Source organism: Rhabdobacter roseus, assembly GCF_014202275.1.
GTDB classification, from domain to species: domain Bacteria; phylum Bacteroidota; class Bacteroidia; order Cytophagales; family Spirosomataceae; genus Rhabdobacter; species Rhabdobacter roseus.
The window spans coordinates 115,343-173,013 of record NZ_JACHGF010000010.1 but is presented as its reverse complement, the minus strand read 5'-3'; the positions used below and the strand labels follow the sequence as shown (position 1 = coordinate 173,013).

Genomic DNA, 57,671 nt, shown 5'->3' with positions numbered 1-57,671 from the left:
CTTTTCGCGCTGCAACGTGGCGGGTGAGCTGGTATCGCCCACGAGCTGGTGGTAAAAGTCCGTGAAAGCTTCTTCACTTGCTTTGTAGGTAAAAAGGTTATTCACCTGACCCAGAAAATCGTAGCCGGTGTTTCCCTGAATCGGCCAGGCCGTGGGCAGTACCTCGCCCGCTTCCAGAATTTTTTCTACCACCAGGTAAGCTTCCTCACCGGCCAGCTCCCGGAGCTGTTCCAAGTACCTCGAAGGGTCGTAGAGTCCGTCGATGTGGTCCACCCGAAGCCCTTGAAAAAGACCCGCGTCGATTAGCGTTTTGATGAGCGCGTGGTAATGCTGAAATACTTCGTCATCCTGAATATTGAGGCAAATCAGTCCATTAACCGTAAAAAAGCGTCTGAAATTGATCTGGTTGTCGGTTTCCTGCCAGTTGCAGAGGCGATAGCACTGCTCGTCGGCCAGCTGCTCGAGGAGCCCGGCGCTGGCGTTTACGTCGGCCAGGCGTTTTTGGAGGTACTTTTTGGTACTTTCAGCCTTCATCAGCGCGGCCAGTTGCATACGGAGCTCATCCCAGGCAGCCGAGTAACTTTTGGCGTCTTCGATATGATTCAGCTGGTCCAGCTGCTCCAAGATCTGCTGCACGGCCTCGTTGGGCTTATCCTCCTTCGACACCAGCAGGCTAGCGTACGAATTGGGATGCAAGGGGTAGTTCGTATCGAAATAACTAAAGACGAGCCGGTCGCCGTCGTAGGCCACTTTTAGTTCACCCGCTTCGATGACCTCCTCCAGTGGGGCGCCCAGGAAGGGTACCATGATACTTCCCTGGTAGAGTGGGCTGTTCCAGGCTATGTCAAAAAACGGCGCGTACTCCGACTGTTCGCCTTTTTCGAGCACGTCCATCAGCCAGGGGTTGCTCGGGTCGAAGGCCATGTGGTTGGGGACGATGTCCTGTAACCAGCCAATTCCTTGCTCTTTAAGTACCTCGCTGAGCGCCGTCAGCTGCTCCTGATCGCCGAGTTCTGGGTCGATCTCGTGGGGATTTACGGCATCGTAGCCGTGGGTACTTCCCGGGGTCGACTCCAGAATGGGCGACGCGTATACGGTACTGATGCCCAGCTTTTGCAGATACGGGATGATTTTCTCGAAATCCGCAAATGAGAATTCTTTATGAAACTGAATGCGGTATGTCGCGCCGGGATTATACATAGTGGTTGGTGCAGATTAGGAGTGATTGTGCTTGTACGGTAACGCTACTGCCCGCGAGCAGCTGGTCGTTAGGCTGCTCCGGCCCGCCCCAGGGCGTCTCTGCCGAATACAGTAATTTCCGCCAGGAGGTTTCCTCCGTGGGCAGGGCCATTGTCTGGGGTTGATCCGAGAAATTCAGCAGGCAAAGTGCCCGCTGCCCGGCGTCCCAGCGCCGAAGTTCCAGGGTTTGCTGGGCTTTGTTCGCTTCGGCCGAAAGTTGCTCGCGGCTGAGGCACCGCAGGGCGGGTTGCTCTTTTCGTAGCCTGATGAGCTGTTGGTAGTAGCGAAACATGGTCTGGTGCGGCTCTTGCCCCAACAGCTCCCATTGCAGTTTGGAATCCTGGTAGGTAGTTTCGGCCACCGGGTCGGGGGCTTCTCCTTCGAGGTGAAAAGCCGCAAACTCAGCCTTCCGTCCCTTGCGCACTGCCTCTACCAGCTCCGGGTCGGTATGGCTCACAAAGTACAGGAATGGATGGGGTTCGCTCCATTCTTCCCCCATAAAAAGCATGGGTAGGTACGGGCTCAATAGTACGGCCCCCGCCACGAGCTTTTGCATCTCGAAGCTTAGCAACTGGCTCGTTCGCTCGCCCAACATGCGGTTACCGATGTGGTCATGATTCTGAGAAAATACCACAAACTGCTGACCCAGGGTACTTTCTACTTTAGTTCCAAAAAAGCGCTTTCGATGAGCCGAGAACTGACCATCATATACGTAAGTATCATTGTAGGCTTTGGCCAAGTGCTCGATCCCGTTAAAATCAGCGTAGTAGCCGTTGCGCTCCTCGCCCGAGGTAACGCGTAGGGCGTGGTGAAACTCATCCACCCACTGCGCATCCATGCCGTAACCGCCCCGCTCGACGGGGGCAATGTAGCGGTTATCGTTCAGGTCCATTTCCACGATCAGGTAGTGCTTTCGGCCGGTTTCCGCCATCAGCTGATCCACGTACTTCCGGATATCTTTGAGGATATGTACAGGCCCAAAATCTTTGATGGCGTGTACGGCGTCCATACGCAGGGCGTCGATATGAAAATCCCGAAACCACATCAGCACGTTCTCGATGAAGTAGCGCCGTACGCCGTCGCACCAGGCGTCGTCAAAATTAACCGCGCCGCCCCAAGGGGTATGGTATTTATCGGTAAAATACTTGCCGTATTCACCCAGGTAGTTGCCTTCCGGGCCCAGGTGGTTGTAGACTACGTCCAGCACCACGGCGATGCCTTTTTCGTGGCAACGATTGACCAACTGCTGCAACCCCGCCGCCCCGCCGTACGAGTACTGCACCGCGTAAGGAAACACGCCGTCGTAGCCCCAGTTGCGGCTGCCGGGAAACTGCGCCACCGGCATGAGCTCGATGGCCGTCACGCCCAGCTCGAGGAGGTAGTCCAGCTTTTGCTCCAAGGCCTCAAAGGTACCTTCGGGAGTAAAAGTACCCGTATGGAGTTCGTACAGCAGGTACTCTTCTAGGGGGTAGTTGGCCCAGGACTGGTCGGTCCAGGAGAAAGCCTTCAAATCAAACGCTTGCGAAGGGCCATGCACGCCTTCAGGCTGGGACAAAGAGGCCGGATCGGGCCTTTGTTCCTTGCCATCAACAGCAAAGTGGTACGGATCGCCCGGCTTTAGTGCACTCGTGACTAGTTCCCAATACCCGTATTCGGCTTTTGCCAAGGGGAGTGTATGTCTGGCACTCAGCAGCTCTACCTTTTTGGCCTCAGGCGCCCACACGCTCACTTCCGCTTCACCCTTATCGTTGAAGTTTACTCCTATTGTTCTACCGCTTGTGGTTATCGAAATCATTTTTCTTTTTGTGTATGATGGGATATTTGAGTACCACGATGGATCGACTGTCTACCCGAATGGTGTCGTGGGGTTTGAACGTTTGGCCTTTTTCATCGATGCATGCTTCACTCGTATCCAGGATCTTCATCCAAAAATCACCGTATTTCCGGCCCGGAAGTACGTAATCCAAGGGTTCGTAATGGGCATTAAAAATAATATAGAAATTGTCGTCCGTAAGTTTCTCGCCGTGCGGCTCCACGCAGCGGATGCCCCTTCCGTTCAGGAAAACGGCCAGGGACTTGGCGTAGTCGTGGTTCCAGGCTTCGTCGGGCATTTCGATACCTTCCGGCAAAAACCAAGCTATATCTTCCAGGCCGATCCCTTTGATGGGCTGCCCCTGAAACCAGCGGCGACGGCGGAATGTCGGGTGGTCGCGGCGCAGATCAATCAATTTTTTGGTATACGCCAGGAGTTCCTGATCCAGGTTTTCCCAGTCAACCCAAGAAACCTCGTTGTCCTGGCAGTAGGCGTTGTTGTTGCCCCCCTGCGTACGGCCAAACTCATCGCCCGCCAGCAACATAGGTACCCCCTGCGACAAAAATAAGGTAGTCAGGAAGTTTCGCTTCTGCTTGTCGCGCAGGGCGATGATCTCCCGGTCGTCGGTAGGGCCTTCTACGCCGCAGTTCCAGGAGCGGTTATGGCTCTCGCCGTCGCGGTTATCTTCGCCGTTGGCTAGGTTGTGCTTTTCATTGTACGACACCAGGTCGTGAAGCGTAAAGCCGTCATGGGCCGTCACGAAGTTGACACTGGCGGTCGGTTGGCGGTAGTCTTCCTTGTAGAGGTCCGAGCTGCCGGTAAAGCGCTCCGCAAACTCGGCCAGTATGCTGTCCGCCCCGCGCCAGTAGTCGCGCACGCAGTCGCGGTACTTGCCGTTCCACTCGGCCCAGCCGGGCGGAAATTTCCCTACCTGGTAGCCCCCTTCCCCCACATCCCAGGGCTCCGCAATGAGCTTGGTTTGTGAAATGACGGGATCTTGATGAATGATGTCAAAAAAGGCGCTGAGGCGATCGACTTCGTGCAGTTCACGGGCCAGCGTCGACGCCAGATCGAAGCGGAAGCCATCCACGTGCATTTCCTGAATCCAGTAGCGCAGGCTGTCCATGATGAGTCGGAGTACGTTAGGCAGCTGGGCGTTGAGGGTGTTACCCGTACCGGTGTAGTCCATAAAATAGCGCTTGTCTTCGGTATGGCGGTAGTAGGTGGCGTTGTCAATCCCCCGAAACGAGAGCGTAGGCCCCATGTGGTTGCCCTCGGCCGTGTGATTATACACCACATCCATGATCACTTCAATGCCCGCCCGGTGCAGTTCCTTTACCATTTGCTTAAATTCATTGACCTGCTCCCCTAGCCCGCCACTGCTCGAGTAGCGCACATCGGGCGCAAAAAAGCCAATGGTGTTGTAGCCCCAGTAGTTGGTTAGCCCTTTTTCGATCAGGTGCCGATCTGCCACGAAGTGGTGAGTGGGCATCAGCTCAACGGCCGTAATACCGAGTTCTTTGAAGTAGTTGATCGTGACAGGATGCGCAATGGCCGCGTAGGTACCTCGGATCTCCTCCGGAATATCGGGATGTAGCTGGGTGAATCCCTTGACGTGCATCTCGTAAATGATGGACTTGTGGTAAGGAATCCGTGGCAATTCGTCCCCTTCCCAATCGAAATGATGATCTATCACCACAGCTTTGGGAATAAATGGTGCACTGTCGATATCGCTATAGCTCAGGTCTTCCTCGGGGCTCCCGATTTCGTAGCCAAAGAGCGAATCGTGCCACTGGATGGTACCTGCGATGGCCTTGGCGTAGGGGTCGATGAGTAGCTTGTTGGGATTGAACCGATTACAGCAGATGGGATCGTAGGCGCCATACACCCGGTATCCGTACAGCTGCCCCGGCTTGAGGCCAGGTACGTAGACATGCCAAACGTAGTGAGACACTTCCCGAATTCGGATGCGGGCGGATTCGGTGGTAGACTCCGGCGAATCAAATAAGCAGAGCTCTACGCCCACCGCATTTTCCGAGTACAGGGCAAAATTAACCCCTTCTCCGTCCCAGGTGGCTCCCAAGGGGTAGGGATCGCCCGGATATACCGTGGTACTTACGTGATTGGAAGGCTTTATAGTTTTGTTTCTGATCGTTTTTTCCATAGGTTCATTGAAAGCCAATTTTTACTTTTAAATCGGCAGAATTACCTGATCACTTAAAAAACATTCATGCCAGAAGGAGTTTTTCCGAAGGGACCTTCTAGCCACAGCCGAAGTAGAGCCCACGAAAAAATAGGCCATAGCAGAAGATTTGGGTAGAAATCCAGCCCGACTGACTACCCCCACGCGGGTAGTCAGGGGTACTTTATAAAAAGCAGGACGAAGCCGTAAAGAAGAAAGTACCTATCCTAGGCTAGAAAGGTACTTGGGCCTAGTAGGAAAGAGAAAGGACGGCAGGTTGAAAGGTACTTTGTGAAGCCAATACCCGTAAGGGTACTTTAGCGCCGTGAGGTACTTGGGCAGGCGGTTACTTCCCGTTTTCCGGCTGCTTACCGGCTAGCTTGCGCATTTGCTGAAGCGCTTCCTGGCGTGACATTCGTTTGGTATCGCTGCGGGCCGCCTCGATGGAGTCTTTGGTAAGGCGTCCTTTAAAAAAATTCAGGATGGCTAAAAACATGGTTTTTTTTGATTAAAAAATGATGAAAGAAAAGCCGCTTCTGGGCTACAAGTACCTCGTAAAGATACGTACTTAAACCTAAACGGTTGTTGGCCTTCCAAGGTAGGGCTAATTTCACATAATCTTAATAGCCTGTCTGCTAAAAAATACGGTATTAGTGCTGATGTTTGTACCGATTATTCCTTTCCCCCTCGCTATGTCTCGCTCCTTTATTACTCAATGCCTGTTGGCCGTCGTGGGTTTATGGGTACTTCATACTACCCCTCTCTGCGCCCAGGCTAACAAAACCTACCCGGCCAGCCCTTTCCCGGATCGCGTCATTTTGGGTTGGAAGGGGGACCCCGCCCGCTCGCAGGCCGTCAACTGGCGCACGGACGTTTCCGTAACCCAAGCCGTGGCGGCCATTCACGAAGCCGATCCCTCGCCCGACTTCGTGCCCCGTGCCCGCCTGGTACCCGCTACCACCGAGGCCGTCACGATTGAGGGTACGTCCGTAAAGTACCATTGGGTCAATTTCACGGGCCTCACGCCAGGTACCCAGTACGTGTACCGCGTCGGCGACGGCGAGCACTGGAGCGAGTGGTTTCACTTCACCACGGCCCAGGAAAAACCCGCCCCGGTGTCGTTCCTGTACTTTGGCGACGCCCAAAACGACCTCCGTTCGCTCTGGTCGCGGGCCGTTCGGGGAGCCTACTCTACCCTGCCCCAGGCCAACCTCATGATCCACGCCGGCGACCTCATCAACAATTCCAATACCGACTACCAGTGGGGCGAGTGGTTTGAGGCCGGGGGCTGGGTCAACGGCATGGTACCTAGCCTGACCACGCCCGGTAACCACGAGTACTTCAAGGATACCGACGGCGAACGACGGGTTTCGATGCACTGGCGCCCCTCCTTTGCCCTACCCGAAAACGGCCCCAAGCGCCTGCTCGAAACGGCCTACTACCTCGACTACCAGGGCATTCGGTTCATTTCGCTCGACTCCCAGGGTGCCCTGCTGGACTCGCTGGTGCTCGAAGAGCAGGCGCAGTGGCTGCTGCAAACGTTGAAGAATAACCCCAACCGCTGGACCATCGTGATCCACCACCACCCCATTTACTCCACCAAAAATGGCCGCGACAACGACGAGTGGCGCGCCCGCATGGAGCCCATTTACCGCAACAACAAGGTGGATCTGGTACTTCAGGGCCACGACCACACCTACGGCCGCGGCCTGAACATGCCCCTGGGCCAAAGCCGCAAAGTACCCGACGGCCCCGTATACGTGGTGTCGGTGAGTGGACCCAAAATGTACGACATCGGCTTGCAGGACTGGATGGACCGGGCCGCTTCCAACACCCAGCTGTACCAAACGGTGCACGTTGACGAAAATAAACTGGCCTACAAAGCCTTCACCGTCACGGGGGCTTTGTACGATTCCTTTGAATTGGTGAAAGATAAAAAAGGCAAAAATACGCTGGTGGACCTGGCGGCTGGCCTGGCGCAGGAAGAGCGGCTCGAGTTGCCCGAAAGGCTGCTGAAAAGCTTCAAGGCGGAAGACCTGGAACAATACAACCTGCGCTTCCAGCAGTACAAAGCCCGGAAAAGTACTTCCAAAAAATAAAGGGACCTACTTGTGCTCGCGCGGCTCGTAGATCAGCCGCAGAAAGGTACTTAAGCGGTGGTTTTGCCGGTTCAGCGGGATGCCCGTCACGATACCAATCAGTAGGTTTTCGGAAATGCCGACCCGCATCTGCGGTCGCATTACCATGTCAAAATTGTGGTGCTCGAGCTCTTTGTTAAATTCAATCCCGATGAAGTTGCGCGTGCCGGGTACCATGTAGTGAAAGTTGGTATTGATTTGCCATTCCGTATGGACGGTGCGCTCCTTAAACTGGTGGCGGTAATGGGGGCCCGCGTACACCAGCGTGTGGAAGCGATTGCCCCAGCGCTTGGCGGCCACAAAAAACGGATTGTAGACGTTGCCGCTAAAAAAGGTACCTTCTCCGTACTGTTTAAAAACGGGCAGCGTCAATTCGTTGATGTATCCCACGGCCAGGGACGTTTTCCATTTTTCCGAAACAAAAAAGGACCACTGGATCGCCGTCTTGATGCCGTCCAGCTTACTGGCTGGAGCCTGGGTGTTGGTATCGCCGTAGCGCGTGGAATAAAACGTAAAAGGGAGCTCTACTTCCAGCCCCAGCCGGTTGGCAGGTGCCCACTCGTATTCGATCAGCGCTTCGTACCGATCAAACTGCTGGTTGTCCGTCAGGCCCATACCCACGTTCCATTCGCGCTCGCCCTTCCGGGCCCCCAGGTCACGGATCAAATCAATGTAGAGCGGCTCGGCGTGAAGTACCTTGTCGGGGGTGCGGCTGTTCTCTACTTCTTCCACAAAAAGGCTGTCAAGTACCTCTTTTTCCACCCCTTCCGAGCCGGGAACAATCTGGGCCCAAACCGAACCTACGGCCCACACACTTAGAAAAACGACTTGTACTATTTTAACCATAACAACACCATCCATTTTCGGCAAAGGTAGTTCCAAAACCCTGCGAAGGCAATTTATGTTATTTTTTTGACCAAATAAGCTTCCATTAAATGGTACTAAGAAGACTAAAGTACCCCCGTTGGCCTCAGCATTCGTCGGTCTGACAACGCTCCTGGTTGGTTTCCGGCTCCAGCGTAGCGTGCTGAATATTGAGGTGCTCCAGGTCGTGCCGAAGCCGGGCTTTGAGCTGCACAAAGGACGCCATCTGGTAGCCATCCTCCACCACCAGATGGGCCGTCAAAGCATTTTGGGTGGTGCTGATGGCCCACACGTGCAGGTGGTGTACTTCCCGGATTTCGGGGTAGTGCTGCAGGGCTTCTTTCACCTTGGCCAGGTCAATGCCGTGGGGTACTCCGTCCAGCGAAAGTACCAGGCTGTCGCGCAGCAAGCCCCAGGTAGAAAAGAAAATGACCACCACAATCGCCAGGCTCACGGCCGTATCCAGCCAGTAGTAGTGGGTATACGTAATAACCACCCCCGCCACCAACACGCCCAGCGACACCAGGGCGTCGGCGGCCATGTGCAGATAGGCTCCTTTGATGTTCAGGTCTTTGTCTTTATCCTTGAAAAATAAAAAAGCCGTCAGGCTATTGATCACAATGCCAATCCCGGCTACGAGGGCTACCGAACCACCGGCCACCTCGCGGGGGTACTTGAGCCGCTCCAGGCTCTCCCAGGCAATGACACCAATGGCCATGAGCAAAATGACGGCGTTCAGGAGCGACACCAGCACGGTGGTTTTGCGGTAGCCGTAGGTGAAAGTACTAGTGGGGGGTACTTTGGCCAGTTTGTAAGCCAGCAGTGCCAGCACCAGGCTGGCTACGTCGCTGAGGTTATGGCCAGCGTCGGAGATCAGCGCCAGGGAGTTGTACCAGTAGCCCGCGCCAAACTCCACCAGTACAAAAATACTGTTCAGGCCAATCCCCACTAGAAAGGCCCGGTTGAGGTGGGTGAGCGTGGGCGCGTGCGAATGGCCGTGGTGATGGTGGTGGTGTTCCAAGGGGTACTTCGGGTTTAGAAAAACGCGGATTGCTCTTTTAACAAAAATAGACTATTTCCGTTTACTCTCCCTTCCTTTTTTGTAACCAATAAACACCGTGCTCGAAAAAGCCCATTCACGAAAACTACCTCCGCCGCGCTGCCGTAATTAACCTGAATTCCCTACCTTTGGGCCTTCCTAATGCCATTCCGTATGTCAAAACACAGCAAGACCTTCCGCCTGGTTGCCTCTATACTACTTACCCTACTGCCCATCATTCTTTTTTTTGTCTATTTCCAAACTTATAAAGTAAACTACCCCCAGCACGAAGAGCACTACTTTACTTCCTTCATGGTGCACTGGCCCACGATGTCCTGGGACGATCGCATTACGGGGCTTTTTGCGCAGGGATTTGGCCACCGCTATCCCTACGCCCGGCTGATTTCCCTGTTTTCTACCTGGTTGCACGGCGGCGAGCTCGACTACACCCACACCATGGTGGGCGGCATCCTTTATTTCCTGGCGTTCTACGCGCTCTTTTTGTACTTATTTTACAAAAACCGCATTCCGCTGCTGTACGCCACACCCCTCCTTTTCCTGCTTTTTCAACCCCAGCTCCGGGTGTACGTTTTTTGGGCGCTTACCAATCAACTCTACCTCCCTTCGCTGTTTTTTTCGATGCTGGCCGTATGGCTCGTCACGCGCGACGGCTGGTGGCGTATTCCCCTGGCCGTGATTTTTCAGTGGATCGCCGTGGGTGGTTTTTCCAGCGGGTTGTTTGGCTACGGAGCCGTGGGGCTGGTGCTGCTCATCCGCCGGAAGTACCTTCCGCTGCTCATCTGGACGGGCATTGCCGTACTCACGGCCGCCTTGTATTTCCGAAACTACATGCATCCCGGCTGGGGATTGCCCGCTCCTGACCCCACGGTGACGCCCCCGCCCTACTGGCTCCAGGCCATCTACTTTGCTATTTATACGGGTAGTTTGTTTGTGTATAAAAACTTTTTACTGAACATCGACACCTTCCGGCAGCCCATTTTCTGGGTACCTTTGCTCAGCGGTGTTCTGGCCTGGGTACTCATTGCCCTCGGCCTGGGCAAAAGTACCCGCGCCATTCGCTCGGGGGCTCGTGAGCGTATGCGGCGCTACCCTTCTTCGATGCCCCCTCCGCCGGTTCACTACCGGGTGGCGCTGTTTTTCGTAGGTACCGCCGCCCTGCTGCTGGTGACCTGCTACCTCATCGTGGTGGCCCGCACCAGCTCGGCCGTGGGCGGCCAGGTACTTTCCGACCGGCTCAAAATATACCCCGTCATTGTGCTTGGCCTGGCGTACCTGGGTGCTTTTATGGTTTTCAATACCGCCCGCAGCCGTACGATTATTTTTTCGGTAGCCCTACCGCTTTCGGTCCTGGCCTGGCTGGGCAGCTACTACTTCCAGCTGGGTGATACGCAGTACGACACCCGCCTCCGGCAGGCGCACCTCTTTAACTACGGCAGCAACGAAAACAGCTACCTGGGCGACTACGGAATCTGGGGCGGACGGACGCAGCAGTTTAACTACCGAAACATGAAGGAGGCGGAGCGAATTGGGCTCTACCAGATTAAGTACCTGCCCTACCTCCAAAACGCCACGCCCGGCCCGCTGGCCGAAGTACCTCCCGTCGAAACCCGCTACGACAGTACTTCCAACTCATTCACGTTCAGCCTGCCCGGCTTCCGGCCCGAGCAGCAAGAGCAGCGCCACTACTACCTGCTGCTCAAGAACGACAACTACCAGTTTGTGTTTCCCATGCAGGCGCCCGTCAACTCGCTGACCAATTTCGTAAAAACCGGAAGGTACCTCTACGGTGATCTGCTGTTTAGCGTCCAGGCCGTAACGCTGCCCGCCCAAACCTTCCAGCTAGGTACCCTCTACTACGACGGCGCTAACCCGCGCTACCGGATGCAGCGCGACAGCCTGCGGGTACCCGAATGGACCGGCGATCGCTGGTAGTTTGAGGAGGGCAACAGTATAATCGCTAGCAAAGGTACTTTGCCTCAAAAACCTACCTTTACCAACCATGCTGGCGCCCTTTACGACTTCGGCTTTTAAGAAAGAACTCCTCCGTATCCTGGACTACTGGGAAACCTACGCCCCCGACACCCAGCGGGGGGGCTTTCACGGGCGGGTATCGTACGAAAACAAGCCCGTGCCGGACGCCCCGCGCTCGGTGGTGGTGACGGCCCGCATCCTGTGGACCTTCTCGATGGCCAACCGGCTGCTCCACAAGCGCAGGTACCTGGCCCACGCCCAAAGTGCCTACAACTACCTCGAAAGGTACTTCCTGGACCGCGGGCAGGGCGGCGTCTACTGGTCGGTCACAGCCGACGGCCAGCCGCTGGACGCCCGCAAGCAGATCTACGGACAATCGTTTGCGATCTACGGCCTCAGCGAGTACTACCGGGCCACCAAGTACCCTCCGGCCCTGGCGCTGGCAAAGGGTCTTTTTGAAAAAATTGAAAAACACGCCTACGACCCCGAACGCCAGGGGTACCTGGAGGCCTTCGCGCCCGACTGGTCCGAAACCGACGACCTGATCCTGAGCAAGAAGCCGTGGGTCAAGAGCATGAATACCCACCTGCACCTGATCGAGGCCTATACCAACCTGTACCGGGTGTGGCCGACAGACCTGCTGCGCCAGCGAATTACGTCCATGCTGGACGCCATCCTGACGCACATCGTGCGGGCCGACTCGCACCGGATGCAGCTTTTCTTTACCAAAAACTGGGAGCCCAAAGACGACATTATCTCCTACGGCCACGACATCGAGGCCTCCTGGCTGCTGTACGAAACCGCCGAGGTACTTCATGACCCCACCCTACTGGCCCGCCTGCGGGAGCGCGCCGTCCGGATGGCCGAAGCCGCCGCCACCGGCCTGGGAGCCGACGGCGCCCTGCACTACGAGTACGACCCCGCCACCCAGCACACCAACACCGACCGCAGCTGGTGGGTACTGGCCGAGCAAATGGTGGGGTTCTACAACGCCTACCAGCTGTCCGGCCAGGCGCACTTCCGCGACAAAGCCGAAGGTACCTGGCGATACATTCAGGAAAAATTCGTGGATAATGAAAAAGGGGAATGGTACGGTACAGTGAAGGAAGACGGCACCCCGCTCAAAAACGACAAGATTCATTTCTGGAAAGGCCCCTACCACAACGCCCGCGCCTGCGCCGAAATGTGGCACCGGCTGGGTCGAAAATAAGTTTTTTTTGCAAAACGAAGAACAAAAGAAAAGGGGCGGTGATGGCCGCCCCTCTCTGCTAGTTATTTCCGTTGTAGAATGCAAAAAGCTGCACCAGATCGTCCTGGTTTTTGAAGTCGGGTTGGTGGTTTTTGAGGTAGTTCGAAACCTCTTTTTCCCGGTCTTTCATCAGCTGAAGTACCGCTTTCTTGCTTGGGCTCCACTTTTCGGCCTGGCCGTTGTGAGCCACGTACCAGTCCGTCTCGACGCTGAATCGATGGTCTTTTTCGCCCACGCCCACGGCCGCGTTGTAGGTAGGTTTTTGTACCCGCACGCGGTAGTTTTGCAGCAGCATCAGTTTCCCGTCGGCCAGTACTTCGTAAAAACCCTTGGGAGTCTTGTCGGACGGGTAGTTCTCGACGTTGACCAGCCGGATGGGCTGCCCGTTTCTTTGCACCGAAAAGTACTTGATCCGATTTCCCGGAATCGCTTTCACGTCTTTATAGGTATCCAGCAGCACTTCTACTTCGTTGCTGTACACGTTGTAGCGCATCGCAAGGCCGCCCAGGCTATCCTGCGGGGTACCTCCCACCGCCGGAATGGGCTGGATTAATTTGACGTACCCCCGCGCCCACACCGTATCCAGGTAAACTTCCCCCACTACGGTACCCGCCTTTACCGGCGGCCCCCAAAAGCTGCTATAGCCCGGATTCATGCTTCCCGTCGTGAGGGTATTGATCCGGTCGCGGGTATTGTCGTTTATTTCAATCTGGGCCGTCGCTTCCGTCGCCACGAGCAGCACCAGTACGCTCAGTATCTTTTTCATGGTATGAATCATTTCGTTCTCCAAAGTACCTTGTACACATCCAAGTACCCCTAGCGCCCGCCGGGCGGACAGTGTTCCTTGAGGTACTTGGTAAATAACGTGGCCAAATGCCGGGAAGTACCTTCACCTTCGTAAATTCCGTGCGAGCGGTTGGGGTAAGCCATGAACTGAAACTGCCGGTTGTGCTTCACGAGCTCGTTGACGAGCATCTCGGCGTTTTGGTAGTGTACGTTGTCGTCGCCCGTGCCGTGGATGTACAGCAGGTTCCCGACCAGGTTTTTGGCGTAAGTAATGGGCGATCCTTTGATAAAATCCTCGCGGTTTTCCTGCGGCACGCCCATGTACCTTTCCTGGTAGATATTATCGTAGGTGAGCTGGTTGGCTACGGCCGCTACGGCAATGCCCGTTTGGAAGAGCTGAGGGTACTGAAAAAGCAGATTCAACGTCGACGACCCGCCGCCGCTCCAGCCGTGCACCGCCACCCGGCTGGTGTCGATGTATGGGAAGCGCGCAAACATTTCCTTGGCCCCCATGGCCAGGTCGCGGATGTTGATGGTACCGATGTTGCGGTAGATGGCCTTGCGCCAGGCGCTGCCCTTGGGTGAAGGCGTCCCGCGGTTGTCTACGGAAGCGTATATGTAGCCGTCGGCGGCCATGTCGCCCACGTACAGGCGGTTGCGGCCCGTGCCGTAGCTGTCGCGCACGGTACTTGAGGCGGGCTCGCCGTACACCGAAAATACGATGGGGTACTTTTTGGCGGGGTCGAAGTTCTTGGGTTTCACCATCCAGGCGTCGGCTTCGATGCCGTCGGCGGTTTTTACTTTAAAAAACTCGATGCCGAAGTCGGAGGTACCTTGCGGGGTCGTCAGCGTTTTGCTCACGCCCGCGTTGGGGTCCAGCGAGGCGTGGTTGCTCAGGCTGATCCACTCCGTGATGGGCATGGTGCGGGCGTTGGAGAAGCGATGCCGCGCGTATTTGCCGCCCGGCGAAACGTCATAGCTGTGGGTACCTGCCTGCTCGGCCGGGCTCACGCGCACGGCCTTACCCTTGCCGTCCAGGGGTACTTTGTAGAGGTAAGCCTGCGTGGCGTTGTCGGGCGAGGCCATGAAGTAGTACGTATTGCTTTTCTCGTCGATCAGCACGGGCCGGATCACGTCGTAATTCCCCGCCGTAATGAGCGTTTCCTTCTTGCCGTCGCGGCTCACGCGGTAGGTGTGCCGCCAGCCGTCTTTCTCGCTCACCCACACAAACTCCTTGCCGCCGTTGAGCCAGTCCCAGCCTTCGGGACCGTTGGCCCAGCGGCTCTGGATGTCGATCCAGGCGTTGTCCATTTCGGAGTAGAAGGGCTGAGCTTTGCCCGTTTTTACGTTGACGTACAGCAGGGTACTTTCGTTCTGCTTGCGGTTGAGCTGCTGCACTACCAGCTCGTTGGCGTTGCCAGCCCACTCCATGCGGGGTACGTAGGTATTCTGCGGGTCGCCGGGGATGCTCATCCATTGGGTTTTGGCCGTGGCGATGTCCACCACTCCGATGCGGTAGGGCGAGGGCGTCTCACCCACTTTGGGGTACTCTACGGGTACATTATAAGCGTAGATGGAGTCGGTGGTATTGATCATGAGGAAATTCCGGATCTTGGTGGCGTCGAGCTGCCAGTAGGCCACGGCCTTGCTGTCGGGGCTCCACCGGAAGCCGTCGCGGCAGTCGAACTCCTCCTCGTAGGCCCAGTCGAAGGTACCGTTGATCACCCGCGCGGTGCCGTCGGTGGTGAGGGGCTTGATCTGGTTGGTTTTCAGGTCCTCCACGTACACGTTGTGCGCACTCACGTAGGCTACCTGGGTGCCGTCGGGCGAGAATTTGGCAAACATCAGCGACGCTTCGGGCAGGCTCTTGCCCAGCTTGGTGAGGGCGTTGGTAGTGCGGTTCAGGACCCAGTAGTCGCCCCGGGTGTCGTAGCGCCACACGCGGCGCGTATTGGTGTAGATCAGCACCAGGTTGCTGTTTTCGGACAGCGTGTAGCTGCGTACCTCCAGGGGCTTGGAGGTACCTTGCGGCGTCAGCTGCTGGCGCGACACCAGTACTTGCTGGCTGCGGTCGGGTAGTTTCACCTCCACGATTTCACCCTGCTGGGCGTCGCGGTAGCCACTGCCGTCGGGCAGCCATTGGAAGGTAGGGGGGATTTGGGCCAGGAGTGGCGTGAGGGTCAGCCACAGTACCCACACAAGCAGTACTCGTTTCATAGGTTTGTTAATGGAATTCGTTGGGTTTAAACTTCGTCCGCGTTCGGACCCGGTGCCGGTACTTGGCCAAACGCAAAGTACCTTTCACGCAAATATAAACGCGGACTGCCTTTCGGGGCTGAAAATAGTCATTTTTCGCGGGATGTTGACGAGAAGTTCATGAGCTGCCCAGAGCGGGCGGCTGTGCTAGAGGGGTACTTTGGGTTGTTTGGAGTGACGGAGGGTACTTTGAGTGCTGCTAAGCGTAGTTTACGGCTGGGCGGCACTCCGTTGGACATTATCCGCTACGTCTGTGCGTCTTAGGTCTCCAACCGAGGCTAGTGCTCGCCAACTGGTACTTCGGTCACAGACCGCGTGACACCAGGGCGTAGCGGAGTACCGCCTAACGAGGGTTTCCTCCCAAAGTAGGGAACCGATAGTTATTACTCCTCCTTTAAAGTTCATAGTAGATTTACGGTCATTTAGGCTTACAGGTACGATAAAGCATTGGCGATGTGGCGATCGTTACTACCTGTTGTTTGTTCAAGGCTATCTTAATCTTCAGGTTCAGCATTTTCCTGTTCTTCGATGTTGTCTATAGTGTAAACAATCTCTATAGGATCTTTTTGTTCCTCTCTATAGAAATTGTGTATTCCAACCATATAGGCTACTATAATTGCCCATGCTTTTCTTTTGAGGTATAAGGCAACTTGATTGTATGTTGGCCTAGTGCTAGGTTGCAAATGATATAAGGCAATTAAAATAATAATTCCCTGAACTATCAAGATTAGAACATTCCACTCTTCTTTTGTGATCAAAACAATTTGATTAATTAGAACAAGAACAGAATATATATAAAGCCCCCACTTTTTCGTTCGCCATAATCCTACCATACAAATTAAATTCACGGTTGTTACAAAACCTGCGTATGAAGGAAACCAGGAACCTATTTGCCTCGCAAATTCTGAGAAAATCATAGGAATAGATAATCCAACTCCAATGAATCCAAAAACACATATGACAGTAATTGCCGTTGGTCTTTTTATTATTCCGTTGTTTGGCTGATTTAAACTCTCTATCTGGTTCATAATCTATTATTTATAGTCTCTTTGCACTTATACATGCCAGCGGTTTTGGTATTGACGAAGGCGGGAATGTTTAGCAGTATAGTTCAATCGAAGGGCAAAAATTGAACGTTGCTGAAATGTCCAATCGAAGCCATTAATTCCCACTTTGGTAATTCCTTATTAGCTGAAGCCTTTCTTGTAAATTATTTTGGCAGATGTGCTATTAACTCAACTTCTAATTTAGCTTTTGGCATATACAATCTTTGTATCTGAACCCAAGTAGCTGCGGGAAAATCATTGCCATAAAATTTCTTTCTGACGTAATTAAATTTTTTCATTTCTTCAATATCTGTTGTATATAGATTTTCTTTCACAACATTGGCAAAGGTTGCTCCAAAACTTGCTAATGAAGCTTTTAAATCGTTATAAACTGATGTAATTCCTTCCGGAGTAATATCATTTGTTACAGCACCTGAAATATAAAGGACATTATCAATTTTTAAAACTTGACAATAACCCGCAATTGTATCTTGTTTTATATTGTTGTTATTCCAATGCCATTTTTCTTTTTTAACTTTTTTTTCTTGGGAAAAAGTATTAGAAAAAAATAATAAAAACGGAAGTAGGATAATGTATTTCATATTCATTTAATTTAATCGTAATATTTGTAAAAGATTTTAGCTAACTCTTAAATATACGAAAGATAACACGATGCTTCCTGTCGCAATAAACAATACTCAAATGTTATCCGTAGGAGATAGAAAAATGCCGCCAGGGCTAACGATAAGCCAAGCCAGTAATCCGGCAAGTGGCGTAGCCAGTAGCTTTCTGCTTTTAAACTCATTCTTTTGCTCTTCCAGCGTCCTGATTGGATGGGTAATTTGCAAACCTGTTTTTGAATGTCTTACAACGGTTTGGCGCTTGGCGCAGTGGCGGAAATCGAAGCACAAATGTTCAGTTTTGCACAAGAGTTCAATCGAAGAACTATCGTTGAATTTAGCACTGAACCCGCCATTTTGCCAAACTGCTGTTATGTGCCATTATTTTATCTCGTCTTTAAGTTTGTCAATATATATTTTGGGCGTTTTACCAGCAAACAGTCCGTCAACAGTAAATTCTTCAATTAAACCAAGTCCATAGTCAACGGCTGGCTCAACGAACGGTTTTATTACCCCACCAACAACCGCACCTACTTGTCCAGCAATTAACATTCCTAATCCAGATGTCGCTCCATACATAAAAGTGTTTTTTATTATTTTTCCTTTTGTGGTATTAAAAAATGATTTGGCTTCTTTTATTTCAGCTAGATAGGCTTCTGTAACTTCATTTGAATTAGCATTTTCACCTACTTCATTTATCCATTTTCTAAAATATTTTGCCGTTTTAAGATGTCGCAATTTAAAAATATCATCAACCTCAAATTGATTATTTAAAAATATTTGTCTTAAATCTGGTGTGTTTTCAATTTTTAGTATTTCTGATACATTAGAGCTTATATTGTACGCTTTTCCAATATTTTCAAAACTCTTTTCTGCAATTTCAAATTCTCCGTAGTTGTTATAGCTTTTAAAACCATTTTTTGAAATAATACCTGCTTCAAGTATTGAATTTGCCAAGTCTAAAAGTTTTCGTCTTTCTTCAATGTCTAAATCTTGTGGGTCTTTTAAAAAAGGTAACCCGAGGTGTTCTAAATGGTTTTGTTGATAGGAATTTAAAATAAAATCTGTCGTATCAACTCCAATTTTCATATTATCTGTTGACAAATATGATTTTGCGATTTTATCAATTAGTTTGTTTCTTCTTTTTTTATCAATTTCAAATCGACTTAAAGCTCTAAAAGCATTTTTTTCGGGGTCAAGCTCAGCGTCACCTAAAACTCCACCAACTATTGGAGGTTGTGAATAAATAACACTTTCGTCAATACTTCCGTCTTCTTTTTGATGTCCAGTTCCTGTTACAATTATTGCTGACTTTATACTAAATTTTATATAACCACTTCTTATTAATCTTTCAACTGTTTCAAGTCCAAGTCTTGAAATTAAAAATGTTAATGAAAAGTTGTCTTTATCCGTGCTTATTACAATGCAATCGAACAAAAGTAGTTGCTCAAAAAAAGTTGCGAATATTTGTTGTTCCTGTTCTTTTGTGAATTTTGGATGATAACCCAAAATAGAGGAATTACAAATAGAGTTGTTGTATAATATATTCATTAAATTCTTGTCTTGTTAAACGGTTTTGTCTGTCTATAATGGCACATAACTCGTAAATATACGCAAGTTTTGCAGTACTTTTTGTATTTATTTGTACTATAACTATAAAATATTGAATTTTACGTGCCGTACTTATTTTATTGAGTAAGCTAATAGGATCAAAGAAAATTAGGTGTTAGACATCCCTATCAAGTTTAGATAAGTCATTCTCTTCAAATTCAGATAAGTCATTCTCTTTTCGCCTTTGCTGCACAAGATAGTTCTATTTTTTAGGAATTTATGGCTTGCCCAAGTACCCTCCGCTCGCTTCCCCAAAAGAAAATGAAGGTACCCTATCCCAAAATAATGACACAGCGTTTTCTCCCACAGGGTACCTTAAAAGCTCAGCGTGAGTTGCTTGCCTTCGTAGGGGTGGGTGTCTTCCAGGTTGGAGAGCGACACGCCCAGCCGCCGCACGGGCCGCGGCAGAGGGGAGTTCTCTTCCAGCAGCTCGTAGGCAATACCTTGCTCAAAAAAGGTACCCTCCCGAATGGGCAGCAGCGCCGAGCGGCTGCGAGTCAGGATTTGGAAGTCGTTCAACTTAACAGTGATGATGCGGCTAATAATAAAATTGGTTTACATTTTGTAAGTGTTCAGGATGTACTGGATGAGGCTTCACTGAGGGGATACTTCCGTTCTTTGAAGTGTCAAAGGATACTTTTCCCGCCCCAGAGCGGTCTCTTTCCGGTCGGCACCCCATTGGACGGCATTCCACTACGTTTGTGCATCTTCGGTCTCCAACCGAGGCTAGTGCTCGCCAACTGGCACTTCGGTCAGAGACCGCGTAACACCAGGACGTAATTGAAAACTACGACCAACGAGGGAGCAAATGACCTAATAACTCTTCTCCAATCAAATAGAAGGAATTTTGTCGCTTACCTAACTTTATAAGCTAATTCACGGATCATTAAAGTTGACCAAGCTTTTTGATTCATAGCACGTTCTTCCTCCGCTACTGAAGTAAACGGATGTTGTAGGACTTTATAGCTTCAGATCTTTCTGTTCATCAAAATTGCAATCGTTACTATATAGATGCCCACTATGGCAAAGGGGATGGCCACAAACCGGTGCTGGGGCACTATATACCAAAGAGTTAGTACAAGGGCTGTTCTTCCAACCGCATGGAAAATACCTACCCAGTGGTCAATGAGCCAGCTCACGGGCAGCCACATCAATCCCGTTAGGATTCCTACTGTGAGCGGCAGGGAAGTGTAATCATAAAGAAAAAATGGGATGGCGATGGCATAAACCAGCACAGCTTGGCCAACGGTGGAAAAGAAGAGTTTATCAAAGGTGTTTTTAGGCTTGTCTTTGTCGAGGAAGTTCTCGCCCGTAAATTTCGATATGAACATACCTAGATACACGATGCTTCCTGTCGCAATAAACAATACCCAAACTTTACCCGTAGGAGATAGAAAAATACCGCCCAGGCCAACGATAAGCCAAGCCAGTAATCCGGCAAGTGGCGTAGCCAGTAGTTTTCTGCTTTTAAACTCATTCTTTTGCTCTTCCAGCGTCCGGATTGGAGGGTTCATTGGCAAACCTGTTTTTGAATGTCCTACAAATCCTAAATATACGAAAGTTTTGCAGACGCGGCACGGTAGTACTTTTTGTATGTATTTAGTGAGCTAGTAGGTTCAAAAAGATGCGGAACAGGTCCTGGTATTTTCGGAGCCTTCCGGATGCGGTGGGGCTCCCCGGGGTGGCGAGGTAGGATGCGCTCATCCACTGAGAACTTCGCTACCTTTGCGTCATCAACATAAAGCCTCTTCCGCTAGCCACTACCAGTTTGAAAAAAATACTACTAATCGACGACGAAGAAAAGCTTCGTTCCCTGTTGGCCCGGATCATTAGTCTGGAAGGCTTCGAGCTGCTGCAGGCCGAGAACGCCAAAGCGGCCTGGAAGCAGCTCGAAAGAACGGATATCGACGTGGTGCTCTGTGACGTTAAACTACCCGATGCGTACGGGGTAGAGCTGGTGAAGCAAATCAAAGCGACGTATCCGCTCACGGAGATCATCCTGCTGACGGCCTACGGAAACATTCCCGACGGCGTACAAGCCATTAAAAACGGGGCCTTTGACTACCTCACCAAAGGCGACGACAACAACAAAATCATTCCGCTCCTCTACCGGGCCGTGGAAAAGGTGGAGCTGGCCCGCAGAGTCCAGCAGTTAGAAAAGCAATTAGGCGAAAAACATTCCTTTGCGTCCATCATAGGCCATTCTGCGGCCATCCGGTCGGTAATTACCCTAGCCGAAAAAGTAGCTTCTACCAGCACCACCGTGCTCTTAACGGGAGAAACCGGAACCGGAAAAGAAGTTTTTGCGCAGGCCATTCACCAAGCAAGCCTGCGCCAAGCCCACCCCTTCGTTGCCATCAACTGCTCGGCCTTCGGCAAGGACTTACTAGAGAGTGAGATGTTTGGCTACAAAGCCGGGGCCTTTACCGGAGCTCTTAAGGACAAAAAAGGGCTCATGGAGGCCGCTCATAAAGGCACCCTCTTTTTGGACGAAATTGGAGAAATGCCCCTGGACCTGCAGGCCAAGGTGCTAAGGGCCCTGGAAAACGGAGAGTTTATCAAAATCGGCGAAAGTAAGCCCACGCGGGTAGATGTGCGTATTGTGGCGGCTACGCACCGCCATCTGCTCCAGGAAATCCAGGCGGGGCACTTTCGGGAAGATTTGTACTACCGCTTGTCGGTATTTCAGATCGAGCTCCCTCCCCTACGCGAACGAACGGCCGATCTGGAACCTCTTCTTAGGTACTTTCAAACCTGGTTTGCCGCCAAAACCAATAAAAAAATCACTTCGTACACCCATGACTACCTGCACGCGCTGAAACGCCATACCTGGCCCGGAAATATCCGGGAGCTAAAAAATGTCATCGAGCGCAGCGTGATCTTAGCGGCTTCCGAGACGCTTACCCCCGATACCCTACCGTTTGAATTACAAGCCTTCCGTACGTCGTCTTCGCCCGAGCCTTCGTCACTTTCTAACTTTGCCTTAGCCGCGGCCGAGAAAAAGCATATTGAGCTGGTACTGCAACACGCCCATGGCAACAAAACCAAGGCCGCCGAGCTGCTGGGCATTGCCCTTACTACCCTTTACCGAAAGCTGGCTGAGTATAACCTGAGCTAAAAGTACCCCTTTCAAAACGCTACGATAAGCCCTTTCATTTTGAAAGGGCTTTTTTCTTTCGGCGGCCCCCCCGCTACTTGCAATTATCTGATTCATAACAAAGTACCCATTCGATCAGAATTAGGGAATGGAAATTGGCATACTTGAAGGAACCAACCAAAAACCAAGCTATGATCCTACTCATGTATGCCCTCGGACTCCTGGTGTTCGGACTTCTGTACAAAGTCATTGACCTATTTGAAAAAATCTAAAACCATGAAAAAGCAACCATCGACAACCGCTCTTTCGTAGTACCCTACCTAACATCATAAATCGCTAAGACCATGCTAATCTTATTCCTCATTGCCCTGGCCGTATTTGGCTACATGGGCTACGTCTTACTCAAACCCGAAAAATTTTAAGCCATGAATACGGAAATACTCGGGATAGTCCTCATGTATGTACTCGTACTAGCTCTGGCGGTGCCGCTGGGGCGTTACATCGGAAAAGTCTTCAACCACGAAAGTACCTGGCTGGACGCTCTTTTTAACCCGCTGGACCGACTCTTCTTCCAACTCGGCGGCATTGATCCCCACCGGCCCATGACCTGGAAGCAGCACCTGGTGGCACTGCTTACGATCAACATGATTTGGTTTATATTCTCTTTGTTTGTGTTGACCAACATGAGCTGGCTTCCCCTCAATCCGGACGGTAACCCCTCTATGAGTGCCGATCTGGCGTTTAATACCTCCGTAAGCTTTGTTACCAACACCAACCTGCAACACTATTCCGGCGAAACGGGCCTTTCCTACCTGGGCCAGCTCACGCTGATGCTCTGGCAGTTTATCAGCGCTGGCACGGGTATGGCCATAAGTGCGGTGGTCTTTCATGCCCTGCGCGAGCGCACGACGGGGGAGCTGGGTAATTTCTACGGCTTTTTCGTGCGCTCCTGTACGCGTATCTTGTTTCCCATTGCCTTGATTGGCGCGGTGATTCTGGTTTTTAACGGAACGCCCATGACCTTCGAGGGAAAAGATACCATAACTACCCTGGAGGGAGTTACCCAGCACATCAGCCGCGGACCGGCCGCCGCCTTTATCTCCATCAAGCAGCTGGGGACCAACGGGGGCGGGTACTACGGCCCCAACTCGACCCACCCGCTGGAAAACCCCAACTACCTGACCAATCTTCTGGAAACGGTATTTATTTTCCTGATTCCCCTGGCGCTGGTGTTTGCGATGGGACGTGTGGTGCGGCGGCCTCGGCTGGCCTGGATGGTGTACGGGGTCATGACGGTGGGGTTCCTGCTGCTGGTGGTACCGTCGATCTACTTTGAGATGAAAGGCAACCCGGCCCTTGCGGACTTGGGTATCGCCCAGCCCCTGGGAAGCATGGAAGGGAAGGAAGTCCGCTTCGGCCCGGCGGCCTCGGCCTACTGGGCCATCAATACTACTTGTACCAGCAACGGCTCCGTCAACGCCATGCACGACAGCCTAACGCCGCTAACGGGTCTATTTGCCCTACTGGGCATGATGATCAATTGCTTCTACGGGGGCGTCGGGGTGGGCTTTCTCAACTTCTTCGTCTTCATCATCCTGGCGGTGTTCATCAGCGGGCTGTTGGTGGGGCGTACGCCCGAGTTTTTGGGTAAAAAGGTGGAAGCGAGGGAAATAAAAATTGCCATGCTGGTAGCCCTGCTACATCCCTTCCTGATTCTGGCCGGGACGGCGCTAGCCAGCTACCTCTACACCACCAACCCCACAGAATACGCCGACTGGCTCAACAACCCCGGTTTCCACGGATTCAGTGAGATACTCTACGAGTTCAGTTCGGCGAGTGCCAACAACGGCAGTGGCTTCGAGGGCCTGGGCGACAACACACCCTTCTGGAACCTCGTCAGCGGGCTTGTGATGCTCCTGGCGCGGTATCTGCCCATCATCGGGCCGGTGGCTATTGCCGGGCTGTTGGCCCGCAAAAAGTACATTCCCGAAGGTGCCGGTACCCTCAAAACCGACACTGCTACCTTCGGAATCATGGTCTTAGCGGTCATTAGCATCGTGGCGGCCCTGGCCTTTTTCCCGGCGCTGACGCTAGGCCCCCTGGCCGAGTACTTCACTATGACCAAATAATTCATCACCATCACTATGAAAAGCAATAATCCATCCGTATTTCAAAAAGATCTGGTACAGCAGGCATTGAAACAATCCTTCCGAAAGCTTGATCCCCGCACGTTGATTCAAAATCCGGTCATGTTTACCGTCGAAATCGGTACAGCTATCATGCTGGTCGTGAGCCTTTCGTCACTGACGGGCAACCACGCCCAGGGTAGTTTTGGCTACAACTTCACGGTCTTTGTGGTCCTGCTGCTAACGTTACTATTTGCCAACTTAGCCGAGGCCATCGCCGAAGCCCGGGGCAAAGCCCAGGCCGACAGCCTGCGCAAAACCCGACAGGAAACCCCCGCCCGGCTCGAAAACGGGAAGGTACTTTCTTCATCACAACTCCAAAAAGGCGATATTTTCGTATGCGAAGCCGGAGACGTGATTCCGTCGGACGGAGAAATCATCGAAGGCCTGGCTACCATTGACGAAAGCGCCATCACGGGCGAGAGCGCCCCGGTCATCCGGGAGGCCGGGGGCGACAAAAGCTCCGTAACGGGCGGCACCAAGGTACTTTCGGACCGCATCAAGGTGGTCGTCACGACCCAGCCCGGCGAGAGCTTTCTGGACCAGATGATTGCCCTGGTGGAGGGGGCGAGCCGTCAGAAAACGCCCAATGAAATAGCCCTGACGATTCTGCTGGCGGGCTTTACGCTGGTGTTCATCATTGTGACGGTCACACTTAAGCCCTTCGCCGACTACGCCCATGTACCCATTACCATTGCGGCCTTCATCTCCCTCTTTGTGTGTCTGATACCCACGACCATCGGAGGGCTGCTGTCGGCCATCGGGATTGCCGGTATGGACCGCGCCTTACGTGCCAACGTCATTACCAAGAGCGGCAGGGCCGTCGAGACCGCCGGGGACATAGACGTGCTGCTGCTCGACAAAACGGGTACCATCACCATCGGCAACCGTAAAGCTACGTACTTCTATCCCGCTCCCGGCGTGGACGAAAAGCACTTCCTAAAGGCCGTGGTACTTAGCTCCCTCAGCGACGAAACGCCCGAGGGAAAGTCCATCCTGGAGCTGGCCGGGGTGAATCCGGCTACCTACGCCGTCGATAACCCGCGCTTCATCAAGTTCACAGCCGAAACCCGCAGCTCCGGCATTGACTACGGAGACGTCCGCATTCGCAAGGGCGCCACGGACGCCATCCGCGCCTTGAGTGAAAAGGCTGGCAATCCATTCCCGGTGGAGATCGAACAAAGGGTGAAAACCATCTCCAGCAACGGAGGTACCCCACTGGTGGTGTCGGAGAATGAGTGGGTCCTGGGCGTCATTGAACTACAGGATATCATCAAGCCGGGCATTCAGGAGCGGTTCGAGCGGCTACGTCGCATGGGGATCAGAACGGTGATGGTTACAGGCGATAATCCACTGACGGCCAAATACATTGCCGATAAGGCCGGGGTGGATGACTTTATCGCGGAGGCTAAGCCCGAAGATAAAATGAACTACATCCGCCGGGAGCAGGCCGAAGGCCGCCTGGTGGCCATGATGGGCGACGGTACCAACGACGCCCCTGCCCTGGCGCAGGCCGACGTGGGCGTCGCCATGAACAGCGGTACCCAGGCCGCCAAAGAAGCCGGTAACATGGTGGACCTCGACAACGACCCCACCAAGCTCATCGAGGTTGTGGAAATCGGCAAGCAACTCCTCATGACGCGCGGGACCCTCACAACCTTCAGCATCGCCAACGACGTAGCCAAGTACTTCGCCATCATACCGGCCTTGTTTGTGGTAGCCATCCCAGCCTTACAAAGTCTTAACGTCATGAAACTGCACAGTCCGGAAAGCGCCATCCTGTCGGCGGTGATTTTTAATGCGCTCATTATTCCGCTCCTCATTCCGCTGGCGCTACGGGGAGTAGCCTACAAGCCCATAGGGGCCAGCGCGTTACTACGCCGCAATCTCCTCCTCTATGGCCTGGGCGGCGTGGTGGTACCTTTCATCGGCATCAAGCTCATCGATGTAGTGGTATCCGTCTTTATCTAGACAGAGAATAGAGTACTTTTTAAACATTTGAAAACGAGTACATCATGGAAATTAAATCACATCTACTACCCGCCCTCCGGCTTACGCTGGTGTGTCTGGTATTCTTCTGCGGGTTTTACACGTTGATAGTCTGGAGCGTGGCCCAGCTGGCTCCCAATCAGGGCAAAGGTCTCGTGATTACGCAAAATGAACGTACCTACTACGTTAACGTAGGGCAGGCGTTTACCGCCGATGAATATTTTTGGTCGCGCCCCTCGGCGGTGGACTACGACGCGGCCGGGGCGGGCGGGAGTAACCTGGGCCCCTCAAACCCAGCGCACCTGGCCGAGGTGGAGCAGCGCATCAGGTACTTTCTGGAACACAATCCCGGCCTAGACCGCTCGCAGGTACCCTCCGACCTGGTGACCGCCAGCGGCAGTGGCCTGGACCCGCACATTTCGGTAGAAGGGGCCCGGGTGCAGGTGAAGCGCATCGCCCGGCTGCGGAAAGTACCCGAAGAAACGCTTCGGCAGCTTGTGGACCAGTACACCGAAGCGCCCCTACTGGGGCTGTTCGGGACGGCGCGGGTCCATGTTCTGAAAATTAATCTGGCCCTACAGAACTTGTAGCCGCCCCAAAACACCTATATTAAAACGCTCCCAACATGCTTATCTAGGCAGGCTTCTTGATGAAACCTGACCCGACGCGCCTGGAACGTTCCGCTGAGTAGACAACTTATATATGAAAACGCACCTCCTTACGCTGCTGGCTTTGTCCGGCGCTCTATTGTCCCACGCCCAGAGCGATTCTACTGCCACGCGACCGAGCTCCTTTGCCGTAAGCGGCTACCTAGAGACCTACTACGTATTTGACTTCGCCAATCCCGCTGACCATACCCGCCCCGATTTTTTGTATTCGTTCAACCGGCACAACGAGGTAAATCTCAATCTGGGATACGTACAGGTCACCTACCAGCATGATCGGGTGCGCGGAAAACTAGCCCTCATGGCTGGCACCTACGCCAACGCCAACCTGGCCGCCGAGCCGGGGGTACTTAAGCATATTTTTGAGGCCAACGCCGGGGTGAAGCTTTCCAAAACCCACGAGCTCTGGGTAGATGCGGGTATTTTTGCCTCCCACATTGGCTTTGAAAGTGCCATCGGGGCCATCACCTGGAACATGACCCGCAGCCTCCTGGCCGAAAACTCACCCTACTACCTCAGCGGAGCCAAAATCTCCTATACTTCTGGCAACGGTAAGTGGTTTTTGAGCGGCCTGCTGCTGAACGGCTGGCAGCGGATCCAGCGAGTACCCGGCAACCAGGTACCTTCCTTTGGCCACCAGCTCAGCTGGACGCCCAGCGCGCGTGTCACGCTCAACAGCAGTTCGTTCGTGGGTAGTGACTCCCCGGCGGGAGCCCGGCAAATGCGGTACTTTCACAACTTCTATGGCATCTTTCAGCTCAGCAAGCGGCTCGGCCTCATTACCGGCTTCGACTGGGGAGCTCAGCAGCAGGTACCTGGCAGCAGTCAGTATCATAGCTGGTGCTCGCCCGTAGGCATTGTAAGGTACACACCCACGGAACAGCTGGCGCTGGCGGCCCGCGCCGAGTACTACGCCGACCCGAACGAGGTTATCATCGCCTCCGGTACGCCCAACGGCTTCCAGACCGCGGGCTACTCGGTGAACGTGGACATACAGGTACAAGGCAATCTGCTGTGGCGGGTGGAAGCCCGTACTTTTCGGAGCCGGGATGCTATTTTTACCAGCGATAATCCGCCCCGCCGAAGCAACACCTTCGTAGGTACTTCGCTGGCGCTGACGATTCCCTAAAAAACAACCATTTATTCTTGCTAGAACCATGGAAGAAACCAAGCGTTCTGCCGAAGAGTTTCTGGAGCTAATACGGAAATCGAGGCGGGGAAAGTTCAAAGTATACATTGGCATGAGCGCCGGGGTGGGCAAAACGTACCGGATGCTCCAGGAAGCCCACACGCTGCTTAAAAATGGAATTGATGTTAAAATTGGCTACATTGAAACCCACCATCGTGCTGAAACCCACGCACTACTAGAAGGGCTACCGGTAGTGCCCCGACGAAAACTCTTCTACAAAGGCAAAGAGCTGGATGAAATGGACGTGCAGGCCATTATCAACCTCCGGCCCGAGGTAGTGGTGGTAGATGAACTCGCCCACACGAACATCCAGGGTAGTAAAAACGAAAAGCGCTGGCAGGACGTACTGGATATTCTGAATGCAGGCATCAACGTGATTTCGGCCGTGAACATTCAGCACATTGAAAGCCTCAACGAAGAGGTAAGGCTTATTACTGGCGTAGAAGTGCGGGAACGGGTGCCGGATAGTGTGCTTGCTGAGGCCAACGAAGTCGTCAACATTGACCTTACCTCCGATGAGTTGATTGCCCGGCTACGGGAAGGAAAAATCTACCAGGCGGATAAGATTGAAGCAGCACTAAACAACTTTTTTAGAAGTGACCACATTTTACAACTCCGCGAACTCGCCCTCAAGGAAGTGGCCTCGCAAGTGGAGCGCAAGGTAGAAACAGAAGTGAGCAAAGCCAGTTTTCGGCACGAACGCTTCCTGGCCTGCATCAGTAGCAACGAAAAAACGGCTAAAAATGTAATCCGTAAAACGGCCCGCCTGGCCAACTACTACCACAGCAAGTGGTATGTACTCTACGTGCAGACACCCCGCGAGAACCCCAACCGCATTCCGCTCGACAAGCAACGGCACCTGATTAATAACTTCAAGCTGGCCATGGAGCTGGGAGCCGAAATTATCAAGGTACAACACCCAAGCATAGCCAACGCCATCGTAGAACAAGCCGAAAGCCGAAGGATAACAACCATCTGTGTAGGCAAACCGCACCTCACTCTTTTCGCCATCATTTGGTCGACCACCGTCTTTAATAAGCTTCTCTGTAAACTCGCCACCAGCCACGTTGACCTGATCCTTCTTTCCTAAATGAAAATCAAAGCAAAAATTACGTTAGGAGTAGGCTTCCTCTTTCTACTCATTGTCCTCATGGGGGTCGTAGGTACCCGGTACATCAACGCGCTCAAGGCGGATACGGAAGGGATTCTGCTGGCCAACTATAACTCGTTGCTCTACGCCCGAAATATGCTCTTGCAGCTGGAAGAAAGCAGCGTGTCGGCCCGACAAACGTTTGAAGAAAATCTGCAAAGACAGGAGCGAAATGTTACCGAAATAGGCGAGGAAGAAGCTACCCGTACGGTTCGAGTGCACTTTAATCTGTATCGTGACGGCAACGACGATAGTACTCAACTACCCTTTATTCGCCGGGGAATTTTTTCACTCATGGAAATGAACATGCAAGCCATTCAGCGCAAAAGCGAGCTAGCCAAGCAAACCGCCAATACCGCTACTCTCTGGATCGTCATTACGGCTACCTGCTGTTTTTTGATTGCGTTTACGCTGCTGATCAACCTTCCCGCTACCATTGCCGATCCGATTCGTGAACTCACCCAAAGTATTAAACAGATTGCCTATAAAAATTACTCCGAAAGGGTTCATTTCGAAGGGCACGACGAATTCGGAGACTTGGCCCGCTCGTTTAATACCATGGCCGAAAAGCTGGAAGAATACAACCAGAGTAATGTAGCCCGGCTTATGATGGAAAAGAAGCGTATCGAGGCCCTGATCAATATCATGCACGACCCCGTGCTGGGGCTCGATGAGCAGTTAAATGTCATTTTTGTCAACGAAGAGGCTAGCAAGATTATCGGCATTAGCCAGCCCAATCTACTCGGAGTAAATGCCCCAACGCTAGCCCTAAAGAATGATTTGATCCGCCTGCTCATCCAGGATTTGAGGGAGGAAGGGCATTCTACGTCCAAGAAAAATCCCTTGAAAATAGTTGCGAACGGCAAAGAGGGGTACTTTGAAAAAGAAGCGTTACATATCTCCCTGGTGCCCACGGGGGAAAAAGAAAAGGTACTTATTGGACACGTCATTATTTTGAGAAATGTGACGGAGTACAAGGAGTTGGAATTTGCAAAAACCAATTTTATCGCCACGGTATCGCACGAGTTCAAGACCCCCATATCCTCCATCAAAATGAGCTTGCAGCTTCTGGAGAATCAACGTATTGGCGTTTTAAACGAAGAGCAAAAAACGCTCCTGGAAGGCATCAATGACGATGCCAATCGACTCTTAAAAATCACCGGCGAATTGCTGAACATCACGCAGGTAGAAAGTGGCAATATCCCCATGCGCATCAAAGCTACCGATCCGCAAGCGATGGTACAGGATGCCCTCAACGCAACCAAAGTACTAGCCGAGCAAAAGCACGTTCAGCTGGTGACGTCGTACCCGAAAGAAAGTACCCTCATCCGGGTGGATAGTGAAAAAACGACTTGGGTACTTACCAATCTTATCTCGAATGCCATTCGCTACTCCTACGAGCATGCTACCGTTTTTGTCCGCGTAGAAAACCACGAAACTACCCTTACGATTTCCGTTCAGGATACGGGCCAGGGTATCGAGCCGCAGTACCAGGCCAAAATATTTGACCGCTACTTCAAAGTACCCGGCTCGCCCAGAGAAGGTACCGGACTGGGGCTGGCCATTAGCAAAGAGTTTATTGAAGTACAGGGCGGGCGTATCACCATCGATAGCGATTTTGGGGCCGGTAGCACCTTTACGATATCCCTTCCCAAGGCCTAATACTACACATCATCCTTGGCCGTATCGCACGGCATAGGTACCTTTCACACCAATACAAACGCGAATGGCCTTTCGGGGCTGAAAATAGTCATTTTTCGCGGGCAGCTTCGTCGGAGGGGTACTTTGGGTCGATTGGAGGGGCGATGGGTACTTTTACTCATCTGGGCATTAAGCGGTAAAGCTTCATACTTGGATACGTATTTCTTTGACGCGTCAAAGAGGTACTTTACGAATATGCTCTCAAAGTATGCGTAACCAATACATGATAAGGCACCTTTTGGTAGTTTTATTCTTGGAAAGTGAACGGAAAGTGGTTTTTGAGTTTAACGCCCACCGGTTTTCGGCTTGGCGTTCGGGCGGTATTTGGAAAAAGTCAGTCCATAACTACAGCTAAATTTATAACCAAATGCACATTGTTTATTCTATTGCTTTATTCGTCGGCTGGGCTGAAGCCGAATAACGAACAAAAAGTTGAGCATATATTCGTCGCCCCACCGTATTCCCAAACCGCCTGTTAGCCACAGGGTTTATAGCTGCGTGTCCTTAAACCAAAAATCCCTTCTGTCTTGCAAATAGCCATTTTTTTCAAACTTATCAAGCGCGCTATTAATTTGATTTAGCAGATCAATATTTTCTTTATTAATGATAATTGCATACTGCGAAGGCGTACTTTTAATTATTTCAGCCATAACGATAGCAGAATTATTTTCAACAAACCCATAAGCAATTGGTGTATCGTCAATCAAAGCGTCAATTTCTTTTTCCGTTAGCCTTCCATATTGTTCATCGTTTGTATCGAAAAGAAACAATTCTTTTTCTGGAAAATTTTTTTTCAAATATTCTTCGGCTTCTGAGCTTATTCTCACACCTATATTTTTGTCTTTTAAGTCTTTCAAGGCAACAATATTATCTTTATTACAAACTAAAGCAAGATGAAAATTGAGATATGGGTTGCTAAATGCTACTATTTCTTTTCTTTTTTCTGTAACAGTAGCGGCTGAACAAATAATATCTATTTTTTGGTGTATAATATCAGCAATAATATCTTCCCAATAGGCAACTTTATGCTCTAATGCAACACTAAGTTCCTTGGCAATCTCATTCATTAAATCAACTTCAAAGCCTTCAAATTTTTTACTTGAAATGTCTGTATGTAAGGGAATTGGCGCTGCAAAGTCAAGCCCGACCTTTAATACATTTTCCATGACTTATTCGTAAGTTTCGTAATGTATTACATTTTCTTCCAATTCTATAAGGTATTCTTTATCCTTATGATAGTACTTTGCCTTTTCAAAATCCTTTCCTGCAAAGTTTATAATGCTTTCATAACTATCCCACTCACTAATTGTAATAAAATGGCACGTTTCGCCTTCCGTTCTACGTAATATTTTAGCGGATAAATTACCTTTTGTGGAAACGTATTCTTTAAGTCCTGTCTGCATAACGTATTCAAGATACATGTCTGCGTCCTTTAAATTAGTTCGTCCGTGCCAAAGTCTTGTAATTGTCATAACGTGATGGTTGTTAAAATTGCAGATAACGTTTTGGGGCTTTGCGTTCGGGCGGGAAATTGAAACACAAAAAGCTGATATTATTACTAAAGTTTAATTGAAAAACTACTGTTTATTGATAGATGAGTAGGATTGTAAAGATATTGTATTTTGTTGTCTATGGCAAAATACAAACGAAGTGATTATGAGCTTCTACGTCGGCGTTGTGCCGAACTAAAAGAAGCAGGCTGGAAACAGACCAGCATTGCCCAAGCCTTGGGATTAACCGAAGGTTGGGTAAGTCGGACCCTGAAGAAGTATAAAGAGAATGGCGAGGCTGGTCTGGTATGGCGTAAACCCCAAGGGCCAGCTTGTCGCCTTACACAAGAGCAGTTGAAAGTGAGATGGTCTAATTTTGATGGACACGTAACTTGCATAAATTAGCAAGTAGAGATGCAGAACAAAAAATCACAGAAAAGCAGGAGGAAGTACGATGTTTCCTTCAAGCAAGAAGTTGTTAACATGATTGCAGCTGGCCGTTCGGTAGCGGACATTGCCCGTTCATTGGGTATAGGAGAAAACATCATTTACCGCTGGCGAAGGCAGGCCCTTGGCAGTACTAATGCGACTCTATCTGAACCCGTGCCCCCTTCACAAGTTAGTTTATCGGAACACCTGGCGCTACAAAAGCAGCTGCGTGAACTGGAAATGGAGCGAGACATTTTAAAAAAAGCCTTGGGCATCTTCTCTCGCTCGCAGTAAAGGATCGCTGTAAGTTTATTAAAACACACCAGCATCAGTATCCCATCAAGCTGTTGTGCCGCGCCATGCAGATCAGCCGCAGTGCGTATTACGAGTACTTGAAGCCAAAAGTAAAAAATATAGAAAAGCAGCAGGTGGAACAGCAGATCGTGGAAGTATTTAGAGCGCACAAGCAGCGTTACGGCATCCGCAGGATTTGCGCGGAGTTAAAGGATCAGGGTCTTAGAATTGGGAAGTATGCATGCAGAAAAGTGATGCACCAGCATGGATTACGAGCCATACAGCCTCGCAGCTTTGTGCCCCGGACCACTGAGAGCAGGCATCCTTACCCTATCAGCCCCAATCTGCTGCTGGAGCGTCAACCGCCTACAAGGCCTGATGAAGTGTGGGTAGGTGATATCACGTATATCCCGCTTTCCCAGGGCAGATGGGCTTATCTGTCCGTGTGGATGGATCTATACTCAAGAAGGATTGTGGGCTGGCAGTTGGCCAGCCACAGGCGGGAGGAGCTGGTGATAACAGCGTTGCGGAAAGCGCTTGCCACAAGAAATGTCAAAGCTGGACTTATTGTACACTCAGACCGTGGGGGCCAGTACGCGGGAGGCATGTTTCGTAAGCTGCTACTGAAAAGAAAAATAGCACAATCCATGAGCCGGGCCGATGATCCGTATGATAATGCATTCATGGAGTCTTGCTTCAGCCGAATCAAAGCCGAACTGCTCGAGGATGGAATCTTTGACAATTTGGAAGATGCCCAAACAGAAATCTTTGAATATATTGAAATGTATTACAACACCAACCGTAAACATTCAAGTCTGAATTATCAGAGTCCAATGCAATATGAAAATCATTATTGTTATTCTTTAACTAAGCAAGTCACGTGTCCATAATAATCGGCACACCTCAGATGCCGTACTTGCAAAAGTGGAGGAGTTAAGAAAGAACCCAAGGCTTATTTCTTCTTTCTTTCATAAACAAGAAATAGAATTCTTTACAAACTAACGCACTGATCAATAAGTCATTACTCAATAGAAAAACCGCTCGAACTAAAGAGTCTAGTTCTTGTCTTAAAACTGATATTAGCTGTCCAAACAGTCTGTTCTGAAAAAGTAGTCGTCCAGCCGAAACATTTTCAGCAGAACGTTCTCTTAGTATTTGGCAAAATTGTTCTGTTTCTGTCATTGTGTTTTAGTATGGTTTAGAATTACCGCTAACGGTTTGCGGCTTGGCGTAGTGGCGGATTTTAAGCACAAAAGTTCCATCGAAGAACCGAACTTGAACCTACCACAAAACTGTCATACGAAGCACTACAACCGCCATTACGCCAAACCGCTGTTAGGTGCTGGCCTTCTTGTTTTTCGTCCGACTAAGATACTTTTTTTATGTTTAAGTCAGTCGTTTTGAAGTCTAAAATGCTTGTCCAATCCCGAAGTAAAAAAGTCTATCTTCTTTTGAATGTCCATAGTCAAACGATAAAATGGTGGACTGATTCCAAGCTATTCGTAATCCACCGCCATAGGAAGTTTTAATGTTTTTAAAATTTAAGTCTTGCCAACGGTCTCTTACTGTACCTGCGTCAAAGAACGGTGCTACGGCAAAGGCAAATCTTTGCTTTCCAATTTGAGTTTCTGCAAGTCTTACTCTCAATTCTACATTGGTGAACCACATTGAACGAGCCAAAAATCGGTTAGCTCGATAGCCACGCAATGATTGTCTGCCACCCAAAGCGTTGATACTTCCTTCTGGACTCCATTGGTCTTGAAATTCAAAAAATGGTGCATTGTTTCCAAAAATATTGCCTGCTCCAAATCGTCCTGCTAAAACTGTCCGCTTGCCAATTGGTAATTTTTGATAGGCTCGTCCTTGGATAAAAAGTTTATTGAAGTCGAATTGTGAACCAATGTATTTACTGGAATATTCATTTGCTATTTCAAAGTAATAACCTTTTGTAGGGTCGGGTTCAAAATCTCTTGTGTCAAAAATCAAAGCCGTCTGAATAATTGAAACCCAACCACCGTCAACTCCTGAAATTAAACCGTCTTCAAAATCTCGTCTTAAAAGTGAAATGCCGTTTGGTGCAGTTGTGTTTTGTCCTGTAATCGGGTCGATTGCTTCCGCTTCCATTCCTTCAAAAGTTGTATAACTCAAATGCTGAATTTCATAACCACCCATTATACGCCATTTGCCATTTCCAAGTGCATAATCGGCTTTCAAATTGAGCATATATTCCGTTTCCCTAAATCGGTTCGAGAGTGCATCTGTTACAAAATCAGCTTCTCCAACTCCGCCTGGTCTCAACGTTTTTCTTGCTCTGTCAAATTCTCGATATGTTGAAAAAGTGGTGTTTTCGTCAGATGGTAGGCGAAGTTGCCCAAGTGTTGATTCTGTTAATCCAAAATATAAATTGGCGGGGTTTTGTTGTGCCTTAAAATCAATTTTAAATCTCCAACGTGTTCCTTTATAATAGGGAACATCAAGCGAAAGAACTAATTCTCTTGCATTTGAAGTGTAATAAGCTGCATTCGCTTTTAGTTTTGCCAAATATGGTGTGTAGGGAAATAAAGGATTATCACGATTTCCATTCCAATAGGTGTTTGTTCTTAACCCAAAACCGAAACCTGTAACTGGGTCGGAAGAAAAATCGGGTATTCCCGTAAAAAAGGTTCCTTCTCGCTTTTTCGCAAGGTCATCATCCGACATTCGTTTCGATTTAATGAATGAAAGACTGTCTATTTCTTGAGCCTTTACGATTGTGATTGAAAACAGAATAAACAGAGTTGCTATACTACGCTTCATAAATTGGATAAATTTTAAGTTACCCTGCAAAGCTCCGAAGCGATTTAGAAGAAATTTTGAATTGTACTAAAAGCTGATTTTTAAAATGTGTGTTTCTTGCTGAAATTCATAGGTTATTGTCCAATGATGTCTTTTGCAAATTTGCTCAACAATAGCCAACCCAAGACCACTTCCTGAATTTTCATTGGAAGTTTTTTTAAACCGTTTAAAGAGATGTTCTTTATCCAAGGCTATGTTTCCTGAATTGGAGATAATGAAACCTGATGAGTTCAATTTTACTTCAACTGTTCCTTTTTGTGAGTTATGCCTAATCGAGTTGAGCAATAAATTATTGATGAGAATTTCGATTAACATTTTGTTTCCTGTAATAGAAAAATCTTTTTCAATATTTGTTTTAACGCTTAATTCTTTATTTAAAAAATGCTCTTGTAATTGCTCTAAACATTGTATGGTCAACTCAGCCAGATTTATTGTTTCGTTATCATCAAACTGATGGTTTTCTATTTTAGCAAGCAATAATAGATTTTTGTTGATACGTGAAACCCTTGTTAATGCGTTATTGATGTCTTCTATAATTTGATATTGCCTGTCTGTTAATGTTTCCTTTTGCAGAAGTATGTCCAATTTGTTTTTAATAATTGCCAAAGGAGTTTGAAGTTCGTGTGAAGCATTTTCTGTAAATTCTTTTTGGGATTTGTAAACCGAAACCGTGTGTTCGATTAACTTATTCAAAGCCACATTTAATTCTTCAAACTCAATGATGTTTGATTTTTCAAACGAAATATTGCTTTGTGAATTGAGATTAAATGCTTTCAACTTCGCCAAAGTATTTTTAAAAGGTTGCCATAGTTTTACGGATAATCGTCTGTTGAGAATCAGAAAACCGACAACTAAAATCAGAAAAAATAAAAAAGTCAGAATAGCTATTGCAACGACCGTTTCTTCGGTTTCTTCAACATTGGTTTCTAAGGTGAGTAAATAATTTTCTCCATTTATTTCAATCACTCTCGAAAGCCCCCGAAATCGGTCAATATCTTCGTGAGTTACATAGGGATTTTTTCTTGATACTGTATAGGTGCTGTCTTTTCTGTTTTTTTCTAAAGTGGTCTTTTGAAGGTTGGTTCCGGGTTGAATTTTGTTCCAAAGCACTATGCTTTGATTCAATTCGGTTTCAGATAGTTGTAATTTATTGAGTTCGTTTTCCGTTCTGTCAGCTACAATTTCGTTGTGTTCATCCAACTCACGAAGCCAAATACTATCAACCAAATAAAGGTATGCAGGAACACTTGCCGCTAAAACAATAAGTGCATAAATGGTGAATGATTTAAGCGATTTGTTTAGTAATCTATTCATCCTTCCCATTTATAACCTGTTCCGTAAACAGTCTTTAAATAACTTTCGCATCCAGCTTCACTCAATTTTTTTTTTAAGTTTTTGATATGAGCGTAAACAAAATCGTGGTTGTCTAACATATCTGCAAAATCACCTGAAAGATGTTCAGCCAAGGTGCTTTTTGAAATTACTCTGTTTTTATTTCCAACAAAGTAGAGCAATAAATCAAATTCTTTTTTGGTTAGAATAACAGGGTGATTATGAACTGAAATAGTCTTTGCAAGCAAGTCTATTTCTAATTCATTTTGTCGAACCGTATTTGAATTTCCAAATTGTTTTCTTCTGATAACCGAGTAAATCCTTGCTGATAGTTCCGAAAGATGAAAAGGCTTTGTCAAATAGTCGTCTGCACCAATTTGAAGTCCTTTTATTTTGTCGTCTAATGCGTTTTTTGCAGAAATAATAATTACACCGTCTTGTTTGTCTTGTCTTTTGAGTTCTTCTAAAATATTCATTCCGTTGCCGTCTGGCAACATAATGTCTAACAAGATGCAGTCGTAATTAAAGGATTCTATTTTGTCCAATGCCTGATTAAAAGTTTTTGCAAACTCACATAAATATTTTTCTTCCGAAAGATATTCAGAGATGCTGTCGGCAAGGTCGTTTTCGTCTTCTATAATCAGTATTTTCATTGGTCAAAGTTACCATTTCAATTTTGTAGAAATTTTGAATTTGGTTGTCGGTTTGTTTCGGTAGTGTCGTTCTTTAGGCTTGCACCTAACGAACAGGGCTTTGTGCAGGTGGGGAATTCTGTGTTCCGTCTGCTCGTAACCGCTGCTCAATTTATAAATTAAAGTTCATTGTTTATTCTGTTGCTGAATGTTGTTCGTCACGCTGGAACAAAAGCTGATGCTTGCTCATAGCTGACGTAACAACGTCGTGCCCCACTTGCACAAAACCCCATGTTATAGGGCGTTTAGTGTCACTTAAATTCAGGTATTCTCAACTTGAGAAAATTCTCCTTAATAATTTCTGTCTGCGAAATTTCAATTGTCTGTTCGTTACGTCCGTTAGCTTTCCATTTTGTCAACGTATGAACGATAAATTCCTTGCTGTTACTCATACCTGGCGGTGTCTTGGCGTTGTCAAAGTCAGTCCAGATTGTTATTTGAAGAACTTCCAATTTTGTCAAGTCGCAATTGTGTCGGGCAAAATGGTCAGGCAACCAGCTCAAATAGTCGTTGAGCAATTCATTACTCTCCTTTGTTTTTGCTTTAGTCGGTAGAATTTTCTTGTCAATAAAGTCAAAGGTCGCTTTAGGTTCCAAGCTGAGATTGTAAAGGTCAATAAGAACATTTACAGCAAGTCGTCCACTTTTCATGTAATCAATGCTCATGAATGAGTGTGCGAAGTTGTGGATTGCTGATTTATAGTTCTTGTACTTCATTGTCGGTTGGGGTCTGTCTTAAAATGCCCTATAACTAGTAAATATACGAAAATAATGTAGTACTTTTTTGTATTTATTTGTACAATACCTTTATAATATTGCATTTTACGTGTCGTATATATTTTATTAAGTGAGCTTACAGGAACAAAAAAACCTGAATTAAAAGATCGCGATTAAGTTCAAATAAGCCTTTGTCTTTCCAGCTTTACTACCTACGTTGGCTTTATTTTTCAGGAATCCAAGGCTTGCGCAAGTACCCTCCGCACACTTTCCTGAAAAGTACCCCATCCCTTACTGCCTGATAGAACGAAGATACAAATCCTTCCTCCCAAAAGTACCCCTTTAAAAACTCAGCGTGAGTTGCTTGCCTTCGTAGGGATGGGTGTCTTCCAGGTTGGAGAGCGACACGCCCAGCAGCCGCACGGGCCGGGGCAGGGGGAAATTTTCTTCCAGCAATTCGTAGGCTACCTTCTCGAAAAAGGCGCGCTCCCGGATCGGCAGCAGCGCCGAGCGGCTGCGGGTCAGGATTTGGAAGTCGTTCAACTTGATCTTCACCGTCACGGTGCGGCCAAAAACCTGCGTGCGGTCGCACCAGCGCCAGACGTCGTCCATGAGCGGGGCCAGGCCGCCCTGCATTTCGGCCAGCGTGTCCAGATCCTGCCCGAAGGTGTTTTCGGAGCCCACCGACTTCCGGATGCGGTCGGGCTCCACGGGGCGCTGGTCCTCGGCCCGCGCGATGCGATAGTAATGCCCGCCCGACTTGCCAAAGTGCTGCCGCAGAAAAGCCTCCGTTTGCTGGCGCAGGTCCAGGCCGGTTTGAATGCCCAGGCGGTGCATCTTCTCGGCCGTGACGCGCCCTACGCCGTGAAAACGCTCCACGGGCAGCGCCGCCACAAAGTCAAGGCCCTCGTGCGGTTTGATCACAAACAGGCCGTTGGGTTTGCGGTGGTCGGAGGCGAGCTTGGCCAGAAACTTATTGTACGACACCCCCGCCGAGGCCGTCAGGCGGGTCGTTTGCCAGATCCGCTCCTTAATCTCCTGGGCCATGAGCGTCGCGGACTTCAGGCCGCGCAGGTTTTCGGTTACGTCGAGGTAGGCTTCGTCGAGCGAGAGCGGCTCCACGAGCGGGGTGTACTCCGCAAAGATGGCCCGGATCTGGCTAGAGACTTGCTTGTAGACATCGAAGCGGTGCTTGACAAAAATCAGCGACGGACACTTACGCCGGGCTACTTTGGAAGCCATGGCCGAGCGTACGCCGTACCGGCGGGCCTCGTAGCTGGCCGCCGCCACCACGCCCCGGTCGCCGCTCCCGCCCACGGCTACGGGTTTGCCGCGCAGCTCGGGGAAGTCGCGCTGCTCCACCGACGCAAAAAACGCGTCCATATCCACGTGGATGATTTTGCGATTGGCTTCCATCGTTCCGAGAGTACCCTGCTCCTTTTTGTGTATCTCCTTTTTCGGGCTAACGCTTAGTCAAGTACCTCGTAAATCATGGCCTGCTCGGACTTGTTTTTCAGAAGTACCTCCCCTACTTTCTGGCAGTGGAACGACTCGTTCACCTGCTGGTAGGCGGCTTCGCTGATGATGATTTGTCCCGGCTGGGCCGCGGCCTGAAATCGTTGGGCCACGTTAACGGTGTCGCCAATGACGGTGTAGTCGAGGCGGCGCAAGGTGACGGAGCCAATATTGCCCGACACCATCTCGCCGGTGTTGATGCCAATGGCTACTTTAGGTACGAACGTAAGCTGGTTGGGGAGGGCTTCCTGCATGGAGGCGATCTGGGCCCGCACGGCCAGCGAGGCGTCGATGGCGCGGTCGAGGTGGTAGTCGCCCCGGAACACGGCCATGATGGCGTCGCCCATGAATTTATCCACGTAGCCGCCCTGCGCGATGATCTCCTTCACCATCACGTCGAAGTACTTGTTGATCATCTGCACCACCACGTCGGGCGCTTCTTTTTCGGAGATCGCCGTAAAGCCACAAATATCCATAAAAACCACCGTGGCCTCGATGGTTTCGTTGAGCATAAGGGACGTTTCAAACTCGCTGCGCCCCATGAAGGTGAGCACGGTTTCGTCCACGTACATTTTCAGGATGTTGTTTTCCTGGATGGCTTTCAGCGTTTGGCGCAGCTGCTCCACGTGCTGCAGGGTTTTCTGGATGGTCACGTCCAGGTCCACGAAGTCGATGGGCTTGCACACAAAGTCGAAGGCACCGCGGTTCATGGCGGTCCGGATTTTCTCCATGTCGTTGTAGGCCGACACGATCACGGCCTTAATCAGCGGGCTGGATTCGTGCAGCTTGGTGAGGAGGGTGAGCCCGTCCATGATGGGCATGTTGATGTCGCTCAGTACCAGGGCTACGTCCGCATTTTCCTGGATTCTTTGCAGGGCTTCCTCTCCGTTTTCGGCAAACACAAACTCGTACTTCTGCTCCCGGATCTGACGCCGAAATTTCTGCTTGATCAGGGCCTGAAGATCCGTTTCGTCGTCTACGACCAAAATCTTTGCGCTCATAGTAGGGTGGTGAGTTTCTCTTTGAGTTGACTGAAATCCAGCGGCTTGGTCAGGAAATCGTTGGCCCCGAACTGCATGGCCTGCTGGTAGGTTTGCTCGTCGCCGTAGGCCGTCACCATCATGACCTGCGGGTGGGGCGAGGGGTGCTCCACCCGGATGTGCTTCAGCAGCTCGATGCCGCTCATGCCGGGCATGTTGATATCCGACAGGATCAAAACGACCTCCGAGCCGTGCGCTTCCATGTACTTCAGCGCCTCTTCGCCCGAAAACGCGAAGGTAAAGAATACACTGCCACTCCGGATTTCGCGCCGGAAGCGCTGTTCGAAGAGGGACTTGACGTCTTGCTCGTCATCAACGACCAGTATTTTTAGTGGGCTCATGGGCAAAGTTTTTGGTCCAATTAGGCGACGTTGTTAGTTTGGTAAGCGAATGATGAACTCCGTGAATTCTCCTTCCCGGCTTTGTACTTCCAAGGTACCTCCGTGGCCTTTGGCTACAATGTCATAGCTCAGCGACAGCCCCAGCCCGGTACCTTGTCCGGCGGGTTTGGTGGTAAAAAACGGATCATAAATTTTATCAACAACCGCCTGGGGTATTCCTGTTCCGTTGTCCCGCACGCGTATTTCCACTTCGTCGCCCTGCAAGCGGGTACTTACCCGCACCTGAGGCCGGTAGGTGGCCGCCTCCCCCTCCTGCCTTTTGCGTACGGCGTAAAAAGCGTTGTTGAAGAGGTTGAGCAGCACCCGGCCAAAATCCTGCGGCACCACGCGCACCAGCCCCAGGTCGGGGGTCAGGTCGGCGATGAGCTCGGCGTTGAAATTTTTGTCTTTGGCACGTAGCCCGTGGTACGAAAGCCGCAGGTATTCGTCGGCCAGGGCGTTGAGGTCGGTGGGTTCTTTTTCGCCGGTACTCATGCGGGAATGTTCCAGCATGCCTTTCACGATGGAGTCGGCGCGTTTGCCGTGGTGGGTTATTTTCTGGAGGTTTTCCCGGATCGCCTGCGCCAGGTAAAGTACCTCCTCGGTATTACCGGCCCGGATCTCCTCCTCAATCTCCTGCGCCAGCTCATCGCTCACTTCCGAGAAATTATTGACGAAGTTGAGGGGGTTCTGGATTTCATGGGCAATCCCGGCCGTGAGCTCGCCGAGGCTCGCCATCTTCTCCGACTGGATCAGCTGCGCCTGCGTGGCTTTGAGCTCCACCAGTGCGTGCTCGAGTTCTTCTTTCTGGCGGGTCAACTCCGAGGTGCGTTCGGCCACCATGCCTTCCAGTACCTGGTTTTCCTGCTCGATCCGGCGCTTGCGTTCCTCTTCTTCTTGCTTCAGCAGCAGATCCCGCTCCAGGGCTTTTTTCTGCCGGATGGTGTAGATGATGGCCCCCAGGAGCCACATGACCGCAAAGGCCGAGGCCGACTCGAAATAGGGACGGTAAGGCCGGTAAAAGTCCGGTAAAAAAGTTTTGGTCAGAATTTTTAAACCCGCCGTTACTACGTAGGGCCACATGGCCCAAAACAACAGCTCGGCGGGGCGGTAGGATCGGAGGCGGTAGGTTGTAGCCAGCACGATCACGTATATGGTCCAGAGGAGCCAGTCGGCGTCAAGATTGATGCGAAAAGCCAGGACCAGCCCTGCCACTACAAAAGAGGCCGGAACTACCCGGTTGAGCAGTTGGTCCCATTCGGGCAGGCGGGTGGGGGTATCCAGAAAACGACGGAACCAGCGTAGGCCGAGATGGGCCAGCCCCAAAGCGACAAAGGCAGAACCATATTCCATATCCGATTAATAAAAAAAGTAAAGTTCCGACAAGCCCGCGCGGCTACGCGGGAGAATTTCGACGGAATATACCAATAAAATCGTACGGAGTATATATAGGCTCCCAATCCCGCCGCGGATTTGTCCGGTAGGCCCGCAGCGCTAGGCTAGGTAGTAGGGGTCCGTATGCCGGGAGAGGTACCATTGATTTCCCCAGGGATCAACCAGTACCGACTGCCGACGGGGCTCTACCGCCCCGGCGGGCTCTACCACCGGGCGGGCACCCGCCCGGATCATCTGCTGCCGGCAAGCCTCCGGATCTTCCACCCGCAGCTGCATGGCAATGGACCGCTCGGGGTACTCAAGGTTTGCCTCGCTTATTTCCACGAGGTTATCTTCCACCAGCACAAGGGCGTTGCCAATGCTACCATCGGGACGTCTCTCACAGTAGGTTTCCTGCCCCCGAAGCCCTTCTTCCAGGAAACGAATGAATTCGTCCGCTTCCCGAATGGTAAAGAAAGGGGTACTGCTTCGAAGCTCGTTAAGGATGTGACTCACTTTTTTCATAACTGCCGGACTTGAACGATACATCATATAGATTTAGATAAAGTAAGGGTGTTTATCAGAAAACGGACGAATCGTTAGCTCACGGGAAACTCCCGGGAAAAGTAGCCAACAAACTGCCATAATTCAAGAATATCTTCCCGACGTACCGGATAGGGCGCGTAGCGCTCGTTCAAGGACTTGAGCACGAGTACGCCCTTTTCTTCCAGGTAGTTAAATACTTTTTTGAGAACTACCCCCTCCTCTTTGGTTACTACCAAACAGATCGTGCCACTCTTGATGCGCTCCCAGTACTCGATGTACTCTCCAAACACAATGGAGCCCTCACGCAGCGGCGGCATCGAATCGCCCTCAAAAGGGAAGGCCCGGTACTTGCGGTCGGGCGACAAAAATGGCAGGCTGATGACGGGTAGCTGGGCAATGTAGTCCACATCTCCGTAGCCTTCGGTGTAGCCGCCGATGGCCTTTACCGGTACAAACTCAATGTTTTCGGCATTGTCGCGGTCTACGGTCGTGACCAGTACCCGGAGGTTGTCTTCTTTGATCCAGGGACGGCTCAACTCCTTGGCCAAATCCCGCTTCAAAAGATCGTCCGTGGATATGGTAAAGTACTCGGCCAGGCGTAGCAAGTCGTCAAAGGAAGGCTTGGCTCGCCCTGCCTCCCAGGCCGCTAGCGTCGATTTTTTAAGCCCCAGCGCATCCCCCAGTTTCTGTTGAGAGGGCCGATCGGCTAGTCGCGAGCGAAGGAAGACCAGGTTTTGAGCAAAAAAAATAGACATACCGGCGTGTTTGCTTTTTGTTTGAGTAAAAATAACACATAAAAAATAATAAAAACAATCTTTCTCGTAAAAAAGATGGATTTCTACCAAGGGCTTACTTTTTTTTGCTTTAAAACCGATTATGTACTTTTACGCTTCTGCTACTACCTACATTACCTAGCTATGACCTACGAAGAATTCAATGCCACCTTGGAACTGCATGTGCCACCCAAAGGTTTACCGCCGCTACTCGAAGCGCTTTGGCACGACGCCAAAGGGGATTGGCACGCCGCCCACGAAATAGCCCAAAGCCAGGAAGGTACCCGCGCCTACGACCTATTGCACGCCTACCTGCACCGCGTGGAGGGCGACACCTGGAACGCGGGCTACTGGTACCGGCGGGCGGGGGTTTCTCCCTCCGACCAGACGCTGCGCGAAGAGTGGGCGGAACTAGTAAAGAAGTGGTTATAAAAAATACGTACCTCCGTTAAACCCTGGGTGGCAACGGGCATCTAAGCTTGCGTTAATTCATCAAAACCGTTAACCACAATGAAAAAAGCAACCTTAGCCCTACTACTGCTGCTGGGCAGTATGACGGCCTTCGCCCAACGAGGCGGCGGAGGAAACAACGCCACGCCCGAAGCGCGCGCCGAAAGCCAAACCAAAACGATGGTTGAACGACTCGGACTTAACGAAGAGCAACAAAAGCAAGTCTACACCCTGAACCTGACCCGCTTTCAGAAAATGCAGGAATTGCGCGAAGCCCAAAACCGGGAAGGAATGCGGGATGTTCAGGAGAAGTTTCAGCAAGACATGAACGCGCTGCTCACGCCCGAGCAGCAGGAAAAGTACAAAGCACTGGCGGAGGAAATGCGCCAGGGCGGCGGCCGAGGTCCGCGTAACTAAGCCCCAAGTACCCCTTTAAAAGCAAAGTACCCCCGAGCCGAACTTGGGGGTACTTTGGCTATAGGTACCTTAGGTACTTTAAAATCAAATCTACACCGTCACTTCCGTCTTGAACTCCGATGTGAAGTGGAACTGGATGTCGGGATTATTCTCGCGGTTCATGCGGATCATCCACTCCGACTCGGCCAGAAACACCGGATTCATGTCCTTGTCGAAGGCGATCTGGTTGCCTTTCAGGCGCACAAACTCGGCCAGCTTGGCTTTGTTGTCGCTGGTGATCCAGCAGGCGCGGGCCACGTTCATGGGTACCCAGCGGCACTTGGCCCCGTACTCGTTTTCGAGCCGGTACTGGATCACATCAAACTGCAGCTCGCCCACCGTACCCACAATCTTACGATTACCCAGCTCCAGCGTAAAGAGCTGCGCCACGCCTTCGTCGGTGAGCTGCTGTACGCCCTTGTCCAGTTGCTTGGCCTTCATCGGGTCCAGGTTGATTAATTCCTTGAAAATCTCGGGCGAGAAACTCGGAATCCCCGAAAACTGCAGGTCTTCGCCTTCCGTCAGCGTATCGCCGATCTTGAAGTGACCCGTGTCGTACAGCCCTACTACGTCGCCGGGGAAGCCTTCTTCCAGGATTCGCTTGTCGGCGGCCATGAAACTAAACGGGCTCGAAAAGCGGAGGTCTTTGTTCAGCCGCACGTGGTGGTAAAACTTGCCCCGCTCAAAGCTGCCCGAGCAGATCCGCAGGAACGCGATGCGGTCGCGGTGGCGGGGGTCCAGGTTGGCGTGGATCTTGAACACAAACCCGCTAAACTTCGGCTCCGTAGGAAGTACCTGCCGCACGTCCGTGGGCCGCGGCTGGGGCGTAGGCGAGATCTGGCAAAAGGTATCCAGCAGCTCTTTGACCCCGAAGTTATTGATGGCGCTGCCAAAAAATACCGGCGCCAGCTCGCCTTTCTGGTAGGCTTCTTCCGAGAAGGCATCGTACACGCCCTCCACCAGCTCCACCTCCTCGCGCAGGGTCTCGGCGTCGCGGGGACCCAGCAGGGTATCCAGGTTGGGGGCGTCGAGGCTTACCTCGGCTACGTCGGTTTCTACCTTGGTTTTATTGATTTTGAAAAAATAAAGCTTCTGCTCGTAAAGGCTGTACACGCCCTTGAAGTTGGAGCCCATGTTGATGGGCCAGGTGAGCGGCCGCGCCCGAATGCTCAGCTTGGCCTCCAGCTCGTCCAGCAGGTCGAAGGGGCTCTGGCCTTCGCGGTCGAGCTTGTTGATGAAGATGATCACCGGCGTGTTACGCATCCGGCACACTTCCATCAGCCGCTCGGTTTGCTCCTCGACGCCCTTCACGCAGTCTACCACCAGAATTACGCTATCCACGGCCGTGAGGGTGCGGTAGGTATCTTCGGCGAAGTCTTTGTGGCCCGGCGTGTCCAGGATGTTAATGAGCAGGTCGCGGTACTCGAAGGTCATCACCGAGGTAGCTACCGAGATCCCCCGCTGCTTCTCGATCTCCATGAAGTCAGAAGTGGCCGTTTTCTTGATCTTGTTGGATTTCACGGCTCCGGCGGTCTGGATGGCCCCGCCAAAGAGCAGGAGCTTTTCCGTCAGGGTCGTTTTGCCAGCATCCGGGTGGCTAATGATGGCAAAGGTGCGCCGTTTTTTTATTTCTTGATGAATGTTCATGTTTCTGATTCCTAACCGGTAGCAGCAGGTACCCTGGCGGGGGCTGGCTTTCGGTATGCTTGTCCAAATTTTCCGCAAAGATACGCAATTTATAAGGACCAAATGGGGGTAATGGGTCGTTGAGAGTTAAAAAAAGCCCCAAGGGAATGGCCTCTATCCCCGGTCCTTACTCCGGCGGAGTAAGGGAGCCTTGCCGGGTATTTTTAGGAAAAGTACCCCTTGCTTCAAGTACCCTCTGCCACAAAAAAAAGACTCCGCCAACGACGGAGCCCGGAAGGTACTTGGCGGTGAGGCCTGGGTTCTCTCAATAAAAAGAATGCTTGTAATCTTCGACCGATGTCCGGATCACCTCGTGGGCTTCGTCGCGACCGTAGACGTTCGTGATCTCGATGTGGGCGGGCTCGCCCGGTAGGTTTTTGTAGGTGAGGAAGTAGTGCTTGAGGCGCTCCACGACGTTGGCGGGTAGTTCGCTCAGGTCGTTGTAGGCTCCGTATACTTCGTCGCCTTTCAGCACGGCAATGATCTTGTCGTCGGCCTCGCCGCCGTCGATGAGCCGAATGCCTCCGATGGGCCGCGCCTCGCAGATGATGTCCCCGTGCGAAATAATTTTCTCGCAAAGTACGCAGATGTCCAGCGGGTCACCGTCGCCTTCGGTCACTACCCGGCCCGAGCGTTCGTTGGCCAGCTTCGCAATCAGCTCGGCGCAATAGGTCTTGGGTATGAAGCCGTAGAGCGCCGGTACGATGTTGGAGTACTTCTGCGGGCGGTCGATCTTGAGGTAGCCCGTTTGTTTATCAATTTCGTATTTGACGGTATCCGTAGGAACAATTTCAATAAAGGCCGTAACAATCTCCGGCGACTTATCCCCGATGGGTATTCCGTGCCAGGGATGGGCTTTGTGCACATTCGCATTCATAAAAAAATACAATTATTTGGTTTCAAAATCCCGCTCAATCGGTTATCTCAGCCCAAAATTAACCTTTGTTATCCAATTTTTTCAGGCTCGTCGGGATTATTTGCTACAAACCATTCGTGAATGCTTTCCGCCGCCAGGAAATGCGCCCCGGCCAGTCCGGGTAGTGTCACTTGCCGGGGCTCGGTGCTGAAGTTGACCATAAAGTACAGCTGCTCACCGCGGGCGTTTTCCAGCCCCAGTACGTCCCACACGAAGGGCTCCGGTACGCGCAGGTCCAGTATCCAGCTGGGGTCAAAGGCGCGGATGCGCGCCAGGTACCTGTGCAGGGGGTAGGTTTCGGGGCTCGGGGAGGTACTTGGCGCGCCGGGGATAATCCCCTTCGGGCCGGTGGTCTCGAAGTAGGTAAGGCGCTGAGCACCCGCCAGGTACTTGAGGCTGAGGAGCATCCAGGCGGCCCCCAGCTCGGTAGTATGGCGCGGGTCCTGGTCGGGCGGGAGGGTACTTTCCGGCCCGGCGGGGTAGTTCCGGATCCTGAACGTAACCGGTGACACGTGAATAGGTACCCCTGGGGGCAAAAACTGCCGGGCCGTCTCCACCGCGTACCGCTGTGCCGATACGTTCTCGATGAGCGTGCGGGTGTCGAAGGCATGTACCTGCGGATTGACCGAAAAACTCACGAAGTCATAGCCGGGCGCTTCGGGCGGACGGTTGCGGTTGAGCTCGGCAAAGTAGCCGTCGGTGCCGTAGCCCAAAGGTACCTCCACGCCCTGCTGCCGCACCAGCGCCGCCACTTCCGCAAACCAACTCGCCGACCAAGGTACCTGCCGCGGAAGCACCAGCAAACTACGCACCCGCACCGGACTATCGGCGAGGGTACCTAGCAGCGGGGGCAGCTCCTGGCGCAGGTCATGGCCCACCCAGGCCACCAGCTCCACCGAAGTACCCAGCTGCTGGGCTTCTGCCTGAGCCGCCGCCCAATCAGCCTTCCAGTCGGGCTGGCTCAGCGCTACCTCTACCCGGTAGTGGGCAAAAGGTACCTGACGAAGCAGCACCACGTCTTGCTCCGTGAGGGGGCCGTAGGTGGCGTTGCGGGCGTAGCCGAGGCAGGGCATTAATAGCCGGGGAGCATCCACTCCGGGAGCATCCACTCCGGGAGTATCCACTCCGGGAGTATCCACTCCGGGAGTATCCACTCCGGGAGTATCCACTCGGGGAGCATCCACTCGGGAAACCTCCTCCTGGTAGCGAGTGGGCGCGTGTATCAGCTGGAGCGTCACCCACTGCTCCACGGTATCGCCGGGCTGCACCAGCACGGGCCGCGGCCGGTGCTGGGGGGTACTATAGGTTTTGTAGGAATGGTCGGTCCAGTTGCGTTGGTCTTCCGTTTCGAATACGTCGCCGCCAAAGTCCAGCGTGAGCACCGCGTCCGAGGCATCCACCCAGCGCATACCGGCGATGTTTTGGAAGGGCTGGTGCGGACTAATGCTTTCCGGAAAAGTACCTTCGTAGCGCTCTCCCTCCGGCGTGCTGATCAGCACCGGCTGGCCCGCGCAGCCTTGGATCGGGTGCAGCACGCAGAGTCCGATGCGGTTGCGCTGAAAGGTACTTTGGGCGGTGCCTTGCATGGTTACGGTAATGGTACCTTCGGAAGTACCTTCCAGCCGAAAGGTACCTTCGTAGCGCAAAGTACCCAGCGCGTAGCGGGCCGTGTAGGTGATCAGGAAGGCATCTTCTTCCTGACGAATCACTTCGTTGTGAATGGTGAAAGGTACCGTACGCCAATGTTCGTCGCGCAGGGCGGCGTAGATCATGCGGAGGAGCTCGTGCCCCTGGGCGCTGATGTACCGCAAGGTACCTTGCTCATACAGACAGCTCAGCGCTCCGGCCCGCAGCGTACGGCTTTCGGGCAAAGGTTCGTGGGTTCCAAAGTAAGGTTTAGGCATAGGGGTTTACTATTTTTTCAGCAAACGACCCCCACAAGGTAGGTAATTTCACCCTTTTTTACCAATCAAAAAGCGCGTGGCTGCCTAGAGCGTGAACTTTTCTTACTTACCGGCTTCTGAGACCGGGTAAAGCAGGCGCAGGGCGTTAAAAACCGCCTGGTGCGTGATGGTGGCGTGATCTTCCTGGGGCAGGTAGTCGAAGTACACTTTTCCGTGCTGATGCTTCACGGCGTTCAGCTTGTCGGCCAGCAGGTTGGCGTCCACCTCCATGACGCGAGGTACCTGGCTGGGTGTGAGTCCCTCCTTGCCCACGCCGATGTACACCTGCACTGCGGGCAGTGCAGCAGGTACCTGGCTGAGCAGTGAGCCGTTGTCCCACCACAAGCTCGGACTAATGATGACGTATTTGTCGAACAACTGCGGTTTTTTAAACAAAATCTCCGTCGCCAGCAATCCACCCAGCGACTGCCCGATGAGCAGGCGGGAGGCCGTGGTTCGGTACTTTTTGTTTATAAAAGGCTGAAGTTCTTTTTCGAGAAACGTCATGAAAGTACCCGACTGCCCCGTGCTGGGGAATCGTTTTTTATCTTCCGGCACGGAAGTAGGATACGTAAAATCGCGCCGACGGTCCACATTGGCAATACCCACCACGATGGACTTAGGTACGCGGGCAATCCAGGGAAAAGTATTGAATTGCACCAGCCCTACTACGTGGATAAAGTCTTCGTCGGCCGAGCCGTCCAGCAGGTAGATCACCGGGTAGTGGGTGGTATCGTCGGCGGCGTAGCCTTCGGGCAGGTAGATGTTCAGGATTCGCTTCTCGGCCAGTACTTCCGAGCTCAGCTCTTCCACGACGCCCAGCACAAACGGCTTGCTGTCGGTCGCCGGATTTTTGACCTGCGCCCAGACGGGTACTTTCACGAAAAAAAAGAGCAGTATACCGCTTAAAAGTACCTTCATCGTTGCCAGGGTTAGGTTCTACTGTTTTTGAAGCCGCACGCCCAGCCGAAAGGGTACCAGCGAGGCTTGCTGCATCAAAAGTACCCCCGATTTGGCATATATACCAAGCCGGTCGCGGAGGTAGTGTCCCTTCCATTCGGGACCCGGTTCTACGTTTACCAAGGTACTTTGGTGCTGAAAGTACCCTAGCTCCACTTTTCCCAAGTACCTACTTTGAGCCTGAGCGGAACCGTACAAAGCGAGGATAAGTACCCCCATTGTAGATATCTTTTTCATTGTTTCTGGGTGGATTTGATGGTGATAAAAGAATTGGCCTGAACTAACTACTTTTCAAGTGCGACAAGAATAGAGGATATAAAATCATTCCATTCGAAATTTTCAAAATGCGTTTGCCCAAGTCGCACGATCACTAGATCCCTCGAAGGGATAATGATCACCCTTTGGTCCTCAAATCCGTGAGCATAATACAGGTCAGCAGGAATTTCTGAAGGTGCGTCAGAGCCAATATGCCAGAATTGGGAAGCGTAAACGCTATTTGGCGCTTGAGGGGAAGGGACTCGGCTATACTTGACCCATTCTTTTGGAAGGATTTGCTCCCCTTCCCACACACCTTCGTTGAGATATAACAAGCCAAATCTGGCCCAATCGCGAGGAGTGGCCCATCCAAAGCTAGAACCGACAAACTTACCAGAAGCATCTAATTCTATCATGGTCTGGGACATACCAATTTTATGAAATAATTTCTTGTAAGGGAATAAGTGGTAGTCTGTACCCGTTGCATTTTTGATAATCTCAAATAGTATGTTGGTTGTTCCGCTGGAATACTTCCATTTTTTTCCTGGATTATCTTGTAAGGGAAAAGAGGCAGCAAAGCTACTCATATCCGCTTTTGTATAAATCATCTCTACAACAGGACTCCAAGAAAAATAACTTTCATCCCATTGCAGTCCACTTGTCATGTTCATCAAATGTTCTAGCGTTATTTCGTATCTTGGATCTTTCGGGTTTTTCCATGGTGGTAGAAGACCTTTATTCGTTAGCTTCAATTTTCCCTCTTTCACCAATATACCAATCAAGGCATTTGAAAAACTTTTAGTCATAGACCACCCCAATTGGGGTTGTTTAGAAGTGTATCCATCTGCATATTTTTCTGCCACTATATGGCCATGATGAATGATGATGACGGCCCTTGTATTAACGGGTTTAGTTGGATTTTTCTCAAGAAATGCTTTAGCTGCAACTTCTTTAATCGTTTGGTATTTAGGCTCTTGAAAAACGGCACTATCAATAAGGTTTCCCAGGGGCCATTGTAGCGTGTCAGGGTCATACGGTAACGGGAGAGGGATACTCATTTTTTGACTTCTGATCTCCTCTTCGGATTTTTCCACGACCAATGTGCACCCTACACCTTCTCTATAAATAGCTTTTCTTTGCCCCAAACCAAAAAGAGAAGCCGTAACCGATTCACTTTCTTTGTCAATCTGAATTTTATTCATATTCAAAGGGAAGTGCGACAGCTCATCACTTTGTATACTACTTAAAGTACGCTTTCCAACAAAGTAACAGGAACAGGTAATTTTAGCGGCACCTGCCGTAAAAACAGGAAGCATATAGACGGTATGCCTGCCAATAAAAAACAGAGCTCCGCAAAACATGAATAATAGCAGCCACTTCCTTTTTTTCATTCTACCACAGAAATCATCTGTTTATAATTTTTTAACTCAGCTGCTGCCAGTTTAAAACTATGATAACCAAGGCCTAAAACAATTTATTTCAAAAGTTGAGTGTGTTCGCTTGAATTCTCTACTTGTGATAGCATTGGGCGCTAGGCACATCATAATGGGTTATTGATAATTAGCAGCTAACGTAAAATCCGTCTTCTAAATACCAAAAGCAAAGTACCTATTATAAACGATAAAAACAGTAAGATCTCAAACATAGAGAGCATATAACATAAGTCATATCCGGTCACAGAAGATATACAATCGTCAGGGTCGGCTGTTTCATACTTTAAACTGACAAGAGTATTGAGTATTCCAAAAGCAAAAAATAGAATAGCTAAAACTACAACCGTCAAGCATACATAATAAAGTCTTTTTCTCATGATTTCTCCCAATTGCCTAATAGCCCTAGCCGGTTGGCAACCACGCGACGCTCGCCGGTGGCGAAATAGAATGACAATCTACGACTGCTCTCCTTGTACACTATTCAATAAATCCGAAATTAATTGGTCACCAGCGCTTCCCCAACCCTACACCCGAATCACCACATTCCCGATTTTCTGACCGGTTTCGACGTAGCGGTAGGCCTCCACGATCTGCTCCAGGGGGTAGGTTCGGTCCACGACGGGCCGGTACTGGCCGGTTTCGGCCAGCGTTTTCAGCAGGGTAAGGTCCTCCTTGCTTAGCGTCGGGATGGGGAAAAGTACCTGCCTACCGCCCCGAAGCGGCGTGAATAAGGCCAGAAAGGGATTTTGGACCCACGCCCCCAGCTCGGTCGATAGGTAGATACCCTTCGCTTTGAGAATGGGCTGACACCGGCCAAACGAGCTTTTCCCCACCGCGTCGAACACGACGTCGAACGTCCGGCCCAGCTTCGTGAAGTCCTGCCGGGTGTAGTCAAGTACCTCATTAGCTCCTAGTGAGCGCACCAGTGCGACGTGATCGGTGGCGCAAACGGCCGTCACGGCCGCCCCGAGGTACCTGGCCAGCTGCACCGCCGCCGAGCCGATGCCGCCCGTGGCTCCGTAGATAAGTACCTCTTGCCCCGGCCCTACCCGGGCCGCCCGCAGGTTGTTGAGGGCGTAGTGCGCGCCTTCGAGCAGGGGCGCGGCTTCTTCGTACGAAAGCCCGTCGGGGATGGTCGCCAGGGAAGCCTGCTCGGCCAGTACCAGGTACTCGGCCTGCGCGCCGAAGGTGGCGTCGTTGTAGCCAAATACCCGGTCGCCCGGCCGGAAAATCGTGACGTCCTCACCCACGGCCTCCACGTCGCCCGCAAACTCGTTGCCCAGTGTCTGGTACTTGGGGCCAAAAAGCCCACTGAACAAGCGGTTGATAAAAGGCTTGGCGCGCAAAAAGGCGCAGTCGGTCCGGTTAACGGTGGTGGCGCGTACTTTGATAAGTACCTCGTTGTCTTTCGGTATGGGCCGGGGTACTTCCTGGAGTTGAAGTACCTCGGGCGGACCGTATTGTGTGTAAACGACTGCCTTCATGGGCGCTGGTTGGGAAAGGTGAAAATACTCGTCAGGAATACGCTCAGCCTCTACCCTCTTTACCGCCTCCATTTAGAGCTCGTGTACTAATCTACTTTCTTCATGGGCTCCCAGCTTTGATCTTTGAACACAAACTGCGGATCGAAATTGGGGTTGTTGCTCATCACGAAGCTGTTGCCGTCGTTGCGGCTCCAGGCATGATCGTAGCTGGACGACATTTCGTAGGTACCGCTGGCGTCTTGAAACGTTTCGACCTCCCGAATGGCTTTGACAAAATTCGTGTGCATTCGGTCCTGGGTACTTTGTTGCTGCTCCCAGCTGCGCATTTGCAGGTCCATGTCGTTCAGCCGTTCCTGCCCGCGTTTGATCGCCGCCGCGCCCATGCTCCGGGTGAGTTCGTCGTTCATGCGTATCCGCGCCTGGTGAGCTACGTTCCTTTGTTGCCGTACCCGTTTACGGCGTTGGCCCAGGCGGGGTTGGTCCTGAAGCTGCTCATGATGGCCGCCAATTGCCGCCTCGCACCTTCTTCTTCGCCTTGGGGGTACTTAAAAACAATGCGCGGGGAAGCCTCCGTGGTGTAGATCGTACTGGAGGTACCGTCATAGATATTGGGTACTCCGCCGATGGATACGTTGACACCTAAAATAACGAAACCCGCCGTGCCGTCGCGCCAGCGCACGTCGGCATTCACGGCCGTTTGGTTAAACGTGATCCGCCCGGAGCCGTACTGCTGCATTTCCCGGACAAACGCCTCGTTCTTTTGCTGCATTTGTGCCACCACCGCCTGGTTCAGGCGCACGTTCACGACGTCCGGGTTGCCTAGTTCTTCGGGACCAAACACGTTCCGCAGGTACGCTTCGGCCTCCGTGGGCTGCATGAGGGTACAGTTTTCGGTTTGGGTGTTGGCTTGGTTGAGTACCGGGTTATCGTTCCACCCGTAAATGCGGGCGGGAAAGAATTGAATACTAAATTTCCCGTCGGCCGAGCGGGCTTTCATCCAGGAGGAAGTACCATCGCATACGGTACCTTTGGTCCAAACTACTTCGCTTTCCTGCGTCCAGCCACTGGGCAGTAATATACTGTACGCCTCCACGGGCTGCGAAAAGCCGTTTTGATCCAGCAGCCTGACCCGCTCGTAGACCAGGTAGTCCTTCCCCTCTACGTAGGTTTGGGTTGGGCCCCCGGCGGATGCTCCTTCCGCGGATTGACTGCTTTTTCCGGTTTGGGCGGATTGACTGTTGCAACTGGCTAGCACAAAGGCACCGCCCAAAAACAAAAACCACAAAAAAAGAAAACGCTTCATAGTACCTAAAAAATTAAACGTTTAGTAGGTTAAGGTAGTAGGTATGAAGTGAGTTGTGTTTTTTGCTTTGGGGCCCACGGCACGGCCAGGCACTACTGGGTACTTTGCCGTTTAAAAACGTCTTTTAGCTCCTTCCACTTGAACAGAAGAGTAAATAAAATGGTTAAAAAAAATGTATATACTAGATGGTAACTCAACGAATAATCGATGCGGGGCATGAAATGGAAAATGACTACATGAAGAATCAGATTAAAGAACCAAAAGATAACAAAGGAAACAAACAATCTTTTTAGGGGCGACAAGCTCCCCTTCCAGTTTTTGAATCTGTTGAATAAATTCATAACAAAACGCTTTTTAACGTGCTAACTAGGTACCTGATGGTTACGATAGGCCAAGCGATCATGGGATCATCGCCAAACCTTCGTACTGCTTTGGCTCGGAGTAAAGTCTAACCCCGAATAATGACCACTCCACTACCCCGCTGACAAAGTACTTGAACGCCTGATTGTCCTTCGTACGGTATACAGTTATCATCTGGGGCTTCCAGTCCGTACCACCCACAAAACCGGAAGTTAATGAATTGGCCGTGGTAGGAACGTTTACCTGTCCTTGCTTGGACTTCCCGTACGTAATGTGCAGTCTGGAGGTGGAGGTCATCGTTTTTTCCAATTCTACATCCACGTAGTAGCTAGAGCTTGCGTCTCTATATAAACTATCCTCGGCCGTAAATGAGTACGTTTTGGGTAGATTGGAGTGGAACTCGTGGTTGGCTGGCTTTACGTTTGACCTACCGATGAACGACAGCAGACCCAACCCAAAAAATACGGCCGTAAGAAGTCCCCATTTTTCTCGAAGCAATTTTGTGGCTCTAAAACAAAGTAAAAGGAAGAAGAGTATTAGGCCTACATTGAGTACTAACCAGAGTTGTTGGAGCATAGTCGGGTCGTTTTAATGGTACGGAAATTCGCGGTGCGTAAATGTACTGATTTCTTCGGATACGAGTCCAGTCTTTTAATCGCTTTTTACTTTTCTTGCCGACGCACCATTTCGTTGATCCAAATGGGCGCGAAGGGCGAGGTACATCCCTTCGAAACCGGGAAATCGCGGTAAATTCCCAGCTTCTCCCCTATCTCCAGAGCTCGTTGTCGGTAGGCGGGGTGATGAATCCCGATGTACGCCAACGCCGTATTCATGGTCCACTGCACTTCGGGCGCGGCCTTGGGCATTTCCGTCTCCAGGTAGTTAAGTAGCCCGGCCAGGTCCAGATCATCGGCCTTTTTCGCGATCCGACCGGCCATGAGGCTCCAACCCGACCGGGCCGCCCACTTATTCTCCGAATGCAGCCACTGCTCCCGCAACCGTTCTTTTTCGGGATGTTCTTTTAGCACGTAGGCGTTGAACCAGTCGGCTACGTGCACAAAAACGATTGACTTCACCAGGGCGTCCAGCTCCTGGGTCGACAATTCCTTGGGTTTTACGATCAGGCACGCGAGTAGTTGGGCTTCGACGTACTGCGTTTGCCAAAGTTCCAGCGCCAAAGCGTGGTTGGTTTTAATTTGGGCCGCTAACTTCCTGATATCACCCAGCTTCACCCCAAACTGGTTGTCGCCCGCGCCGTACTTGACGTTATGAGCCGCCACTTTTTCGTTATGCAAGGATTTAAATTGAGCGAAGATGTCGTTGAGGGTCATGGTTTGTTTTTTCTGTTGAGTCTAGGTACTTTAATCCAAAAAAATAAATGCCGTACAGTAGGCACATTATCTAAGCGGCCAGTTTTTTAGTTAGCATCAATATATATTCCGCGTTAACTACCTTTATCTTTTCATTAAGCTCGTTAAAGTCTACCTCTTCTGCTCTACGTAAATGGAGGGCCTTACAAATTTTGTCAACCATTTCCATGATATCCATATCATCCATCCGGTATAGATTAGGAAGATCATCTTCTGGATAGATTGAAAAATCATCCATTTGTGCAAATTCCCTGATTTTGTCATGAACCACTTCAGCATGAAGCTTATCAAATCCTTTTTGAACAAGTATATTTACATATTCCGCACGGTCAAGATCTGGTCTACTTTCGTTGAGGGTTCGTAATTTGTACTGAAATCTTTTGTTTTGAATATAACTAAAAGAAAAGATTAGAAATATAATTAAAGCTATGATAATTACCTCATTCATACTTCACATAACGTTTATGTTTATGGCAGCTTAGGTTTTTGAAGCGCGAGTTGTCCTACATTACTAAACAAAATTCAAAAAAAACTTAAAATTAATCTTCACCCCAAGCTCGAATAAACATTTTTTTAGGCGCAGTATTCATTTCTCCAACCTTCGGGAACGTCTAGCCAAAATCCTGGTGTTATCCAACTACTCTGCCTAAAAGTCGCCGTCTTAGTGGTGAATGAAATTGATTTTGTTTCAATTGTCTGAATGACTTCTTGTATTTCTCCTTCTTTGTCCTTGCTTTCGCTACCGCTAGCTTGCAGCTAGTGGTGAGAAATAATCACAGTCTCCGACTGTCACCATAACCGCTAAACCCACCCAGCTTTCCTCGCGG

At 50.8% G+C, this 57,671-nt stretch carries 54 protein-coding genes (1 of these 54 cut by a window edge); 17 read left to right on the top strand and 37 right to left on the bottom strand.

Going from position 1 to position 57,671, the window contains the following annotated elements:
• The 4 genes from treY to HNQ92_RS23305 form a co-directional block, all read right to left on the bottom strand.
• A protein-coding gene (gene treY, locus HNQ92_RS23320) for a malto-oligosyltrehalose synthase (protein ID WP_184177930.1) crosses the window boundary here: on the bottom strand, positions 1-1,200 show its 5' portion. It extends 3,018 nt beyond the left edge of the window; 1,200 of the gene's 4,218 nt are visible here — the first part of the coding sequence; the start codon lies at positions 1,198-1,200; its stop codon lies off the left edge, out of view.
• The gene (gene treZ, locus HNQ92_RS23315) at positions 1,193-3,034 is read right to left on the bottom strand and encodes a malto-oligosyltrehalose trehalohydrolase (protein ID WP_184177928.1); all 1,842 of its coding nucleotides are present in this window, start codon (positions 3,032-3,034) and stop codon (positions 1,193-1,195) included. The genes treY and treZ overlap by 8 nt, the downstream gene beginning before the upstream one ends.
• Positions 3,009-5,216: a glycogen debranching protein GlgX gene (glgX, locus tag HNQ92_RS23310; RefSeq protein WP_184177926.1), complete on the bottom strand. Its 2,208-nt coding sequence runs from the start codon at positions 5,214-5,216 to the stop codon at positions 3,009-3,011. The genes treZ and glgX overlap by 26 nt, the downstream gene beginning before the upstream one ends.
• Positions 5,217-5,580: 364 nt before the next feature.
• A complete protein-coding gene (locus HNQ92_RS23305) occupies positions 5,581-5,730 on the bottom strand; it encodes a hypothetical protein (RefSeq protein ID WP_184177924.1) in 150 nt (49 codons plus the stop codon).
• Between the two features lie 196 nt (positions 5,731-5,926).
• Here HNQ92_RS23305 and HNQ92_RS23300 point away from each other — a divergent pair, with 196 nt between their 5' ends.
• Positions 5,927-7,333: a purple acid phosphatase family protein gene (locus tag HNQ92_RS23300; RefSeq protein WP_184177922.1), complete on the top strand. Its 1,407-nt coding sequence runs from the start codon at positions 5,927-5,929 to the stop codon at positions 7,331-7,333.
• 6 nt (positions 7,334-7,339) lie between these two features.
• Here the strand turns inward: HNQ92_RS23300 and HNQ92_RS23295 are convergent, their stop codons facing one another.
• Both HNQ92_RS23295 and HNQ92_RS23290 read right to left on the bottom strand, forming a co-directional pair.
• Positions 7,340-8,233, bottom strand: a complete 894-nt coding sequence (locus HNQ92_RS23295) for an HAEPLYID family protein (protein WP_246440717.1) — start codon at positions 8,231-8,233, stop codon at positions 7,340-7,342.
• A 109-nt stretch (positions 8,234-8,342) separates the two neighbouring features.
• Entirely contained in the window at positions 8,343-9,257 is a 915-nt protein-coding gene (locus HNQ92_RS23290; protein WP_184177918.1) for a cation diffusion facilitator family transporter, read from the bottom strand.
• 192 nt (positions 9,258-9,449) lie between these two features.
• Between HNQ92_RS23290 and HNQ92_RS23285 the strand changes: the two genes are divergently transcribed.
• Both HNQ92_RS23285 and HNQ92_RS23280 read left to right on the top strand, forming a co-directional pair.
• On the top strand, positions 9,450-11,228 hold the full coding sequence (locus tag HNQ92_RS23285; RefSeq protein ID WP_184177916.1) for a hypothetical protein: 1,779 nt from the start codon (positions 9,450-9,452) through the stop codon (positions 11,226-11,228).
• 67 nt (positions 11,229-11,295) lie between these two features.
• Positions 11,296-12,477, top strand: coding sequence for an AGE family epimerase/isomerase (locus HNQ92_RS23280; protein ID WP_184177914.1), 1,182 nt, complete (start codon positions 11,296-11,298; stop codon positions 12,475-12,477).
• Between the two features lie 58 nt (positions 12,478-12,535).
• Here HNQ92_RS23280 and HNQ92_RS23275 read toward each other — a convergent pair whose 3' ends face one another.
• Both HNQ92_RS23275 and HNQ92_RS23270 read right to left on the bottom strand, forming a co-directional pair.
• Entirely contained in the window at positions 12,536-13,282 is a 747-nt protein-coding gene (locus HNQ92_RS23275; RefSeq protein ID WP_184177912.1) for a hypothetical protein, read from the bottom strand.
• Positions 13,283-13,332: 50 nt separating this feature from the next.
• A complete protein-coding gene (locus tag HNQ92_RS23270) occupies positions 13,333-15,519 on the bottom strand; it encodes a S9 family peptidase (protein ID WP_184177910.1) in 2,187 nt (728 codons plus the stop codon).
• Between the two features lie 159 nt (positions 15,520-15,678).
• Between HNQ92_RS23270 and HNQ92_RS23265 the strand changes: the two genes are divergently transcribed.
• Positions 15,679-15,822, top strand: coding sequence for a hypothetical protein (locus HNQ92_RS23265; RefSeq protein WP_184177908.1), 144 nt, complete (start codon positions 15,679-15,681; stop codon positions 15,820-15,822).
• A 230-nt stretch (positions 15,823-16,052) separates the two neighbouring features.
• Here HNQ92_RS23265 and HNQ92_RS23260 read toward each other — a convergent pair whose 3' ends face one another.
• The 5 genes from HNQ92_RS23260 to HNQ92_RS23240 all read right to left on the bottom strand — a co-directional run bounded on the left by HNQ92_RS23260 (position 16,053) and on the right by HNQ92_RS23240 (position 20,349).
• On the bottom strand, positions 16,053-16,586 hold the full coding sequence (locus tag HNQ92_RS23260; protein WP_184177906.1) for a hypothetical protein: 534 nt from the start codon (positions 16,584-16,586) through the stop codon (positions 16,053-16,055).
• 182 nt (positions 16,587-16,768) lie between these two features.
• Positions 16,769-17,206, bottom strand: coding sequence for a RidA family protein (locus HNQ92_RS23255; RefSeq protein ID WP_184177903.1), 438 nt, complete (start codon positions 17,204-17,206; stop codon positions 16,769-16,771).
• A gap of 399 nt (positions 17,207-17,605) precedes the next feature.
• On the bottom strand, positions 17,606-18,775 hold the full coding sequence (locus HNQ92_RS23250; RefSeq protein WP_184177901.1) for a hypothetical protein: 1,170 nt from the start codon (positions 18,773-18,775) through the stop codon (positions 17,606-17,608).
• 375 nt (positions 18,776-19,150) lie between these two features.
• On the bottom strand, positions 19,151-19,366 hold the full coding sequence (locus tag HNQ92_RS23245; protein ID WP_484573252.1) for a DinB/UmuC family translesion DNA polymerase: 216 nt from the start codon (positions 19,364-19,366) through the stop codon (positions 19,151-19,153).
• A gap of 437 nt (positions 19,367-19,803) precedes the next feature.
• The gene (locus tag HNQ92_RS23240; RefSeq protein WP_184177899.1) at positions 19,804-20,349 is read right to left on the bottom strand and encodes a DUF7010 family protein; all 546 of its coding nucleotides are present in this window, start codon (positions 20,347-20,349) and stop codon (positions 19,804-19,806) included.
• A gap of 254 nt (positions 20,350-20,603) precedes the next feature.
• Between HNQ92_RS23240 and HNQ92_RS23235 the strand changes: the two genes are divergently transcribed.
• The 8 genes from HNQ92_RS23235 to HNQ92_RS23200 all read left to right on the top strand — a co-directional run bounded on the left by HNQ92_RS23235 (position 20,604) and on the right by HNQ92_RS23200 (position 30,773).
• Positions 20,604-21,953: a sigma-54-dependent transcriptional regulator gene (locus HNQ92_RS23235; RefSeq protein ID WP_184177897.1), complete on the top strand. Its 1,350-nt coding sequence runs from the start codon at positions 20,604-20,606 to the stop codon at positions 21,951-21,953.
• Positions 21,954-22,276: 323 nt separating this feature from the next.
• On the top strand, positions 22,277-22,354 hold the full coding sequence (locus tag HNQ92_RS29225) for a potassium-transporting ATPase subunit F (protein WP_184178050.1): 78 nt from the start codon (positions 22,277-22,279) through the stop codon (positions 22,352-22,354).
• A gap of 3 nt (positions 22,355-22,357) precedes the next feature.
• Complete coding sequence (kdpA, locus tag HNQ92_RS23225) at positions 22,358-24,061, top strand: potassium-transporting ATPase subunit KdpA (protein WP_184177895.1); 1,704 nt, start codon at positions 22,358-22,360, stop codon at positions 24,059-24,061.
• Between the two features lie 15 nt (positions 24,062-24,076).
• Entirely contained in the window at positions 24,077-26,089 is a 2,013-nt protein-coding gene (kdpB, locus tag HNQ92_RS23220; protein WP_184177893.1) for a potassium-transporting ATPase subunit KdpB, read from the top strand.
• Positions 26,090-26,139: 50 nt separating this feature from the next.
• Positions 26,140-26,697 carry a K(+)-transporting ATPase subunit C gene (locus tag HNQ92_RS23215; RefSeq protein ID WP_184178048.1) on the top strand — a complete coding sequence of 186 codons (558 nt, stop codon included), beginning with the start codon at positions 26,140-26,142 and terminating at the stop codon, positions 26,695-26,697.
• 112 nt (positions 26,698-26,809) lie between these two features.
• Entirely contained in the window at positions 26,810-27,901 is a 1,092-nt protein-coding gene (locus HNQ92_RS23210; protein ID WP_184177891.1) for a porin, read from the top strand.
• A 28-nt stretch (positions 27,902-27,929) separates the two neighbouring features.
• Positions 27,930-29,051, top strand: coding sequence for a sensor protein KdpD (locus tag HNQ92_RS23205; RefSeq protein ID WP_184177889.1), 1,122 nt, complete (start codon positions 27,930-27,932; stop codon positions 29,049-29,051).
• The gene (locus HNQ92_RS23200; protein ID WP_184177887.1) at positions 29,052-30,773 is read left to right on the top strand and encodes an ATP-binding protein; all 1,722 of its coding nucleotides are present in this window, start codon (positions 29,052-29,054) and stop codon (positions 30,771-30,773) included. It begins immediately after the preceding gene.
• A gap of 527 nt (positions 30,774-31,300) precedes the next feature.
• Here the strand turns inward: HNQ92_RS23200 and HNQ92_RS23195 are convergent.
• Both HNQ92_RS23195 and HNQ92_RS23190 read right to left on the bottom strand, forming a co-directional pair.
• Positions 31,301-31,978, bottom strand: coding sequence for an ABC transporter substrate-binding protein (locus tag HNQ92_RS23195; RefSeq protein WP_184177885.1), 678 nt, complete (start codon positions 31,976-31,978; stop codon positions 31,301-31,303).
• Between the two features lie 3 nt (positions 31,979-31,981).
• Positions 31,982-32,284: an antibiotic biosynthesis monooxygenase gene (locus HNQ92_RS23190; RefSeq protein WP_184177883.1), complete on the bottom strand. Its 303-nt coding sequence runs from the start codon at positions 32,282-32,284 to the stop codon at positions 31,982-31,984.
• A gap of 159 nt (positions 32,285-32,443) precedes the next feature.
• Between HNQ92_RS23190 and HNQ92_RS23185 the strand changes: the two genes are divergently transcribed.
• From HNQ92_RS23185 to HNQ92_RS23175, 3 genes are read left to right on the top strand one after another with little or no spacing between them, the layout of a single operon-like run.
• The gene (locus HNQ92_RS23185; protein WP_246440714.1) at positions 32,444-32,707 is read left to right on the top strand and encodes a helix-turn-helix domain-containing protein; all 264 of its coding nucleotides are present in this window, start codon (positions 32,444-32,446) and stop codon (positions 32,705-32,707) included.
• 9 nt (positions 32,708-32,716) lie between these two features.
• The gene (locus HNQ92_RS23180) at positions 32,717-33,025 is read left to right on the top strand and encodes a transposase (protein WP_184177881.1); all 309 of its coding nucleotides are present in this window, start codon (positions 32,717-32,719) and stop codon (positions 33,023-33,025) included.
• Positions 33,026-33,042: 17 nt separating this feature from the next.
• Entirely contained in the window at positions 33,043-33,915 is an 873-nt protein-coding gene (locus tag HNQ92_RS23175) for an IS3 family transposase (RefSeq protein WP_343063039.1), read from the top strand.
• A gap of 517 nt (positions 33,916-34,432) precedes the next feature.
• Here HNQ92_RS23175 and omp85 read toward each other — a convergent pair.
• The 10 genes from omp85 to HNQ92_RS23125 form a co-directional block, all read right to left on the bottom strand.
• Positions 34,433-35,821, bottom strand: coding sequence for an Omp85 family outer membrane protein (gene omp85 / locus HNQ92_RS23170; protein WP_184177879.1), 1,389 nt, complete (start codon positions 35,819-35,821; stop codon positions 34,433-34,435).
• Positions 35,822-35,887: 66 nt separating this feature from the next.
• Positions 35,888-37,174 (bottom strand): sensor histidine kinase, encoded by a 1,287-nt coding sequence (locus HNQ92_RS23165; protein WP_184177877.1) that lies wholly within the window; start codon positions 37,172-37,174, stop codon positions 35,888-35,890.
• Positions 37,171-37,845, bottom strand: coding sequence for a response regulator transcription factor (locus tag HNQ92_RS23160; protein ID WP_184177875.1), 675 nt, complete (start codon positions 37,843-37,845; stop codon positions 37,171-37,173). The genes HNQ92_RS23165 and HNQ92_RS23160 overlap by 4 nt, the downstream gene beginning before the upstream one ends.
• Positions 37,846-38,135: 290 nt before the next feature.
• Positions 38,136-38,549, bottom strand: a complete 414-nt coding sequence (locus HNQ92_RS23155) for a hypothetical protein (protein ID WP_184177873.1) — start codon at positions 38,547-38,549, stop codon at positions 38,136-38,138.
• Positions 38,550-38,942: 393 nt separating this feature from the next.
• Complete coding sequence (dinB, locus tag HNQ92_RS23150) at positions 38,943-40,016, bottom strand: DNA polymerase IV (protein WP_184177871.1); 1,074 nt, start codon at positions 40,014-40,016, stop codon at positions 38,943-38,945.
• Positions 40,017-40,069: 53 nt separating this feature from the next.
• The gene (locus tag HNQ92_RS23145) at positions 40,070-41,116 is read right to left on the bottom strand and encodes an adenylate/guanylate cyclase domain-containing protein (protein WP_184177863.1); all 1,047 of its coding nucleotides are present in this window, start codon (positions 41,114-41,116) and stop codon (positions 40,070-40,072) included.
• Positions 41,113-41,496, bottom strand: a complete 384-nt coding sequence (locus HNQ92_RS23140; protein WP_184177861.1) for a response regulator — start codon at positions 41,494-41,496, stop codon at positions 41,113-41,115. The genes HNQ92_RS23145 and HNQ92_RS23140 overlap by 4 nt, the downstream gene beginning before the upstream one ends.
• A 33-nt stretch (positions 41,497-41,529) precedes the next feature.
• Positions 41,530-42,888 (bottom strand): sensor histidine kinase, encoded by a 1,359-nt coding sequence (locus HNQ92_RS23135; RefSeq protein WP_184177859.1) that lies wholly within the window; start codon positions 42,886-42,888, stop codon positions 41,530-41,532.
• A gap of 141 nt (positions 42,889-43,029) precedes the next feature.
• The gene (locus tag HNQ92_RS23130; protein ID WP_184177857.1) at positions 43,030-43,434 is read right to left on the bottom strand and encodes a VOC family protein; all 405 of its coding nucleotides are present in this window, start codon (positions 43,432-43,434) and stop codon (positions 43,030-43,032) included.
• 74 nt (positions 43,435-43,508) lie between these two features.
• Entirely contained in the window at positions 43,509-44,210 is a 702-nt protein-coding gene (locus HNQ92_RS23125) for an XRE family transcriptional regulator (protein WP_184177855.1), read from the bottom strand.
• 162 nt (positions 44,211-44,372) lie between these two features.
• Between HNQ92_RS23125 and HNQ92_RS23120 the strand changes: the two genes are divergently transcribed.
• Together HNQ92_RS23120 and HNQ92_RS23115 are read left to right on the top strand one after the other, a co-directional pair.
• Complete coding sequence (locus HNQ92_RS23120; RefSeq protein ID WP_184177853.1) at positions 44,373-44,660, top strand: hypothetical protein; 288 nt, start codon at positions 44,373-44,375, stop codon at positions 44,658-44,660.
• A 78-nt stretch (positions 44,661-44,738) separates the two neighbouring features.
• Positions 44,739-45,095, top strand: a complete 357-nt coding sequence (locus tag HNQ92_RS23115) for a DUF4890 domain-containing protein (protein WP_184177851.1) — start codon at positions 44,739-44,741, stop codon at positions 45,093-45,095.
• A 90-nt stretch (positions 45,096-45,185) separates the two neighbouring features.
• Here HNQ92_RS23115 and HNQ92_RS23110 read toward each other — a convergent pair whose 3' ends face one another.
• The 12 genes from HNQ92_RS23110 to HNQ92_RS23055 form a co-directional block, all read right to left on the bottom strand.
• A complete protein-coding gene (locus HNQ92_RS23110) occupies positions 45,186-46,781 on the bottom strand; it encodes a peptide chain release factor 3 (RefSeq protein ID WP_184177849.1) in 1,596 nt (531 codons plus the stop codon).
• A 304-nt stretch (positions 46,782-47,085) separates the two neighbouring features.
• On the bottom strand, positions 47,086-47,697 hold the full coding sequence (locus tag HNQ92_RS23105; RefSeq protein WP_184177847.1) for an inorganic pyrophosphatase: 612 nt from the start codon (positions 47,695-47,697) through the stop codon (positions 47,086-47,088).
• Positions 47,698-47,765: 68 nt separating this feature from the next.
• The gene (locus HNQ92_RS28765; RefSeq protein WP_184177845.1) at positions 47,766-49,640 is read right to left on the bottom strand and encodes a D-apionate lactonase family protein; all 1,875 of its coding nucleotides are present in this window, start codon (positions 49,638-49,640) and stop codon (positions 47,766-47,768) included.
• A 102-nt stretch (positions 49,641-49,742) separates the two neighbouring features.
• Positions 49,743-50,600 carry an alpha/beta hydrolase gene (locus tag HNQ92_RS23095; protein WP_184177843.1) on the bottom strand — a complete coding sequence of 286 codons (858 nt, stop codon included), beginning with the start codon at positions 50,598-50,600 and terminating at the stop codon, positions 49,743-49,745.
• Between the two features lie 18 nt (positions 50,601-50,618).
• The gene (locus HNQ92_RS23090; protein WP_184177841.1) at positions 50,619-50,876 is read right to left on the bottom strand and encodes a hypothetical protein; all 258 of its coding nucleotides are present in this window, start codon (positions 50,874-50,876) and stop codon (positions 50,619-50,621) included.
• A gap of 47 nt (positions 50,877-50,923) precedes the next feature.
• On the bottom strand, positions 50,924-52,210 hold the full coding sequence (locus HNQ92_RS23085) for a serine hydrolase domain-containing protein (RefSeq protein WP_184177839.1): 1,287 nt from the start codon (positions 52,208-52,210) through the stop codon (positions 50,924-50,926).
• 641 nt (positions 52,211-52,851) lie between these two features.
• The gene (locus tag HNQ92_RS23080; RefSeq protein WP_184177837.1) at positions 52,852-53,811 is read right to left on the bottom strand and encodes an NAD(P)-dependent alcohol dehydrogenase; all 960 of its coding nucleotides are present in this window, start codon (positions 53,809-53,811) and stop codon (positions 52,852-52,854) included.
• Between the two features lie 86 nt (positions 53,812-53,897).
• Complete coding sequence (locus HNQ92_RS23075; protein ID WP_184177835.1) at positions 53,898-54,218, bottom strand: hypothetical protein; 321 nt, start codon at positions 54,216-54,218, stop codon at positions 53,898-53,900.
• 20 nt (positions 54,219-54,238) lie between these two features.
• Complete coding sequence (locus HNQ92_RS23070) at positions 54,239-55,114, bottom strand: hypothetical protein (RefSeq protein WP_184177833.1); 876 nt, start codon at positions 55,112-55,114, stop codon at positions 54,239-54,241.
• A gap of 399 nt (positions 55,115-55,513) precedes the next feature.
• Positions 55,514-55,771 (bottom strand): hypothetical protein, encoded by a 258-nt coding sequence (locus tag HNQ92_RS23065; RefSeq protein ID WP_184177830.1) that lies wholly within the window; start codon positions 55,769-55,771, stop codon positions 55,514-55,516.
• 365 nt (positions 55,772-56,136) lie between these two features.
• Positions 56,137-56,805, bottom strand: a complete 669-nt coding sequence (locus HNQ92_RS23060; RefSeq protein WP_184177828.1) for a DNA alkylation repair protein — start codon at positions 56,803-56,805, stop codon at positions 56,137-56,139.
• Between the two features lie 70 nt (positions 56,806-56,875).
• Positions 56,876-57,292 (bottom strand): hypothetical protein, encoded by a 417-nt coding sequence (locus HNQ92_RS23055; RefSeq protein WP_184177826.1) that lies wholly within the window; start codon positions 57,290-57,292, stop codon positions 56,876-56,878.
• Positions 57,293-57,671 lie beyond the last annotated feature (379 nt).

Bases quoted from the DNA above. Each gene is read 5' to 3' on its own strand.
- HNQ92_RS23185 (WP_246440714.1), top strand. From the start codon at position 32,444: ATGGCAAAATACAAACGAAGTGATTATGAGCTTCTACGTCGGCGTTGT.
- HNQ92_RS23275 (WP_184177912.1), bottom strand. From the start codon at position 13,282: ATGAAAAAGATACTGAGCGTACTGGTGCTGCTCGTGGCGACGGAAGCG.
- HNQ92_RS23160 (WP_184177875.1), bottom strand. From the start codon at position 37,845: ATGAAAATACTGATTATAGAAGACGAAAACGACCTTGCCGACAGCATC.
- HNQ92_RS23240 (WP_184177899.1), bottom strand. From the start codon at position 20,349: ATGAACCCTCCAATCCGGACGCTGGAAGAGCAAAAGAATGAGTTTAAA.
- HNQ92_RS23270 (WP_184177910.1), bottom strand. From the start codon at position 15,519: ATGAAACGAGTACTGCTTGTGTGGGTACTGTGGCTGACCCTCACGCCA.
- HNQ92_RS23130 (WP_184177857.1), bottom strand. From the start codon at position 43,434: ATGAAAAAAGTGAGTCACATCCTTAACGAGCTTCGAAGCAGTACCCCT.
- HNQ92_RS23165 (WP_184177877.1), bottom strand. From the start codon at position 37,174: ATGAATAGATTACTAAACAAATCGCTTAAATCATTCACCATTTATGCA.
- HNQ92_RS23135 (WP_184177859.1), bottom strand. From the start codon at position 42,888: ATGGAATATGGTTCTGCCTTTGTCGCTTTGGGGCTGGCCCATCTCGGC.
- HNQ92_RS23120 (WP_184177853.1), top strand. From the start codon at position 44,373: ATGACCTACGAAGAATTCAATGCCACCTTGGAACTGCATGTGCCACCC.
- HNQ92_RS23195 (WP_184177885.1), bottom strand. From the start codon at position 31,978: ATGGAAAATGTATTAAAGGTCGGGCTTGACTTTGCAGCGCCAATTCCC.
- HNQ92_RS23080 (WP_184177837.1), bottom strand. From the start codon at position 53,811: ATGAAGGCAGTCGTTTACACACAATACGGTCCGCCCGAGGTACTTCAA.
- omp85 (WP_184177879.1), bottom strand. From the start codon at position 35,821: ATGAAGCGTAGTATAGCAACTCTGTTTATTCTGTTTTCAATCACAATC.
- HNQ92_RS23105 (WP_184177847.1), bottom strand. From the start codon at position 47,697: ATGAATGCGAATGTGCACAAAGCCCATCCCTGGCACGGAATACCCATC.
- HNQ92_RS23295 (WP_246440717.1), bottom strand. From the start codon at position 8,233: ATGGATGGTGTTGTTATGGTTAAAATAGTACAAGTCGTTTTTCTAAGT.
- HNQ92_RS23065 (WP_184177830.1), bottom strand. From the start codon at position 55,771: ATGACCTCCACCTCCAGACTGCACATTACGTACGGGAAGTCCAAGCAA.
- treZ (WP_184177928.1), bottom strand. From the start codon at position 3,034: ATGATTTCGATAACCACAAGCGGTAGAACAATAGGAGTAAACTTCAAC.
- dinB (WP_184177871.1), bottom strand. From the start codon at position 40,016: ATGGAAGCCAATCGCAAAATCATCCACGTGGATATGGACGCGTTTTTT.
- HNQ92_RS23140 (WP_184177861.1), bottom strand. From the start codon at position 41,496: ATGAGCCCACTAAAAATACTGGTCGTTGATGACGAGCAAGACGTCAAG.
- HNQ92_RS29225 (WP_184178050.1), top strand. From the start codon at position 22,277: ATGCTAATCTTATTCCTCATTGCCCTGGCCGTATTTGGCTACATGGGC.
- HNQ92_RS23305 (WP_184177924.1), bottom strand. From the start codon at position 5,730: ATGTTTTTAGCCATCCTGAATTTTTTTAAAGGACGCCTTACCAAAGAC.
- HNQ92_RS23055 (WP_184177826.1), bottom strand. From the start codon at position 57,292: ATGAATGAGGTAATTATCATAGCTTTAATTATATTTCTAATCTTTTCT.
- HNQ92_RS23210 (WP_184177891.1), top strand. From the start codon at position 26,810: ATGAAAACGCACCTCCTTACGCTGCTGGCTTTGTCCGGCGCTCTATTG.
- HNQ92_RS23200 (WP_184177887.1), top strand. From the start codon at position 29,052: ATGAAAATCAAAGCAAAAATTACGTTAGGAGTAGGCTTCCTCTTTCTA.
- HNQ92_RS23205 (WP_184177889.1), top strand. From the start codon at position 27,930: ATGGAAGAAACCAAGCGTTCTGCCGAAGAGTTTCTGGAGCTAATACGG.
- HNQ92_RS23085 (WP_184177839.1), bottom strand. From the start codon at position 52,210: ATGCTTCCTGTTTTTACGGCAGGTGCCGCTAAAATTACCTGTTCCTGT.
- HNQ92_RS23075 (WP_184177835.1), bottom strand. From the start codon at position 54,218: ATGAACGACGAACTCACCCGGAGCATGGGCGCGGCGGCGATCAAACGC.
- HNQ92_RS23265 (WP_184177908.1), top strand. From the start codon at position 15,679: ATGAGCTGCCCAGAGCGGGCGGCTGTGCTAGAGGGGTACTTTGGGTTG.
- HNQ92_RS23190 (WP_184177883.1), bottom strand. From the start codon at position 32,284: ATGACAATTACAAGACTTTGGCACGGACGAACTAATTTAAAGGACGCA.
- kdpB (WP_184177893.1), top strand. From the start codon at position 24,077: ATGAAAAGCAATAATCCATCCGTATTTCAAAAAGATCTGGTACAGCAG.
- HNQ92_RS23145 (WP_184177863.1), bottom strand. From the start codon at position 41,116: ATGAGCGCAAAGATTTTGGTCGTAGACGACGAAACGGATCTTCAGGCC.
- HNQ92_RS23260 (WP_184177906.1), bottom strand. From the start codon at position 16,586: ATGAACCAGATAGAGAGTTTAAATCAGCCAAACAACGGAATAATAAAA.
- HNQ92_RS23255 (WP_184177903.1), bottom strand. From the start codon at position 17,206: ATGAAATACATTATCCTACTTCCGTTTTTATTATTTTTTTCTAATACT.
- HNQ92_RS23285 (WP_184177916.1), top strand. From the start codon at position 9,450: ATGTCAAAACACAGCAAGACCTTCCGCCTGGTTGCCTCTATACTACTT.
- HNQ92_RS23060 (WP_184177828.1), bottom strand. From the start codon at position 56,805: ATGACCCTCAACGACATCTTCGCTCAATTTAAATCCTTGCATAACGAA.
- HNQ92_RS23155 (WP_184177873.1), bottom strand. From the start codon at position 38,549: ATGAGCATTGATTACATGAAAAGTGGACGACTTGCTGTAAATGTTCTT.
- HNQ92_RS23090 (WP_184177841.1), bottom strand. From the start codon at position 50,876: ATGAAAAAGATATCTACAATGGGGGTACTTATCCTCGCTTTGTACGGT.
- HNQ92_RS23095 (WP_184177843.1), bottom strand. From the start codon at position 50,600: ATGAAGGTACTTTTAAGCGGTATACTGCTCTTTTTTTTCGTGAAAGTA.
- HNQ92_RS23110 (WP_184177849.1), bottom strand. From the start codon at position 46,781: ATGAACATTCATCAAGAAATAAAAAAACGGCGCACCTTTGCCATCATT.
- kdpA (WP_184177895.1), top strand. From the start codon at position 22,358: ATGAATACGGAAATACTCGGGATAGTCCTCATGTATGTACTCGTACTA.
- HNQ92_RS23115 (WP_184177851.1), top strand. From the start codon at position 44,739: ATGAAAAAAGCAACCTTAGCCCTACTACTGCTGCTGGGCAGTATGACG.
- HNQ92_RS23070 (WP_184177833.1), bottom strand. From the start codon at position 55,114: ATGAAGCGTTTTCTTTTTTTGTGGTTTTTGTTTTTGGGCGGTGCCTTT.
- HNQ92_RS23250 (WP_184177901.1), bottom strand. From the start codon at position 18,775: ATGAATATATTATACAACAACTCTATTTGTAATTCCTCTATTTTGGGT.
- HNQ92_RS28765 (WP_184177845.1), bottom strand. From the start codon at position 49,640: ATGCCTAAACCTTACTTTGGAACCCACGAACCTTTGCCCGAAAGCCGT.
- glgX (WP_184177926.1), bottom strand. From the start codon at position 5,216: ATGGAAAAAACGATCAGAAACAAAACTATAAAGCCTTCCAATCACGTA.
- HNQ92_RS23125 (WP_184177855.1), bottom strand. From the start codon at position 44,210: ATGTCTATTTTTTTTGCTCAAAACCTGGTCTTCCTTCGCTCGCGACTA.
- HNQ92_RS23300 (WP_184177922.1), top strand. From the start codon at position 5,927: ATGTCTCGCTCCTTTATTACTCAATGCCTGTTGGCCGTCGTGGGTTTA.
- HNQ92_RS23180 (WP_184177881.1), top strand. From the start codon at position 32,717: ATGCAGAACAAAAAATCACAGAAAAGCAGGAGGAAGTACGATGTTTCC.
- HNQ92_RS23280 (WP_184177914.1), top strand. From the start codon at position 11,296: ATGCTGGCGCCCTTTACGACTTCGGCTTTTAAGAAAGAACTCCTCCGT.